Genomic DNA, 53396 nt, shown 5'->3' with positions numbered 1-53396 from the left:
ATCGCGCGGTCCATCCCGGATGTCGGCAATGTGCGCTATTCCATCTTGCCGAATGGGTCGTCACTAGATTGGGTAATCCTTGAGGCCCGACATCGGGTCGGCCCACTCACGATTTCGAGGATGACTCGACAGCCACTGGCGGATGTTGATGAGCACCTCGTCGACATCGTGCATGAGGCGCATCTGCTTGTGGACGAGCGTCCCGTCAGTTACGTTCGTTCGCAAGGAGTGCGCGGGCTTCTGGCGAGCCGCCCGCACCTCCCGCAGTGGGGCCAGCGCCCACTTCGCTCGTTCTGGTTGAACGTGATTCGTGGTCATGAACAGCTCGAGACGGGCCAGCGTGCCTAGTTGCTGGCCGACGGAGTTCTTCTTCATGATTCCCGCCCTGTCGAGGGCTGAGTTGTCGATGTTGTCCGACAGGAGCTTGTCGAGCGAATGGATAAAGTGGTCCCACTCCCTCTGGTCGGCGCGGAGGATCCAACCGAAATCTTCCGGAGGCTCATGGGTCTTGAACAGCCGCTTGCCCCAGATACTCTCGAACAGGTCCCCGATATTCTCCAGTTCCTGCGCGAACCGCTCAAAGGGGCCGATGCCGTCGGGCCAGTTGCCCATCTGCGAAGAGAACCAGACCGGGTGCGGGTCGACGCCGTCGGCGTTGACCTGGTAGCTCGACCACCGCTGCTGGTGCTCAGGAGTTAAATCGTCCAAGTCGCCGTAGAACGCCACGACGCGGCGCAGGATCACCAATTCGGGGTCCATCGGGATGTACCTGCTCATGTCGTAGGCGAATCCGAGGTGGATCAGCGAGACGGCGTCCTTGCCTGGGTGGTCGTCCTGGTCGTGCGCCTCGTCGGTCAGCCAGAAGTTGATCCCGAAGTCGCTCATACCGAACCGGAACCTGGCGTCGTTGCGGTAGCCCTCGAGGACGTCGGGGCTGAAGAAGGCGACTTCCAGTGTCGATCGGCCGCGCGCCATTGCCCTGGAGAATGGGGCGTCGTCGTACTTCGCTGGCAGCTTGACGTGCTTCATCGCCTTCGCCATCGGGTATAGCGCCACGCCGTAGTCGTCCGCCGACAGATCCCGCAGTTCCTCGATCTGCATCGCCGGGGTGCGGCGCGACGGCCATGGCCGGATGTGGATGTTCATGTAGTCGGCTGGACCCACGACCTGGGCGAGGCCGGCTTCGACCAGTTCGACGCCGGCCTGGATCTCGTCCGAGGATGTGAGGTCGGGGCGGATGTGCAGCCCGTTGAAGTCGCGCGACTTCAGGTAGCGCTTCTTCACCGCCTTCAGGAGGTCGCGCGCGGCCGGGCTGAGATCGGGTTTCTTGGCCATGCCCCGCCCCTCAGCCGAAAGCCCCGGACATGACCATGGTCGTGAGCCCCTCCACGGCACCGGAGACGGCGGCGCTCAGGCCCGCGCCGCCGACACGCGACGCGATCTCCCTGAGCTTGCCGACTTTCCCAACGACCTCTGTGGTCGACGGCGCGGCCGCCTGCAGCTCGTCCTGCAGTGCATTCAGCACTTCCAGGAGCTCAGCTTTGGCGCTTACCTCTTCAACCTCTCCAACCGAGTCCCGGACGGCGTCGAGCAGCCTGATCGCGTCGTCGGCGCTTAGCCCTTCCGCGTTCGCGATCGCGTTGGTCCCGATGGCCGTCGGGCCGCTGGTGCTCTGGATGGTGGTGTTGTACTGCACGCCGATGTGGGTGCTGACCGCTGCGTCGACCGCTTCCTTCCGAGGCAGCTTCTCGAGAGGCGTGGTCGCTGTCAGGTCCGCGATGAGGTCGACGAGCTGTGTGCGGACCTGCCCGAGCACGCCCGCGAACGTCGAGCCGGACACTGTGAACCGGAGGTTCATGACCTGCTGGAAGGGTCCCAACTCCTGGTTCCACAGGTGCTGCGCGTACGTGAGTCCGGCGTTGGTGAAAGATAGCGATTTCTGGGTCGCAATCTGCTCCAGCTCCTCGACGGGCTGGTGCAAAGGGAACTCGTCGACGAGGAACTCGCGGGCCTTGGGTGGCAACTGCAGGGCGCTATAGGTCATGTTTTTCGCCCAGGTGTTTCCGCTCATTGTGTCGGCCGAGAGCGGCGGCGTGGGGAGCTTCCTGTAGCTCGGCAGCACATCGTCGATACCGTAGCCATTCAGCTCCTTGCGGGCCCACTGCCTGAGCGAGTCGGATCCGGTCTCAGCCCCGAGCATCAGGCATTTGCGCAGAAGCCCGGCAAGGGGCTCGCTCTCGTCCAGCATGTGATGGCGCAGCGATCCCAGCAGGCTCTCTTCGGCCATGGTCGCTCACCTCTTTCCCAGACGTTGTGACTCTCAGGCTACTGAGCGTCACCGACATCCCAGTCAAGACCGTGAAGAAGAAGCCAAAGCGCCAATATCCGCGGCCGTGTCGAGGGGCTGCTGGCCTCCACTTCACGATCCAGCGCGACGAGCGCTGCAAGACTGTTCATGAGCGGTACTCGATCGTTCCCGAGTTGATCGCCGACGTGGAGAAACTTGCTTCGACGCCGACAGACGAACCGGCCTGACTACCGGCCACGGCAACACCGGTCGGATGCGGGCGTGCGTGACAACACTTTGACAACACTTGGGCAAAATCGGAGGGCATTGAGCGATCCCCATCCACATCCGAAAGTGCCGAAACTCCGGGGATTCTCGCTCCGACGCAGGCGCTGTCGGGTCCGCCGCTAGAGTTCGAATCCCACGCGCCGCGCTAGGTACGTAGAGTCTCGCGCTACAGAGATTCGACGCTCGGAGCTTGCTGAGGATTCTGCTCTTTCTCATCCGGCTTCAGGGCGGCTTCGTTCTGTATGCGGGTCCAAGCGCCGGATGCGACCTTGTCTGTAAAGGCGGTCTGCATGGCGATCGGGATGGCGGCGGAGAGCGCTAGCGCAGCTGCACCCCCGGCGACATAGTTGAGCGCAATGCTCGCCGTGCTGGCGGTCTGTTCGTCTGCTGGCTGAAACGCAAGGAGCGCGTAGACGACGGCCCACCCGATTGTCCAGATTATTGCGTAGATAAAGAGCAGGTAGAAGAAGCTCTGAGCCAACGGTGGGCGGCGGTACCTCAACTCAATCCGCTTCGCAATGTGGATTTCCGCGGCGACCAGGTGAGCGCGAGCCGCGGGTTCCAACTCTTCCCTGAGTTGTTCACGAATCGCCTTCAGCGCATCGAGTTGCGGCTTTCCACTGGATCGCCCCAAAAAAGTGCTTCCAACCGTTCCGATAACAGCAATCGCTGCCACAACGATGGGAACCCAGTCCTGCATTTCACCCCTTCATGCCGTGTTCCGAGCGTAGTGACTGTTCTGGCAGAACGCCTTTAGCCCGGATACCCCACGTAGGGGGACGCGCTGATGATTTCGTCGCCCGTTCGTGTCGTTGAGCTTATACATGGCCACCTGGCGTCGGATCCGGTCAACGACGTCCGACGCCTCTGGACTTGTGTGTTGATGGGCCGTTCCCAATGTCAAAGTTTGACGGGAGAATGAGGCATGGCTCGAACAGGTAATTCTGGCGGCTCTGTTGAGCTCACCGAGGGAACAGACCCCGCAGACGCCGTTCAGTTACTTTCGGACGCCGCAAGGGAGGCCGGCAACGTTCTTGGGGCCGGTGGCGCCCCAGTCGATACGTTCAACAGGTATCTCGCCTGGGCCGCCGCTCAGGAGCGTCTCTTAGGCAACCTCCTCACGCAACGAGAGATCGAGCGCCTACTCACCACACGGAGATATTGGGCAATTCAAGCGATGGACCCGATCGCTTATGGTGCGACAATGAGCGACCTTATTGCTCTGGAAGTGAACGGCCGAATAGCGGCATTCAACTCGGCGAAGGCTGACTTGGAAGGTGAGATCGGGATTTGGCATGTTCAGAGCGTCGACTCGACCTTCCCAGAGGATCTGCACGCGGTCGTCGTCGACACGAACGTTCTCATGCGCAGCAAGGGCAAACTGGCCGACGCAGACTGGCCCGCGCTTAGCGGCACGCACCCAACACAATCGATCGCAATCACGATCCCCGCAGTTGTCGTCGAAGAGTTGGACGATCTCAAGCACAGCAACGGAAAAATGACAGTCGACGGCGAAGCCCACGACCGCAAATGGTTAGCAACTCTCGCTCTCGGGTGGCTGCAGCGTACGTTCCCAAGCGACGAGCGACGAACGCTCATTCGGGAGGCAACCATCGGCGAAAGTGGTGCGATTCCTCGCCTTTATGCCGTGCTCATGTCAGAGCCCCTCGATCATGTCGCTCTTCCTAAGGCAGATTCGGAAATCATCGATACTGCGTTCCGGCTTCGCCCGCTGGCCAAGAGCGTCACTCTCGTAAGCTACGACACGCACATGGTTTTCGCCGCGCGACACTTGGGCCTTCGTGCCGCACTGCCTCCGGAACCAGCGGAAGGTGCCGCAACTCTCTGACATATGGTGCGTCGACATATGGTGCGTCGGATCGACGGGCACGGTGCGAGCGTCGACCGTGGGGCAGATTAGGTCGTCATCCGTCCCAGCCGCGTTCGCCCACAGCGGTTGGGTTGGCTGGGTTCTGAACGTGTAGTCAGTCGGAGACTGAGAATCGTATAAGGTTCGAATCCCACGCCCTCGCCGCCTGGAGAATGGATTCGACCATGCGCGGGTCGACGTTGGAGTGTCGCACCGGACGTAAATGATCAAGCCGCTAACGTGTGAAGCGAACGCGGCGACCGCGCCTAAGTATCCAATGGACCTGCCGGGCGCCCGAGACCATAGGAAGCCTTCGCCGTTTATCAGTTCACGGCCCGCACTACTCGGTCCGGCGGTCTGAAGATTACGGAGTCCAGGAAGTTGCGGTCTTCTCTGCGGTGGCTCTGGGCGTCGATATAGTCACTCGTATGCCATCGACCACGTGTCCGTTTTGCGAGCGCTTTGTGAACATGACTATCAAATGGGGTCAACTCGATGATCCTCACGCAGAGGTCAAGTTCGCGGCCACATGCGATTACTGTGAGGAACTGTCGATCGCTCGCGGACGCAACGTCAATGGAAGTCACGGCGGTGTGACGACGGACCTTAGCTATGTCCGCAGGACTGCTGATGAAGCCCAGGCCACGAAGACGCTGGAGTGGTGGCCGAAGGTGGGCGTCGCGCCTGCCGTGGAGGATGTGCCAGCGTCAATTGCTCGAGCGGCTAGGGAAGCCTATTCGTCGGCAAGTGTCGGGAATCACATGGCAGCCATCCTCCTGGCTCGGACAGTTGTCGAGGCTACTGCGAGGGACAAGGGAATCAGCGGAGGGACTCTCTCGTCCAAAATCAATTCGATGCAGAAGGAAGGCTTGATTAGACCCGCCATCGCTGAGCAGGCGCATGAGGTTCGGTTTGCGGGCAACGATATGGCGCACGGCGACATTGATGCCGAGGTCGACGCAACTGATTCAGAAGAACTCCTAGCGCTCATGTCAGAAGTCCTAAGCGAGGTGTTTCAGGGGCCTGCGAGGCTAGAACGCATTCGCGCTAAGCGACAGGCGGGGAAGCCCGGCGGACGTCCTGGCGCCGCCGTCGATTGACCCTCCGCAGGTCGAAGCAGATCGGATGCGGGAACTCACTTGATATTTGTCCGGGATCTTGGCGCATTGCTTCATCGTCTCTGACTACATTTTGACTACAACTGAGTGATATTGAACGCGATTGCTGGTGATCACCGGACACCCAAGATCGTTGATTTCCCGCGGAAGTTGACGAATTTCCACTGGACGCAAGGTCGCGAACTAGAGTTCAAATCCCACCGTGGACAGCGCCAGCCTACGACTTGCCAACGCTTCAGTCTGAGCTTGGAGCGTTCCGCTAGTCCGTGATCTGGGCGAGCGTCTGCGCGCATCGGAGGACGCGTGCTGCGGTCTCGCGAACCAGATCAAGGTCTTCGCTTGCCCATCCGATGATGTAGCCGATGCTGTACGCGCTGGTGTCGAACCCGTTGAGACCGGCGGTGACGTAGGCGACAGACTCAGCTTCCACTTCCATGCGGCCACGGTGCTGACGGTATTCGTTGACGTCGTCGATGTGCTGCAGGGCGATGTGGGCCGTTTCGTGGATGAGGGTCTTCGCGGCGTGCTCTGGTGCCAGATCGCGGCCGATGACGACGACATGGCGGTCGCGGTCGATGTATCCATTGGCGTGGGTCAGCGGTTCGCGTCGGACGTCCCATCCGCCGTTTTGTAGGTATGCGGTGAGCGTCTCGAAGATTCCGTGGTCGTCGTCGCCGCGGAGCTGCTGGGCAGGATTCGCGGGTATGTGGGTCGCCCCAGGGATCGGGTCGGTTTGGGAGATGTCGAACACGGACAGCACCGGGAAGTAGTGAACGATTCGTTGTTCTTGGCGCTCCGCAGTTTCGTGTTCGTCGTCGTTGGTGGTCATCTTCTTGGTGCTGTGGCCGAAGATCTTGATCGCGGACTCGCTCTTGCGAACCTGACGGCCCTTGGCCTGCCACTGCCGGTACCCGGCGACCATGGTCGCGTCCGGGTTCTGGGCGAGTATCAGTAGCAGGTTGTTCAGGCTGTACTGGTGGAAGGAGCGGGCGAAGTCGAGGAATCGCCGCCACTGCCCGCTCTCGGCAAGCTGTTCCACTTGTTCGAGGATTGAGGCGTGGAGTGCTTCGGCCTGCGCTTTCCGTCCTTCCGCACTGTGCTTGGTGGACGTCGTGTTCATGGTGTGCTCCCGCGTGTGATCAACCGTTGTTTGGTGCTGTCCGGCAGAGGGAATCAAGGGGGAGCGTGAGCGCCGGGAGTGCCCGCCGATCTGCTGCGAAATAAGCCCGAAGGGCGCGTGGCAGATCGGCGGGAACGGCAAGGTGCGTCAGCGACCTACGATGACGGATCCGGACAGGTCACAAACAGCTAGAAGGACCGTGCTGCGGTCGTAGCTCAACCGGCTCCACCAGCCGTTTAGATCGCGGTCCAGGCACAGGCCAGGTGATTCGCACTGTCGGGTGCTGCCGTTGGTGGAGCCGCCTGCGGGCGGCGCTGTACCTGCGGTTTTGTTTGTCTTTCCGCCGGCAGATCGTAGCTCGTTCCCGGTGCTTACCGTGCCGGGCTTTCGCGGCATATCCTCACTCGCTGCGCTCCCTCCGGTATTCCACGGTCCCGGCACTCCCGCACCTCCCACTCGCAATCGATCTCTCCGCCGGAAGGCAAACAAAAACGATCGACGGGGGAGTGATCAGGATGCGGGTATTCATCATCGACACCACACAGATGGGCCCAGAACTGCAACGGGGACTGATCGGGGTGGTCGGCTCAGCCAGCCCGAGCCCGGAGGAGAAGAAGGAGTGCGTGGACACCGTCTCGAAGTATGCGGTGGACGGGTGGGCAATCGCCGCCGATCCGCGCACTCCGATCGGCCGGCTCGCCGCCTTGACGGCGGAGACGGCGTGCGTCCCGTTTGTCGGCTTCAACCGGTTGGCGCGGGCGGGATCCCCCGTCGTCGCTGGGTCGGCGGCGGTGGTGCAGGGTCCCGCGCTCAGCTAACTGTCTTCATGGGGAAGACCAGTGGGGGTCCCGCTACGGGTTGCGGGACCCCCACTGCTGTGTCAGTCCTCTTCACTGCTGGCCGTGGTTTCGGCCTCTGATTCAGCCTTTCCACCCGCCTGGCTGTGCGTGGTTAGGATGAGCTCGACTTCGCTGAGGGTGTATCCCCAGGTGGCGAGTTGGGTGAAGTAGGAAACGATCGTTTCCGGCTTTGCTTAGCCACCCGGCGCATTGATGGTGTCGCCGCCAGTGACTTTTGGAACCGACGCCAGTATCGACGACGCGCAGGCCCACATGCTTGATTCGTTCAAGAACTGGCCGCCGCGGGTCCGTACGGTCGAACTATGACCGGACTGGAGCGATTGCGGAGCTCTCTTGATGGGGAAGTCCTCACCGCTGAAACACCCGGCTACGACCGTGCACGTCTACCGCAGAACCGCACATTTCGCGACACTCGCCCCGCCCTAATCGTGGAGTGCGAGTCGGAGGAAGACGTTGTTCGCGCGATCGCGTATGCGCGTTCGACTGGTCTGCCACTGGTGCCCAGGGGAGGTGGCCACTGCTTCGCAGGACGGTCCTCCACCGAGGGGATGGTGCTCGATCTCTCGCCGCTGAACAAGATCTCTGTTTCCCCGGACGGAGAGGCCGTGATCGGGGCCGGCGTCCGTCTGGGGGCGGTTTACCGCGGTTTGCACGCGTGGGGACGCACGCTGCCGGCGGGATGCGGGCCGAGTGTCGGGATCGCCGGGCTGACGCTCGGCGGTGGGATCGGGCTACTCGGGCGGGCTCGTGGGCTCACGTGCGATCGGCTGTTGGGCGCACGTGTCGTGCTGGCCGATGGTGCCGTGATCGAATGCGACGCGCAGCACGACTCCGATCTGTTCTGGGCCCTGCGGGGCGCAGGTGGCGGACAGTTCGGCGTCGTGACCTCCCTTCGCTTTGCCACCCTTCCAGAACCTCTGGCGTGCCGTATCGAGGCGTATTGGCCAGATACCGATCCGGGAGCCTTGGTCGCAGCGTGGCAGTCATGGGCTCCGGTCGCCCCGGAGCAACTCACAGTGAATCTGACCGTCGAGACAGACCCCGATAGCCCCACTGCATGGATCCAGCTCTCCGGCGCATCCACACTGCCTGTGACCCGTACTCGTGAACTCCTCTACGCGTTCGCCGCCGTCTCGGTCCCAGCAGGCGTGCTGCAGGTGAGCGAGCCTGTGCCGTACTCCAGCCTGAAAGAGATGCTGTCGGACGATGCCCGATCATCGACGGTAGAACCCCTCCGCATCCGCTCGGAGTTCTTCGCCGATCCGATCGACGATTACACCATCGCTCGCCTTCTCTCGTGCCTCATCGCCGGCGGCAGTCCGCGAAGCCGACGGCTGACGTTCACCGCGATGGGTGGCGCGTATAACCGTGTGACCCAGAGCGCGACCGCCTTCGCCCACCGTGGCGAACGATTTCTGCTGGAACACGTCGGGGATCCGACCGACCCGTGGATCGACGCTTCCTGGGACGTCGCACATCCACATGCCTCCGGCCGGGTTTATCCAAACTTCCCAGACCTGGCGCTGGAGGACCCCCTTCGCGCTTACCACGGTGCCAACCTCCTTCGCTTGTCAGCGGTGAAGCGGCGTTACGACCCCGACCAGTTCTTCGACTTCCCGCAGGCGATCCCGCCCGCTGGACCGCACCCCACGGAGCACACGAAAGAGGTTCACACATGAGCAAAGTCATCTGCGGCCTGGCCGTCTCGGTCGACGGCTACATCACCGGACGCGACCCGGGCCCCGGCCGGGGTCTGGGCGACGGCGGCGCACTGTTCGACTGGTACGGCAGCGGCAGCACCCCCAGCCAGGTCTTCGATGGATTCCGGCTGACGGAGCCGAGCGCACGGATCTTCGACGAGCTGGCGTCCCGGGTCGGCGCATCTCTCGCCGGCCACACCACCTACACCGACTCCAATGACTTCGCGAATGGGGGACCGCACCCGACGGCGCCGCTCGTGGTCCTCAGCCACTCCTCCTTCCCCCCGGCCAACCCGCGGCAGACCATCGTCAGCACCGGCATCGAGGATGCCATCGAAGCAGCGAAGGATGCAGCAGCCGGCAAGGATGTGGGACTGATGGGCGGTGTGCTCGTCACGGAAGCACTCAAAGCCGGCCTGGTCGACGAACTGATCCTGCACCAGGTGCCGATCCTGCTCGGCGCCGGCCGGCGCTTCTTCCACGAGCTGCCCCGGCACATCCGGTTGGAGATCCTCCAAGTCGTCTCAGCCCCCGATGTCACGCACCTGCACTACACGGTCAAGCGATGATCCTTGTCACCGGCGGCCTGGGGATGATCGGCGCGCACACCGCCGCCGCACTCGTCGATCGCGGGGAAGAGGTCGTCATCACCGCTCACCGCGCAACGGAGGTGCCGTCCTTCCTCGACGGTCGGGTGACCGTCGAGGCGTTGGATGCCACCGACCGGGAGGCCTTCCTCGCCCTCGCCGACCGGCATGAGATCCGGGACATCGTGCACCTCGCCGGCAGCATCCCAGAGGATGACCCGGTGGAGTTCTTCCGCCGCGACACAGCAGGGATTTTCAACGCCCTCGAAGCGGCGCGCACGTGGCGGGTGCGCCGGTTCGCCGTGGCGAGCAGCATCGGCGTCTACACCGGGCGGTCCGAAGTCCCGTGGACTGAGGATCTCGACCTCCCGATGGTCGACCTCCCGCACGCGATCGTCGCCTTCAAGAAAGCCGTGGAACCGCTCACGATGTTCGGTCTCGCCGGAAGCGGCGTGCACCCCGTCCTGCTGCGGATCGGCAGCACCTGGGGACCGCTGATGGATCCGGTATCGGCCTTCAACCTCATCCCGCCCGCTGTCGGGGCGCTGCGTCGGGGTGAGCAGCCACCGGCACTCCATGCCGAGGACGGAGGCGACTTCGGCTATGCCCCCGACACGGGACGCGCGATCGCGCTGCTGATGACAGCTCCGTCGTTGAAGCACTCCGTCTACAACGTCTCCAGCGGGTACCGGTACACGCACCGCGAGCTCGCGGACGCGTTGCGTGCCGCGATCCCCGGGGCACGAGTGTCGTTGCTGGACGGACGTTCTACGGGCGTCGACGGGGACCCATATCTCGACATCTCCCGACTCCGAGCGGAGACAGGATTCGCCCCGCAGTTCGACGTGATGGGCGCCGTCGCCCACTACGTGGCCTGGCGCGCGGCCAACAGCCGGTGAGCTACCTGCACCATGGGAGGAAATATACAGATGAATCAGCTGTTGGGCGTCGCCCGATTCACGTTCCACGCGGGCGCGGTCGAAGAATTCAAACGGTTATCCGCGAAGTGCATTCAGATCGTTCGGGAGCAGGACACGGGAACGACCCGGTATGAGATCTACCTCAACGCCGATGAGTCGGAGGCGATCGTCATCGAGGAATACGTCGACTCGAGCGCGTTCTTCGACCACCTGACCCACATCGGACCGGAGCTGATGGCCGCCATCTCCGCCACGGGGACGCTCACGGGTGAGGTACTCGGCAACCCGAGTCCGGAGTTGCGCGAACAGCTGGAGCACGCACCGGTACGCACCTTCGTCCCCTTCCAGTCGCTGACGACCGGGTGCGAATAGCGGGGCGCCGCGCGTTTCGTTCAAGACCTCCGCATCCGGACCTTCTAGCGTCCGATCGTGTGACCAGCATTCTGATTTTCGACGAACGAACCACGTACTCCTCGCGACGCGACCAAGGAGCCGGCGACGCCTCTTGGCCCAGGCTGGGTGAGAACGAGCGAGCGCTTCTCGGTGCGGCAGGAGAGGTCGTCCACCCGGATGGCGGCGATGTGTTGTGGGAGGCCGGGGAACCCTACGACCTCTACCTCGTTCTCGACGGCGGCATTCTCTTGATCGATCGGAGAGACGATCGGGTGGTGTTTGTGGTGGAGGCGGGCGACTTCGTCGGCGAGTTGGGGATGCTGATGGGCCAGCCCGCGTTCCTCGCGGGTGAGGCCGCCCCAGAAACCGTCCTGCTTCGCGTGCCGATCACCAGTCTGAAAAGCCTCATGGCAACCTCCAGCGCTCTCAGCGACGCGCTGATGAGCGCATTCGATGCGCGTCGGCGCCTGTTGGTGCTCGGAGGGGAGGGCGGAGTGGTTCTCGCCGGGGACGAGGGCGATGCCGACCTTCACCGGCTGGAGACGTTCGCCGAGCGAAACGGCATCCCCTACCGGACGGTCCTGCGCACCGACGGTCCGGCGTGGCGCGCCTTGGCGGCGAGCTGCGAGCTGCCCACGCAGGGCGCATGCGTGGTCACGGGTCGGCAGCGCGTTCTCCTCCGTCCGACCAACCGGGAACTCGCTGCCGCATTCGGGCTGGACCTCGGGAAACTCGAGGGAGAGGTTCGGTGCGACCTGCTCATCGTCGGCGCCGGACCTGCCGGTCTGGCAGCCGCGGTCTATGGCGCCTCCGAAGGACTGGACGTGCTTGTGGTGGAGGAGCTCGCCCCCGGCGGTCAGGCCGGTACCTCGTCGCGCATCGAGAACTACTTGGGCTTCCCGCACGGCGTCTCCGGCAATGAACTGACTCGGGCGGGCACCCTGCAAGCTGTCAAGTTCGGGGCGCGGATCGTCGCCCCACGTTCCGCGACTGCGCTGGCTCGCACGCCCGATGGGTTCCGGGTGCGCCTGGACGATGAAACGGACGTCTCGGCTCGGAGCGTCGTGGTGGCGACGGGTGTGCAGTATCGGCGGCTGGATGTGCCGGGCGTGGCTGAGCTGGAGGGTCGTGGTGTGTACCACGCGGCGACCGAGCTGGAGGTGCGGGAGTGCTTAGGCCACAGTGTCGTGGTCGTCGGTGGTGCGAACTCGGCCGGACAGGCCGCCCTGTTCCTCGCCTCGCACGCGGCGCACGTACATCTGCTAGTCCGTCGGAAGAGCCTGGAGGAGACGATGTCGAGCTATCTGGTTCGGCGGCTGGTGGAACACGACCGGATCACGGTGCACACGCAGTCCCAGCTCGTGTCGGCGAAGGGCGACGACCGCCTCGACGCTGTCACGTGGAGGGATGAGAGCACTCGGAGCGAGCAGCGGATCGCAGCGTCGGGCTTGTTCGTCATGATCGGCGCCGTCCCTCACACCGAGTGGCTACGAAGTGCCGGTGTGGACCTCGATCATCGCGGGTTCGTCGTGACTCAGGGCACACACGCGTCATCGGTGCCTGGCCTGTTCGCCGTGGGAGACATCCGGGCCGGCTCCGTGAAGCGGGTCGCCTCCGCCGTCGGCGAAGGATCCGTCGTGGTCTCCGCTGTGCACACCTACCTGTCCGGCATGACGCTACCCGGAGGCGCTGCGCTCCGTCCCGCCAGGAACGGCGCATAGGAGGCGGAATGGTCGTGACCGCACGCGCAGCGCTCCAGGTCGCCGTGCAGCAGCGTCCGCGGCGTCAAGCCGGTGAGGCGGACGCATTCGCGAGTGAGGTGCGCCTGGTCTGCGTAGCCGGCGTCGACTGCAAGACTGGCGATCCCATCCTCGCCACGTCGCCCTGTCGCCGCGACCCCCGCCTGGGCCAACGCTAAGAACCCCTGGAATCGGAGGGTTCGCTGCAGAACTTTCGGGCTCACGCCGAGGACCTGGAGGGAGCGGCGGCGTAGTTGGCTCTCCGACAGCGCGAGGTGTGCGGCGACCGCACCGACATCAACCGGATGCCACGGCATGAGCACCGTGACGGCTTCGCGCACGAGACGATCGACGTGTTGAGCGGTGCGGAACTCTCGGAGGAGGACGTCCTCGAGAACGGCAACGGCATGTTCAAGGCGGCCCGTCCGCTCGAATGCCTCCGCCATGGCATCGGCCAGCCGAGCGGCCATCGCTCCCCATAGGTCGGCGAGCGGAATGCGCTGGTCCACGAGCTCGTCCAGCATGACGGGCAGCGGAGGCGCCGCACCCGGAAGGAAACGGACGCCGACGATCGTCGTGCGGGCGGGTATCGCCTCGACCCAGTGGGCGGTGAGTGGCCCAGCCAGGGTCGGGGCGCCACCAATCGGGATATGGAGTTCGACGCCGCCTGTTGGAAGGTGACGCTGCAGGTAGACGGCGTCGCCGGTGCGATGGACCCAGATCGTCCGCACCAGGCGGGCGAGTGCGGGGGATGGGCGCCGTTCGACATATGAATCGGTCATCGTCGCCACCTTTCCTTGCGCCTCCAGAGTGTCAGTGAGAGGGCTCGGATGCTAGAGATGTCGATCCCTTCGTCGGGGCTCGGGTGATGTCCTCCTGGACGAGGTCCGCGTTCACGGTACCGGCGGTCAGCGAACCGAGCCCGAGCGAGACCGAGACGTTCGCCCGCGGGTCGACGACATTGCCTGTCGCCCACACCCGAGGAATAGAGGTCCGTCCGTCACGGTCGACCGTGACCCAGGACCCCATCGGACCATCCGTCGTGTCCGCGCCCAGTGAGCGCAGGAGCTCGTCGTTGGGCCTGAGCGTAGGCCCGGTGAAGACAACATCGACAGGCACCGTCCGGTCTTCGAGGCGGATGCCTTCCAGTCGGCCGTTCGAGATCTGGAGACTCATCACAGCGCCGCGTTCCACCCTGATGTCGCGGCGCGCGAGCGCGTCTGCCTCGGCTTCGTCTGGTTCACCGACATCATTGGCGAAGTAGACGACACGGTCGGACCATTGCCGAAGCAGTTGCGCCTGCGCGACGCTCTGCGGTGAGGTGGCGACCACTCCGATGACGTGATGGCGATGCTCCCAACCGTCGCAGTATGGGCACACCACCGCGCCGGTGCCCCACTGCTCGCGCAGGCCTGGTATTTCGGGCAACTCGTCGGTCAGACCGGTCGCGACGATGATGCGGCGTGCCCGGATGACACCGTCAGTGGTCGTGACCTCGATGCCGCTCTCGCTCGCTCGCGCCGAGACGGCATCGCCGACGATCGTGCGCACACCGTAGGCCGCGACCTCACGCCGCCCCATCTCGAGCAGTTTTAGGGGCGGAAGGCCATCGTGCCCCAACACACCATGCATGTGGGGCGCTGTCCTGTTCCGCGGCCGAGCCTGGTCTACGACCAGCACCTGTCGACGGGCGCGACCCAGAGAAAGCGCGGCACTGAGGCCGGCCGGGCCGCCGCCGACGATGACCACATCGGTATCGAGCTTGTGAGCGGTGCTGTCCATGGCTTCATCGTGGGCCGATGCGCATAGAGTTGACAACAACGTTTGCCGAATTGTCAACACGCTGGAGGAACGATGACGGGCCCGAATGAGTTGGCGGGGATCGGTAGCCGATTGCGGGCCATCCGGGAGTCGCGCAAACTCACCCTTCGGCGGGTCAGCGATGCCACCGGCATCGCCGTCAGCACGCTCTCGAGACTGGAGTCCGGTGCCCGGCGGCCGCAATTGGAACATTTGCTCCCGCTGGCCCGGCTGTACCGTCAGCCTCTGGACGACCTCGTCGGCGCCCCGCCGCTGGGGGATCCGAGGATCCATCCGAAGTCGCGGGTACGCGATGGTGTCGTCACCGTCCCGCTCTCGGGCGGCACCGGGTCGTGGGAAGCGTTCAAGCAAGTGCTGCCGCCCACTCCCGGCAAGGACATCCCGCAATGGGTGCATCCGGGCTGGGATTGGATCTACGTGATCTCCGGTCGGATGCGTCTGCTCCTCGCCGACGACGACCTCATCCTGGAGACGGGCGAGGCCGCCGAGTTCGACACCAACGTTCCTCATGGCTTCGGGAACCCCGGGCCCGAGATCCTCGAAGTACTCTGCCTCTTCAACCCGGAGGGTGCGCGCATCCACACCCGCGCATCCATTTGAGGCTTCGCGAAGTGGCTCACCTGCGGATCACGCCTTCTTCGTGAAGGCCGTCCGAACGATGCGGCGGTTGAGCAGAACGGCGATCGCGACGATGATCACGCCGACGATGGCCTGCTCGACCTTCATCCACGCCGGGTAGCCGGAGTCGGGCGCGACAATGATCAGGCCGATTCCAATCGGCGCGAGAATCGAGATCCACCGCATCCTGGAGTATGCGCGGCGACTACCTCGCGCGGCGGCGCGAGTCACGAGGATGAAAACGAGGCTCGCTACGACGACGACGGAGCCGCGGAGCCAGACCACCCAGTTCACTTCGCCGGGTGCGACGAGGGTGAGGACGGCGGCTGCTCCCAGCGCAAGCAGCGAGACAGCGGCGCAGAGCATCCATAACCGGGATACCAGCTCGAGGGCGGTCTTTACTTCCTCGTGCTCGGGGGCTTCAGTGAGGGTGTTCATCGGACTCCTTCTGGGCGAGTGGCACGGTCGAACAATTCGACGATTTCGACGATGGCAGCGCGAGCGGCCTCGTCGCTCGCCGGCATGGTGGTGGCGAATGCGTCGATCGACGCACGAATGGACCGGGCGACGACCATCGGGTCGAGTGCGCGGAACTCTCCCATTTGCCGACCCTGTGAGAGCAGAACCGATAGCAGCAGAGCTGACGTGTCTTCCCGTATTCCGTTGTCAGCGCGGGGGGCGTTGCTGATGACCTCGATCACAGCCCGGGCGGCGAGGCGGTTCTCGGCCAGAAAGCGCAGGTTGGTGCGGATGTAGGCGGTCAACTTGCCGCGCAACGTGAGCTCCGCTTCCATCGCGGGGACCATGACGGCCCCTGCATTCTGGACGACGTGCTCAACCACGGCCCCCATCAGTGCTGCCTTGTCGGCGAAGTGGTACGAGATCATCCGGGTGCTGCTGAGCCCAGCGACCTCACGGATCCGGGCGAAGGACGTCGCGGCAAATCCGTGCTCGGCGAGTACCCGGATGGTGGCGTCAACGATCTCCCGTCGGCGTTCCTCGGTCGATCGGTAGCTACGGGTAGTGGTTGTCACGCACCCATATTTACTTAAGTGAGTAATTTGTGCAAGAGGCACTAGGGTGCCGGCTCCGCGACAGACGGGCCACCAACGAATCAAACACGGAAGACAAGCGTGGCCACGCGCACCGCAAACTGTCGGGCTGCCGCAAGCGATCGGTTACGGCTCGGGCGGGCGTGTCGCGTTCCTTGTTGTTAGCGATCGGGAATGCCTCTAATCTGGTGCAAATTGCATGCGGAGGGTGGGTTCGTGGCACAGTTTGATCTCAAGCAGTTAGCGGTGGATGCGTACTTGTTTGCGTACCCGTTGGTGATGATGGACTACACCAAGCGTCAGATGACCAATGTTCCTGACGCGCACACCACCTTGCTGCGCGCGCCGCTTAACCAGTTCGCGCATGCCCGCGATTACCCGGTGGCGGATTCGAAAGATGTGGTGCGGTTCAACTTCGACACCCTCTACTCGTTCGCGTGGCTCGACGTGCGGGCCGAGCCGGTCGTCCTCAGTGTGCCTGACGGTCGCGGTCGGTATTACCTGACCCCGATGCTCGATATGTGGACGGACATCTTCGCCGTGCCGGGCACACGCACCACACAGGGCGAAGCCCGCGACTTCCTGGTCACCGGTCCTGGTTGGAGCGGTGAGGTGCCGGATGGGCTCGACGTGATCGCGGCACCGACACCGTTCGTGTGGGTGATGGGGCGAACGCAAGCCAACGGAGTCGCGGATTTCGACAACGTGCATCGGGTTCAGGACGAATACGGGATCGTCCCGCTGAGCGCGTGGGGCAGCGACTACACGCCGCCCACAGAAGTCACCACAGACCCGAGCGTCGATGACGTGACGCCGCCATTGGAGCAGGTGAACGCTCTGTCCGGCGTTGACTTCTTCACCCTGGCCGCCGAACTCCTCAGCGCGAACCCTCCGCATCCAAACGACTACCCGATCCTGCACCGCATGCGTGCGCTGGGCATCCGACCCGGGCAACCGTTCGTTGCCGCGAGTCTCGGTTCGGAGGAGGCGGCAGCGATCGACGCAGCACCACGCGCCGCTCTGGCTGACCTCGCGCGGATGATGGCGACCGCGAGCGCCGGTATCGTTCGGAACGGGTGGAACTGGGCGCAAGAATTCGGAACCTATGGCACCTCCTATCGGCTCCGCGCACTCGTCGCGATGGCCGGACTCGGCGCCAACCTCCCCGAGGACGCCATCTACCCGAACGCGTTCGTCGACGCCGACGGTGAAGCCTTCGATGGGTCTCACAACTATGTGCTGCACTTCGAGGCGGATGGCATGCCGGGAGCACACGCCTTCTGGTCACTCACGATGTACGACGCCGACGGCTTCCAAGTGCCGAACCCGCTCGATCGGTTCGTGCTGCGGGACCGCGACCCGCTCACCGTCAACCCGGATGGCTCCCTCGATATCTACATCCAACACATGTCTCCAGGAGCGGACAAAGAATCGAACTGGCTCCCGGCGCCTCAGGGCGCTTTCTCACCCATGCTTCGCCTGTATTCACCGACCGCCGCAACGCTCGCCGGCGGCTTCGTACCGCCCGCGATTCGAAAGCGATGATCTCCCGATCGCGATAGCTGCATCCGCAAACGATGGCGGTCTCAACCGGTCGATGCACCGTTCGGGAAGGATTGATCCGGAGGTGCGAGTGGTGCACCAGAGTGAGCTGGAAGCCGAACTGTGGGCACGGTGGGCACGAGATGAATCGAGCCGGTTGATCGCACGGAGGGCAAATACGAGCAACTCCCGACCTGGCAACCCCGACGGATGAATCACACGTCAGGAGTCAACACAATCGACAGCCGCCCCTTGTAGGGTCCACCCTGCGCTCACAGCCCCGGAGTAGTATCGACGCCTCCCTGGATCCACAAACCCGAAGGATGCGGTCATGTCAATCTCTATCCTCATCGTCGATGGAACCCGGTTCTCTATCGGTCCAAATGCAGACGACGTGAAGAGAAGCATCACCGATGCACTCCGCGAAGGAGGCGGATTTGTGACCATCACAACGACAAACGGCCGCCACACAGACGTGCTCATCACCAGCGCCGCCCAAGCAAAAATCGAGTACCCGACGGAACCCGAAACAGACGACACCGTGGCTGGGGCAAGCCTCCCCGAGCCTTTCATCCCCGACGACTTCGCAACCGAATACGGCCTCTAGGCCCGCCCGCAGAACTCAACGGTTCCGATCCCACGTGCGCGCCCAATACGTCTCGCAAGCGGATCGCTCGGCGTACGCGCACCGTGTCGTTCTGTGCGCCTCTCAGCAAGCGGACCCGGAGGGGACGCCCGTTTGGGCGGGCGCTTCCCCTCCTGTCGCGATGCATCGCCGACTCCCTCGCGACCGTCAGCGTCCTCCGAGAGTCATCGCCTCGATCCTTCGTCGGGCCGCCCGCCACGAGTAAAGGCCGGCAATGCCCATCACCGGGTCACCGGATGAAATACGGCGGCTTGTGGCCCTTCGGACCCTGCCACTCGTGATACCCGTTCGACCTCGCCGCGGCGCATCCCGGAGCGCCGCGATCGCGGTCAACGTGTGAGTTCGATGATGAGCTCGCGGTGGGTCGCGACCCTCGTACCGGTCTGAACGAACCCCTCACGTTCGAGGGCGTCAAGGCCCCAACTGTCGGGTTCCGGCGGGGACGCCGCATACTCCACGAGCCACACCCGCTCGATGCCCACCAGCCGTTTTCGCTCATCGGCCTCGGCAACCGACAGCGCGCTGTCGTGCCAGGTGTCGTTCTGCTGGAACGGGACGTCGAGCGTCACGTCCTTCAGCCCGACGAATCCGGCGGGGTAGGTATGGAGGGCAAGGCGCGGGCGCCACGACGGACGGACGGACTCGTCGAAGATCACGCCGTCTCCTGCGTGAGCATTTGTGCCGACGGCCGCGCTGACCTCCGCCCAGTCGCTGTCGTTCTTCGCGTACGGGGTGCGCTGGCCGAGGTAGACGGGCGCGATAACCGCCACGAGCAGCGCCGCAGCGAACACGCCGGCCCTGCGGCGCATGTCGAGGAGCGCCTTGATGCCGCAGGCAACCAGGATGGCGGCCGCCGGTGCGCAGAACGACACGTAGCGCGCGGTGAAGTCGGGGATCACAGCGTGCGCTGCGATCAGGACGCCCGTCGGCACTAGCAGCCATGCGGCGCAGAGCGTGACTAGGGTCGGCATGCTGCGCTTAACCGTCGAGGGCATCTGGTCGGCGGTGGCGCGGTTCTCCGTGCGACGCCGGCGCCAGGCGAACGCGACCCCTGTGACGATCAGTGCCGAGCAGACGACGGCCACCCACCACGTCCCGAACCAGAGACCGCTGAAGAGTGTCGGGATCGTCACCTGTTGCGACGCGGCCAGATAGGCGATCTGGTGGCGCTCGAGCATGCCGACGAGCGCGAGCGGCACCGCGACGACCGCGGCCCCGGTCACGGCGGCGCCCCATCCGATCAGCGTCGCACGCCGCGGGCGAACGGTCGCCAGGACGACAGCGTGCACGACGGCGAAGAGTGCAACGTAGAGGAATAGGTACGTCCCTGCCGACAGCAGCACGCCGTAAACGACCCACCACCGAGCGCGCACCTCTCGTCGCTGCAGGATCTCGATGAGCAGGAGGGTGAGCCACGCGGCTGCTGCGGCGCTGAAGGCGTAGGAGCGGGCCTCCTCTCCCATGTAGGTCACGCGCGGCAGGATCATGCAGACGGCGCCGGCGATGATCGCGACGCGGCGACCGTCGAGACGCCAGGCGATTAGGAGGACCGCGGCTGTGGCGAGGCCGACTGCGACGGCGCTCGGGAACCGGAGCGCGAAGGGCGAGGTGCCGGCGATCCGGATCCACCCGTGCAGCGCAAAATAGTAGGTGCCGTGCACGGCGTCGACATGGCCGAGCATGCCGGCGAGCGACGGCAGTGAGCGCTCGGCCGACATGACGCTCGCCGCCTCGTCCCCCCAGAGGGACGGGATCCACGATCCGGCCGCCGAGAGAGCGGTGGCGAGCACGCCGGCGAGGGCGGCAACGAACCAGCACGTGTCGAGGAGCGAGCCGAGGCCAGCTCGCGCGCGCAAGGTGGGCTCCGTTGCGACGAGCGACATAGGACAACCTCCCGTCCGGCAGGCGAATGTGCCGTGTACAGTTCAGCCCGTCTCCACCAAGAAACCTCCCAGAGAACGGCGCGGCAATCCGTCTGAGGTGTACAGCTGGGGAACTTCGCGGAACGCGGGCGGACGTGTCAGACGGCACGGCTGTCGCTGAGGGAAAGCGGAGGGCTCGGCGGCCGACAGTTCGAGACTTCTCAGGTCATGAAGAGGCTCAGGTGGACGCGGTCGGCAGGCTGAGCTCGAGCACCGTTCCTTCGTCGCTGGTCGCCGCCACGTCGACGCTACCTCCGTAGCGTGCCGCGATCTCGCGCACGAGCGCCAGCCCGATGCCGAAGCTCGGCCGGGCGCCGGCGTCTGCCCCCGCAGGGCGCGGTGCCCTGGCGAAGCGGTCGAAGATGCGCTGCGGGTCGATGCCGCGGATGCCCGGACCGGTGTCCGCCACCGTGAGCATCATCCGGCGTCCGGTCGAGCGCACGGCGACGGTGACCGTCGAACCGTCCGGCGCGTGGGCGAGCGCGTTGTCGACGAGCGCCGTCACGCAGCGCTGAAGACTGGCGACCGGCACGGCGACAACCGGGTCCGTCTCAGCCTCCAGCAGCACCCGGATGCCGCGAGGCCGGGCGAGCACGCGCATGGCGTCGACAGCTCGCGTCACGGCCGGAACCACCGGGGTCGGCTGCGGGGGAACATCCTGTTCGGGGTCGGCGGCGAGCAGCAGATCGTTCACGATGTCGATGAGGGCACGTGTGTCGGTGCGCAGTTCGGCGACGATCGGCGCCGACGGATCGTCGGGCGGAAGCGTCCTCTGCAAGATCTGCAGTCGGGCGTCGAGAACGGCCAGCGGTGTTCGCAGCTCGTGACTGGCGTCCTGCACGAAGGCCTTCTGCATGTGCAGGGCGCGACCGAGCGGACCGACCGCCCGGCGCGTGATGAGCAGGCTCGCGACGCCGGCGACCGCAACGGCGAGCACGCCGACGACGATGAACGCCACGAGCGCCTCGGTCGTGTCGATGTAGATCTTGTGCTCGCCCGGACTGGGCTTCTCCGCCAGCTCAGAGGGACGCAGCTGATCGAGCACGAAGAAGAAGGCCACACCGATCGCCGCGATGACGAGGGCCCCTGATGCGATGGTGATCTGCAGGCCGACCACGCGCGACGCGCGCCGGACGGCTGTCGCATCGACGTCGAGGTCCGCTCGTCTGGTCACGGCCGACCCAGCCGGTAGCCCTCGCCGCGCACGGTCGTGATCAGGTCCTTGTCTGTCTTGCGCCGCACGTAGTGCACATAGGTGTCGACGGTCCCCGGCTGCTCGTCGCTCTCAAACACCTCGTGCAGGATCTGCCGGCGCGTGAACGTGCGCAGCGGGTTCTCCGCGAGCAGCCGCATCAGGGCGCTCTCGCGAACGGTGAGCTGGACGCGCCCGTCGTACGGCGAGTAAATGCACCTGCTCTCGGGGTAGAACTGCCACTCGCCGACCGGCAGCGCCGCCCCCTCCCCAGTGAAGGTGCGGGTCAGGGCGCGCAGGCGGGCGAGCAGCTCGTCGAACTCGAACGGCTTCACGAGGTAATCGTTGGCACCCGCATCGAGACCGTTCACCCGGTCGGCGACGGCTCCGAGAGCGGTCAGCATCAGGATCGGCGTGACGACCCGGCGGGTGCGGAGGGTCTCGACGATCGTTACCCCGTCGGTGCCGGGAAGTCTGCGGTCGACGACGATGACGTCGAACGGATCCTCGAGCCCGACGCGCAGGCCTTCGTCGCCGTCGGCGACCAGGGTGACGTCGTACGTCTCAGCGAGCACCTGTTCGATCAGCGGCCCGAGGCGTTGGTCGTCCTCGACGAGCAGTATCCGCTGTCGTTCACGCTCCATGACTGCTCAATCTAGCGCGCGTCCGCAGGCCGCAGTCGGTGACGCACGGCGCCGAACAGCTCATTCACCAGGATGACTGCGGCCGTCGTGCCGACGAGCGCCGCGACGACATCCGTCAGGTAGTGGACACCCAGGTACATGCGGGAGAAGGCGGTGAGCACAGGGATCACGATCGCGATGGCGACGAACAGCGGGCGCAGCCGCCCGAGCCCGACGCTCAGCAGCAGGGCGAGGCAGTAGGCGGTGGCGAAGGCGACGTGGCCGCTCGGGTAGCTCAGCGACGACGGTGTGCCGACGAGACTGTTCGACAGGGCGGACATGTCCGGACGCGGGCGGTGCACGATCGTCTTGATGAGATCGTTTCCCAGCCACGGGACGACGACGAACACGAGGAACGTGACGGCCGCAAGCGACCGCCGGGTCGCGAGCAAGATCACGGCGGCGGTGACGATCACGACCACCGCTGCCATCACCGGTGAGAAGAGCCAGTTGATGCCGAGCGACAGGATGTCGAGCCACGTCACGTGCGCGGCACTGATCGTCTGCAGGATCCGGAGGTCCCAGGCCGTCACCACCGCCGAGTCGCGGATGATCAGCCCGACCAGCACCACGGCCAGGACGACCACGACGGGCACAACGATCGCAGCGGGGCGGATGGACCGGCGATGCGTGGGAGCGAGAGAGGTGGCGGTGAGCACGGGAATCCTTTCCGACGGATCCCTGGAGTCTCGCCGTCGGTGCGCAAGATCCCGCTAAGAATGCGCGGTGCGGGCATCCGAGCGGCGTCATGCTCGTCGCCGGCTCAGCCGTCTCAGTGTTTTCTGAGAGCGGCGGTGACAAAGTGCTTGCGTGCTGCGCAACAAAGTCCCCGAGGTCACCGCTCTCTTCTGGGTCGCCAAAGTGCTGACCACCGCGATGGGCGAGACGACGTCCGATTTCCTCGTGCATCGGATCGATCCTCCGGTCGCCGTGGCGGCCGCCGCGCTCGTGCTGGTGGGCGTGCTCGCGCTCCAGCTCGCCGTGCGGCGTTTCATCCCGTGGATCTACTGGCTCGCGGTGCTGATGGTGGCGGTGTTCGGAACGATGGTCGCTGACGTGATCCACGTGCAGTTCGGCGTGCCCTATCTCGTGTCGACCTCGGCGTTCCTCGTGATCCTGGCCGCGGTGTTCGCGCTCTGGTACCGGACGCAGCGCACCCTGTCGGTCCATCGCATCGACAATCATCCGCGCGAGCTCTTCTACTGGACGGCCGTGATGACGACATTCGCACTCGGCACCGCGGTCGGCGACCTCACCGCGGTGACCTTCGGCCTCGGATACCTGGCGTCGGGCGTGCTCTTCGGCGTGCTATTCGCGATCCCCGGTATTGCCTACCGCTGGTGGGGACTCGGCGGCACGGCGGCGTTCTGGATGTCGTACATCCTGACCAGGCCGTTCGGCGCATCACTCTCGGACTGGTTGGCGCTCCCGCCGTACCGGCACGGCCTCGGCCTCGGGACCGGCCTGGTAAGCCTGGTGCTGTTCGCGGGCATCGTGGTGTGCGTCGCCGTCACCTCAGTGCGCCGCCAGGGCCCTCCAAGAGAGGACCTACCCGACGCCGTCGCCGCCTGACGTCGCCGCGCCGGGCTCGGCGGCGAGCATCCGACCCAGGGAGTGATATTCCGCGCCTTCACCGAGGGAGCCGTGTTGCGCATCCCCTCAGCATCTCACGTCCCCGGTCTCCGGGTCTTTGATGTCGCGGCCGAGAGGATCCATGACCGCGAACTTCATGCCCACTTCTACACCGTCCTCGCTCCCGCGGTTGATGACAAGATCTGTGCTTGTCAGTAGTTGCGCGACCTTGGCGTGGATCGGGGTGGGTACTTCATCGCTCATCTTCAGTTCCATCCTCCGGGGTAATCGCCATTTCGCTATACAGCAGGTACCAGTTCGCGGCGAGATCTTCGTGATCGCGCGATGCCTGAGAAAGTCGCCAGCTCAGCTCGCCGACAACCTTCTTAGCGGCGACTGCCGCCCCATCGTCGATTGCGGTCTCGGCGAGAGTGCGAGCAACGATCAGATCATCCGCAAGTCGCTTATGGCCTCGCATCTGAATCCGAAGCGTTTCTGAGCTTGGGGTGCCTCGCGTGAATAGGTAAGCAGACGCCAGCTGGAAGAGGCCAGAGGCGACCACTAGGAATGCGCTCTGCGATCCCGATGGCGGGTCTTGCTAGACGCTAGGAACGCGATCCATGCCGCAACGGCGATGCCCGCAAATAGGGCGAACCCGCCGAGAACCCGGAAGCGGTGACGCCACCACCACGGACGTACCCCTCCCCGACGAAAGCTCACGATTGGGTCGTAGCCGAGAGCGCCCCGGCTCTGCCCGTAAGCGGGTCCCCTAACGGACGCGGTTCGCGACACCTAGTCCTCAAACTTGCCGTCCCACTTCACCTCTATGCGCCGATCGGATTGGATCAAGCTCGACAGCCCGGAAGCGCGCTGACAGCTCCTAGTGTCTCCTGTTGGGCGACGACGTGACGTCGCCCAACACGCTCTGAGGCGTCACCAGGGTACGGTGCCGCTCCGATCGACGAACGTACCCGACGGAGCGTCGGCGGGAAGCGTCGCAGCCCGGACGACGACCTGGGCAGCCTCTACAGCCGTCACCGGTGCCTGTTCTCGGTTGATCGGGGTGAGATCGGTCTGCACAAAGCCCGGGCACACGGACGTCACCTTGATCGGCGTGTCAGCGAGAGCCTTCGCCAACGCGATCGTGACGTTGTTGAGGGCTGCCTTCGAACTCTGATACGCCGGCAGCACCATGCCGTAGTACGGCGACTCCGGGTTGGTCTGATCGGCAAGCGACGCCATGGTCGTGGTCACGTTGACGATTCTCCCGGCAGGTGAACGCCGCAGCTGCGGGAGAAACTCCTGCAATACCGAGACGGCTCCGAAGACGTTGGTTGCGTAGGTCTGCTGAAAGATGTCGACGTCAATGATCTCGTGGGTCTGAGTAGTCGCCTCGGGCAGGATGCCAGCGTTGTTTACGAGTACATCGATCCCGCCCGTCAACTCCTGGACTCGCTGCGCCGTGGCGCGCACCGATGCGGGGTCCGTGACGTCAATCGGGACCGCGACTGACTCGGAACCGAGTTGCGCGGCGAGTTCCTGCGCGGCCAACAATGACCTGGCGGCAACGACAACCTTGAAACCCCGCCCGGCCAGCTCTCGAGCCACCTCGCGGCCGATCCCTCGGTTTGCACCTGTTACGAGCGCGACTGACATGCGTCCTCCTTAGTTGAGTGGCGCCACGTAGGCGCTTCTCAAGCACATCGAGTAAGCCGTGCGTGTGCTGGCGGAAATCGGCCCTGACTCTTCGCGCTGTCTCCCGGGAACAATCGCTATAGGTCGAGGACTTCCGCCCTGGATAAGCCGGACAGTGAGATTGTCAACTGAGGCTGCCCGGTCGAGGAATGGTTGTGGCGGTTGCGGTCGTATCCGCGGCGGCTGTCACGCCGTCGAGGCGCAGGGTGGTCACAGATAGTTGCGGGAACTCGGCAAGCAGCTGGGGGTTGTGGCTGAACCGAATTCCAGGTCAGCGGCTCTCGAGCGCGAGCCGGCCCGCGAGGAGAACGTAGGTCGCGGCAAAGGTGCGCCGCAGCCAAGTCATGACCTTGGGGCGGCTAATGACCTGGTTGCGCATCGTGGCGGCGAAGACGCCGTAGAGAGCGAACACGATGAACGTCAAGGCCATGAACACGAGACTGAGTCCGACCATGTGCCAGGTCCCGTTGACTTCGCTGGCCGGAACGAACTGGGGAAGGAACGCGAAGAAGAAGATCGTCAGCTTCGGGTTCAACAGGTTGATCAGAACGGCTGTGCGGATCACCCGCCAGAACGACACGGGCGCGACGTCTTCGTCGACCGTGATGGCTGACTTGTCGCGGAGAGTCTGCCAGGCCAGGAACAACAGATATGCGACTCCGAACCATTTGAGGGTCTGGAACGCTATCGCTGACGCGTTCAGGATCGCGGCGAGCCCAGTGATGGCGGCGATCATGTGTGGGATCACCCCGAGCGTGCAGCCGAACGCCGCAACAATGCCCGCCTTTGTGCCTCGAGACAACCCTGCGGCGATCGAGTAGACAGCGCCGGTGCCGGGGGTAGCGACCACCACGAGAGTGGTGATCAGGAATGCAATGCTCATGGGTCGGTCCGCCTTCAGAGTCGTTGCTTCCGCAGAGTACCGTACTCACGTTTCACGCCCGAACGTCCGCGAGCTCTTCGCTCCGTCCGGGGTGACTAAGCCGCAGTCTGACGCAGTTAGGCCTGCAGCACCGAGTCCGGATGTGCAAATCGAGATGGCGATCGTGCTCACCGGTTGGGCGCCCACACAGTGCGCAAACGTCGCCGACCATGCATTGTCAATACGGCCTGCCGGTGACGCAAGTATCCGGATCGGCTTACGGGCATCGATCTCTGGCGGCCTCAAGCCGTTGCCCTCGCTGGGTGGATCGAGAGTCCGAGGTCAGCTCGCCCTGTGGGAACATTAGGCCTCGGTACGACGCGCTACAAGATAGAGCGGGAAAAAGAACACGAACAGCACCGCGCAGAACATCAGCCACGCTCGGGGTCCCTCAATGAGCAGGCCTCCTATCTGGACAGTGACTGGATCATTCTTCTCAACCCGGGATCGTGCATCGAGATACACCCACGAGTCCAAGATCACCAGAACGGCGATCGCCATTGCGGTGACAATCAGACCCACCGCGACGTTGCCACCCATGACGACGCTCCATCCAATTGCTCGACCCCATTTTAGCGGTCATCGGCGGGGGCGGCCCTTCAACGATCCCCAATCGGACGCTGGCTTTGGAGCGCGTCCGACTCTGGCATCACGCACCCGGCGACGCCGGCTGGCTAGAGCACACTCGACGTACGCGGCTGCCGAGCGGCCGCCTGATCAAGCAGCCTGGAGCACCTTGCTTGCGCGCTCGCGCCGAGCGGCGATGCGCGAGATTGCGAGTGGGACCAATCCAGCCAGACCGATCACCGCGAGCCAAAATCCCCAAATGAGCAGATAGTAGACGCCTTCTCCTACGCCGTCGTAGTTCGCCGCCCTCACCCAGGCAATTACCAATAGCGTCGATCCGAGCAAGAACGGTGCGCCAAAAACAATACCGACACACAATGCCAAGAATGCGGGGGTGAAAATTGAGCCATTATCGGTCTGCTCCATGTGCCTCAAGCTACACCGGGTGGGCCTTGCGGCGGCACGTCCGTCGTCCCGGACGGCGATCGCTGAACGGGCATCCGCATATCGTTCACACAGGTGAGACTGAACGCCGTCGCGCAGCATTTGGCCGACTACACGTGGCAAGTCGATCTGATCGACTTTCACGCGTGACGCATAGCGTGAAGGTGAAATTGACGACGTGAGGAAGTGATGAGGAACACGAAGGAACGAAAGTGGCTGTACTGGGGCCTGGCCGGCCTGGTCGTGCCGATTGCTGCTGTCGTGTTCCTCATCACCACGTTTGTGAGCTCTCTGCCTCCGACGCGGGATGACGCGCGCGCCGAAGCAGGCCAGATACTCCACTATGTTGACGCCCGCGACGTCGACGCACTGCAGGCCTACTTCTCAACCCCTTACCCACCCGGGAGTAAAGAGTTCCTTGCGAAATGCAGTGCCGTTGCTGTGCGCGACCGCACTGTAACGGTCTCGGCAGGCGACTTCATCCCGTCGACCTTCGGAATCAGCGTTGATGGAGTCTCAAAGAAGAATTCGCATCAGAACGAGTCGTGCACATTCGGGCTCATGAAGAAGGACAATCACTGGAAGATCAGTGCGTTCTCCTGAATCCGCAGATCGACGGCGGGGTCTCGCCCACCATTCAGCGGCGACTGCCGCATGGCGCGCGGCCACACCCGCCCTGCTCCAGCGTGCGCCGAGCACAAACCCTCCGCACCGCCCCGTCGGCATGCTGGGTGGATGATGGACAAAGTCGTCGCGGCGGTCGCCGACATCGTGGCCGGCTCCAGCGTCGCCGTCGGCGGGTTCGGGCTGTGCGGCATCCCGACGGTGCTCATCGAGATCTACCTCGACGGTGACCCGTTCCGGTGCTAGGTCGCTCAACGATACGACGCCGCGGCGATCTGACTCAGAATCAGCTTGCCCACGCGCATATTCATTCCCATGCTCGCGTGAGGTTCCTGCATGCCGCTCTAACGCATGACAGTCTCGTAAGAGGCCGCTCACCGGAATCCGCTTCGGACGGGTCTAATGAGACGCGGCGGTCCGGCGTGTCGCCGCGGGGGTCCTTGTAGGTGCCGTCCGGTCGGCGTTCCAGTGGCGGACACGTGCTGCGGTTAGTGCTACGTCAGCCCTAGCTGTCGGGTCGGAAGGTGCCGCTAGCGTGATGGAACGGTCAGATGGCCGAATCGAGTGACTAGGGGATGCAGGTTGAGAAAGACGTTGAAGTCGGCCGCGATGGTTGTGGCGATTGGGGTCGTGGCCGCGGTGGCGCAGGGATTGCCGGCGAATGGTGCGACAAGTTGTGCGACGCTCGCGCCGAGTGATCCAAGTCCGGGGCAGCGGTTGGGTTACTCGATTGCACAATCGTCGGATGGGGAAGTGACGGTAGCCGGATCGACGCAGCGTTACAACGGGACAACGTATGACCCGAGCGTGGCGTACGTCTATGTCGGTGCAACCGGCTCCGACTTGACGGCCACGGAGACTGCCCAATTGGTGCGGACGGACCCGGTGGGTATGTCCGGTAATGACAGCTTCGGATCAAGCGTCGATGTTTCCGGTAATGGTGACACCATCGTTGTTGGCGCTCAAAACTACGCTTCCGGCATTGGTGCGGTCTACGTGTTCCAGCGCACGAGCTCGACCAGCTGGGAGCAGTCCGCCCACTTGGACGCTCCGGCGGGGGCCTCGTCGGGGCAGTTCGGGACGTCGGTGGCGATTTCCGATGACGGCACGCGCCTCCTGGCTGGTGCTCCGGCCTTGTCCACCTCCTCGCAAGGAGGCACCGCGTACTACGTCCTCGAAAACGGTTCGTGGGTATTGAAGACCGTGGTCCCCGGAGGCTCCGCCAGTGCTCTGGGCGGTCAGGATGTGGAGATCTCCGCCGACGGAACCCGGGCTGCTGTCGGCGCGCCCCAGTACAAGACCACTGCAGGGGTCTACTCCGGGCGGGTTTACACCTACACGGTCACCAGTTCCGGGCTGACCCCGTTGGCGACCATCACCGATCCCTCGACCGCAGCAAGCAGCTCGACCGGTTCCAGTTTCGGTTTCGGGGCACTTTCGTTCACCGCCGACGACAACGGGCTCTTGATCGGTGCACCGTTCGCGACCGCGGCGCCCGGCACCACGGGATCGAGCCTAGGCGGGATCGCCTTCTACTACCGGTACGCCGGCGGCTGGTCGCGTTCGGCCACCTTCAGCTTCCCTGGTACCACGTCCGCTCGTCTGGGTTACGCCGGCGGCATCTCACCAGATGGGACACGGATCGTTGTGGGAGCGCCCTATTACACCGGCACGCCCGGCGGTCGCGCGTTCTACAGCCAGAAGACCGGTACAGCATGGGGCGCCCTAGGTTTCGTCGGTCCGACCGGCAACAACAGCAGCGCCCGGGTCGGAATTTCAGCTGGATTCGGCAGTAACTCACGGTTCGTCATCGGAGCAAACACCCAAGACAATCCCGCGGGCATCCGAAGCGGGCTGGCATACGTGGTGGACGCCTCCTAAGCACGTCACGACGAGCAACGATGAAGGGGATGGTCCATTGGGCCATCCCCTTCATCCGTTCTCACACGGACGCGTCAAGCCGCGTATTCGAGGGGGTTGCATCCTTATCCCACACAGGCCAATTGTTTGCGATGCTCCACGCGCGAGCCTGTTCAAGGTTGCGCGGCAACTCGGCCAACACGGATTGCAGGATCGACACCAGTTGCGTCCGGTCATCGGCAGATGACCCAGCGGCAGCCAGCGCATCGCCGCCCTTGACCAGAAACGGCGCGGACCCGTCGCCGAGATCAACGATCGCCGCGTACTCGATCACATTCCCTGCACCGTTGACGTTCTGTATCATTGGCGACCCGTCCGGCGGGATGACGCCCCGCACCGACCCGCCATTGGCGACGACCGCCTCGAAATCTGGAAACCCGTCCGATGTCATCGGCATGCTACCGGTGCCCACTGCGACGCCCGAACCGTGCCGATCGACCCACGACACCGACACTCGGCCGCTGCCTCCGATGAAGGCGTCAAGAGCATTCCGGTCTACACCGATCGTTCGAGCCGCCTGGTCAAGATCAAGCTGTTTGGAGGCAGTCACCGATCGACCCGCCTCGCCGTCTCCAGCTGACAGAACTGAGTACCACGCTGAACCGCCCGAACCACTGATCCCAGAAATCGTCACAGTCGGAACTATCGGCCACGAATGACGGATCGTCAGCCGGCGGCACATCCCACTTCCGACAGGTCAGCTGAGAGGCTCAGGACTTGCGACAGGACACTCGGACAACTCCAATGACGAGTAGACACAACGATGCGAATCCGAAAACTGACGTCAACAACTGAATTAGAGAGTCTCTCTGTTCGCAAAAAATGAGATCGCGGGGGCGCCGGCCGCTTCCTTCTGTAATGCTGAACGCATGGTCGCGGCGTCTATGAACCCCGGCGATGAGCACTCTCGGACTGTTGGTGTCGTCGCGGATGCGCTTGGAGTCAGCGTACGCACACTGCACCACTGGGATCGGCTGGGGATCGCCTCGCCCTCGGCACGTACCGCTGGTGGATATCGGGTGTACTCCAGAACGGATCAAGCGCGGCTTCGCCGGGTGTTGTTGCTTCGCGAACTCGGCATCCCGCTGGCCCGGATCAGCCAGGTTCTCGAAGCCTCCGCGGCCGAGCGCCGTGAGGAGCTGATACGGCGACGTGCCGAGCTTGATGGTCGCATCGCTCAGTTGCAGGCGGTCGCCAACGTCGTCGACCGGATGCTCGCGGCAGACGAGTTCGGCGTGGTGCTGACCGAGGAAGAACAAGCAGAGGCGTTCGGTGCCGATTGGGACCCCGTGCACACGCGCGGAGCGCGCGAGCGGTGGGGTGACTCGCCCCAGTGGGCGGAGTTCGCCGAGCGCTCTGCGATGCGCACACCCGAGGAGTGGCGCGACGCTAACGCGGTGATGGACGAGGTCATCGCCGCGTTCGCCGAAGCGCGAAACCAGGGCCGGGACCCCGACAACGGGAGGACGCACGACCTGGCGGCGCGGCATAGGGAGGCGATGAGCACATACTTCCACTGCACCCGATCGATGCAGGTTGTGATCGCACGCATGTTCACGACCGAGCCAGGATTCGCCGAATACTACGACCGCGTCCAACCGGGCCTTGCCTTCTGGATGCGAGAGGTGATCGAAGCAGATGCTCGCGCGCACGGCATCGACCCGGAGACCGCCGTCTGGGAGTGAGACCGCGGGAGTGAGCCGATTTAGGAACGGCCCAACGCAACGTCGATGATGTCGCGGCTGGGAACGTGCAAGGCTTCCGCCGCGCTGCTGCCGGTAGCGGCAAGGTATCGGTCTACCAGTTCATTCCCGGCGGCGTAACCGGCCCCAGTGGGCAGGCCGACGGGCTGCGCTCCGAAGCGCACAGCCGTCGCATCGCCGAGCACCCAGGCCGCGAAGTTCTGTATTCCGGCCACCTCCAGCCCGGAGACCACTTTCGCGAACACCGCTGCGTCGTACAGATGTGGCCGACCTATCGGCGTGTATCCGCGCTCGTCGCCGTAAAGCTGGCGGGCGAATGCATCGGCTAGACCCTCGGAGACGATCTGCTCTCCAGCGGTCACTGCCGCCGGATCCCAAACGACCCCACCCGGTGCGTATCGCAAGTTGTGGTGCAACTCGTGCACCGCCGACGCCTCCAACCGGTCGAGGTTCTCCTCGGTCGGCCAGATCGTCAGTGAGAGGAAGCCCGTGACGCTTCCGTTTCCACTGAGGCCCCTGACCTCCCTCATGAAGTGTTCGTCGTCAGGATCGCCCAGAACGAGCACCACGGTCAGATCCGGGATATTCAGGTGCGGAACCGCGGCTGCCTGCACCTCGACAGCGTTTCCGATTGCCCGCTCGATCCGACCCCAGGCATCCGCAGCCTGCAGCTGCTCGAGCCCTCGCCGCACCGTCTCTTCCGAGCGATCGAGCGGGAACCCGAAGCTCATCGCATGCATCCTGACGAGATCGACCTCGCCAGGGAAATAGCGGTACATCCCCGCGGCAGGCGCCAACATGGCCTTCAGTCTCTGCGCCCGGTCCTGCGGTTCCGCGTCGAGAACGGCCGTCATCCCTGCCTCCGTGCCCACCATCGTCATTGTCATGCCGTCACGCTAAAGCCTGACGTCACGTTAGGGTCAAGCCGGCAGGAACAGCTACACATCGAACAGTTCAAGTTCCGCGACCATCCGCGATCCGAACTGTTGCATCGGTTCGCAGGCTTCGTTCACGTTCACCGACCTCGACCTCACCTACAACGTCACCACTCCGAATGGCGCGCTCATCCACGCCGACAAGAAGCCCGGAACGGATACCGCGCCCCTGGTGCTCACCCTCACGAAGCCGCAGCTACTGCTAGTCCTTTCGAAGGGCCCCGCTGAGGTCGAGCACGCCGGAGACCTTGCTCAGTTCGGCACCCTGGTGGGCCTACTCGACAGTGTCGACCACCAGTTCCCGATCGTGACGCCATAGCGGCTAGCTTCGGGTGGGAATCGGAATGAGGAGCCACGCCAGCACTAACGAAGGTCGAACCAGTACGCCTGATCCTTGAAAGGAAGGGCCACCTTGTCCGGGGTGGTGTCGTATGCCTCAACCAGTGGAAGAACGACTGCCCACTGAACCCAGTGCTCAATTGTCGTGTGAGGTTCCATGGCCGGGTCGAAGTAGGTTCGCCATCGTTCATCACCGATACGGCGGGGCACGATGTAGTAGGCAGCGTAATGCCGATCATCGGATTCGACGTCGAAACGAATCGTGAGGTCAACACCGTCTTGATCCACGTCCCTGAGATGCACGCGCCGACCGAAGACTTCGGGCTGGTCCGAGAAAAACTGCCGGACGGGGCCCACAAAGTGGAGATCGGACGGTTCAGACATGATGCTCATCCTGCCACCCTGCGAACCCACGCCGGGCAGACCATGGGTCCCACACAGTAGGCAGTGATGACCCCCTTGGGATAGCCGTCTGTCAATTTTGTCGGGTTCACGATGACTCTAACGTCCATTGATCTCGTAATCGTGCAGCGGAAGAGCCAGCAGGTGTATTCGTTGGCAGGCGTCTGGTAGGCGACACTTGACACGCTTTCTACCTTGCGACTGCGTGGGAACTTGGTGGTCTTCTGAAGCATAGCGAGCGACATGTTGTGTTTGCCGACGTGGCTCCAACCCCATGTCGGACTCCCTTGACGAAGAGCAACGCGGGCGGCCTTGTTATCGGTCCAGGTTGAGACAATTGAGTAGGGATTTGCGGCAGCTGCAGCGAATATTTGACCTCCCGATGGATCCGGGTCGGAAGGGGTATCGAGTAGCTGGTCTAGGTCTGCCGCTTGCCCAGCCAGGTCGTCCTGGGAGATGTTCCCATTCGACTCGGTTGCTACCGGTCCCACGATGTTGAATGCTGCGACTGACGTGGGGTCGACGGTGTGGGCTGTGAACGACCAGCTGCGCGACTGGATGACGGATTCTGACGAACGACCACCGGAGGTTCCGCGGATTGTGGCCGACCAGTAGTAGAGGGCGGCGTCCTCCAGCAATCCGTATGGCACTGCGTATTCGCCGGTCGTCCACCGAGCAGGCTGGATGGTACAGATTCGCGTGCCCGGAAAGTCGCGGATCGCTTCCTGCTCAAAACCCTTGCCGAAACCTCCTCTTGTTCAAAACATTCTGCGGGGGTTTTTGAGCAGGTCTGGTAGAATGGAGACGTCGAAAGGGTGAGTGATGAGCGTCAAAACTGCGAGCACGATCTCCGCTGCAGAGCGCGAGCTCCGCGAGCGTGTTGTGGCTGACGCTGCGCACAGCTCTGCGATGGAGGGGCTTGAATCCACCCCGGAGTATCGCGCCGACGCGGCCGCTTACGTGGCGGGGGAGATCGACGTCGACGAGCTTGGCCGGCGCACTCGTGCTCGCTACGGCCTTGCCTGAATTCGTCGACCCGTACCTCGACCCAGCAACGGGCACCCCTCGCAACAACCTCGGCATCACCGAGCAGGCGCTACTCAATCGCGCTGAGGCGGATCTCACCGAGTGGCGGCGAGCGGAAATGCTCACCCGCCCGGTGAAGGTCACCGGGGATCTCCGTCAGCTTCAGGCGATCCACCGCCAGTTGTTCCAGGACGTCTACGACTGGGCAGGTCAGCTGCGCACGGTGGATATCCGCAAGGGCACGGATGCAGAGGCGGAGTTCTTCATGCCGGTGTCACGGCTAGAGTCTGGGGCGGGGTTCGCGTTCGCGGAGCTCGCGGGCGACAACCAGCTGCGCGGCCTAGACCGTGACCGGTTCGTCGACCGGCTATGTCACCACTACGACCAGGTGAACTACCTCCACCCATTCCGCGAGGGCAACGGGCGCACCCAACGGATCTTCTGGACGCAGATCGCCGCCGGTGCCGGCTACGACCTCAACTGGAGCCAAGTCAGCGGGGCGGAAAACGATCAGGCATCCCGGGATGCCATGGAACGCCATGACTTCACCGGTCTGCAGAGAATGTTCGATCGGATCGCGCAGCCGGCGACGCCGGGCGGTCGGCTTACGCCGGAACGGCTAGAGCAGCTGCGTATGTACGCCAGCATGAGCGGCCCCGCAGCACCCACTCGCGGTGTCTCAGCGGCACCAGCCCGGCCGACGCGACCACTGACGCAGGGCTACGACACCGATGTGGGGAGGGGCCGATGACGGTCGTGGGATACGCGCGCGTGTCGAAGCGTGAGCAGAATCCGAAGGCGCAAGAGGCCGAGCTGATAGCGGCCGGCGCCGAGCGAGTGTTCGTCGACCACGGCGACTCCAGCCGGGTCAAGGACCGCCCGCAATGGGTCGCCTGCATGGACTACCTCCGCCCCGGCGATGTGCTGCTGGTGCGGCGGCTTGATCGTCTCGGGGGCACTGAGCGGATCCTGATCGAGACGCTGCACGAGCTTGAGGACAAGGGTGTCGATATCAAGAGCCTGACCGAGCCGGTGATCGACACCACCAGCCCGATGGGCCGGGCCTTGTTCGGCATCGTCGCCGTGTTCGCGCAGCTGCGCGTTGACACCATTCGGGAGAACACCCGGCTCGGGCTCGAGTACGCCCGCGCCCAGGGGCGCGTCGGCGGCCGTCCGACCGTGATGACGCCGGAGCGCATCGAGGTCGCCCGGCAAATGCGGGCACAGACACCGCCGGCGACGTGGGAGACGATCGCCAAGACCCTCCGCGTGGGATCGGCCACTGTCCGCCGCGCTCTCGCCTCAACAGAGGGCGCGGGCCGTAGCCGCGGTGTCGAGCTGCCCAAGGGAGCCAACAGGTGAGGACGCCGGCGCACAAGATCGCTGCGGGCCTATTCGCGCTGGGAGCGGTGCTCGCTGTCGTTTCCGCGATCCTGTTCGCGATCCCGCGCCATGAGAGCAGCTTCGGGTGGTACGCCTACGCGCCACTGAGCTCCACCACGTTCGCGCCCCCGGAGGCCGACACACGCCAGGGCTTCGCCCTCGGCACGGCCACCGCAGCGTTGCTGCTTATCGCGGGCTCTGCAGGCTGGTGGCTCGGTCGTCGGAGCCGTTCGTAGCTGGTGGCGCCGGGTGCGAGGACGACACGCAGCAACCGCGTGGGTCGTCTTGTCTCATCTGCGCCAATAGGTTGGGTTCATGAATGTGAAGGCGCTCGGCGCTCTTGCGACGTTTGTTGCTGCCCTCGCTGTCGTGCTCTGCGTCCTGACCGTGGCCCTGGAACTTCCCACGCCCGTCATGGGCGCAATGATCGTCGGGGCCGGGCCGCTTCTAGTGACAGCCGGTGCGCTGATCGGCGCACGTGTCGCTGATCAGAAGAAGTCCCTCATTGTCCCGGGACCTCAACGCGGACCGAGACAGGACTGATCCGCGCCGGAAGTAACTCGGTCGACCACCCCCACAGTGTCCCGCCTCAAGCGAGCCGCCGAATGCTTGCCAGTCACCCGGTTCGCCGCTTCCGCCCCGTCCGCGCGGCGTTCGCCTTCCGCAACGCCCGAAACTTGTCACGGCCGGCAAGGACACCGACGACGGGGCGACGTCGAGGACGAGCAGGACCGGCATGGTGGTCAGGGTACGCCGGGCCCCTGCACTTGGCGGCAGGCTTGTGCGAGCACCGTTCACCGGAACCTAGTTCGGACCGGTTCTAACGAGACGCGTCGTTTCGGCGTGTCGGGCCGTAAGCGTGGTCGTCCGGTAGGGGTTCCCCTAACGGACACCCGTTCGTCTACTTAGAACTTGAACACCGAAGATTTTGGCGGCGAGCAATGCCTCTCGGTCGCCCGAAGGTCAGCTCAGTGCCCGTCCCGCCGGCGACGAGTAAGCATGACGAAATTGGCAGCAAAGATGACGGCCAATAGTGCTGACAAGATCGCAAGACCAATACGCAGTGCCACTGATTCTATGAACACGACGGACACTAGGAGCGCGAGCAATGCAGCGACGGTGAGCACCGCGAAGAGGACGCGGCGTCTTCTTACATTCATCAGTTGCACTCTTCCACTGCGTCCCCTACCGCTGCGACGGTCAAACCGGCACCGACGGCAAAGCCTGCTGCGGCAGCAGCTCCCAAGACTAGGGATGGAGATCCAGCGATCACCGCCACCCCTGCAAGAGCCTCCACGAAGACCGAGGCGCTGGCCCCTACGATCGCACCCGAGCAAGACCGACCGGTCGGGTCACTGCCGTTGATGGGGTCGCTGCCGGCGAAGGCATAGCGGTTGGCGTTGGCGGGGTCGAGGGGGGTGTCGAGGGTGTCTTGTTGGGTCCAGGTGCCGGTGGTGGGGTTGTACCAGCGTTGCCCGAACTTGACGAGTCCGGTGGCGCGGTCTTGGATTCCGGCTTTGAATAGGTACGGGTTTTGTGCGGCCCCGTTGCCTGTGCCGCCGGCGGTGAGGTTCGCTGCGCCGTAGGGGTCGTAGGCGAACGTGAACGCGTTGGTGGCGAAATCGGTGAGCAGCCCGACCGGATTGCCGATGCCATCGATCACGTACAGGCAATCCTGGTCCGAGCTGGTGGAAAGCATCGTTGGCTGCCCGGTCTTGGGGTCGGAGAACAGGTAGGCCTGGTTGCCGTTGACGTTGTAGCCCTCGATCACCGGCTGCCCGTTCTTATCGGTGCGCCCGTAGGTGAGCTGGTAGGTGCGGCCCGAGAAGCTCTCGGAGAGCACCTGGTTTTGGCTGGTCCCCGCGTACGTGTAGGTGGAGGTGACCGTGCCGGTGACAGCCTGCGTCATCTGCTGCGCCCCGTTATACGTGTACGTCGCACCCGGTGCGGCGGTGAGGTTCCCAGCACCGTCATACGTGTACCCGGTGGAGGTGATCTGGTTGGCCGCGTTGTAGGTCAGCGTTTGCGAGGACGGAGCGGCGCCGGTGACCACGGCCGTGAGGCGGTTGCCGCGGGCGTCGTAGGTGTAATTCCAGGTGTTCGCGCCGGTCCCGGTCTGGGTGACGGTCTTGATCCTCCCGGACCCGTCGTAGGTGTAGGTGGTGGTGAGCCCACCGGTGAGGTTGTCTTTCGACCATTGCAGCTGCGACCGGTCGCTGGTGGTTGTGGTCGAGCAGGTGGGTGCGGCGGAGCCGGCGTTGTAGCAGTAGGAGGTATCGAACACGGTGGCCCGGTTCGCCGGCAGGGCACCTGCTTCGGTTTCCGCGGTGACCCGGGTGATGCGGCCGGAGGGGTCGTATTCGTAGTGGGTGTGGCCGAGCCAGTAGACCTTGGTCGCGTCGGATTGCAGGTAGCTGTCGGTGCGCCGGCCTTGGTCGTCGGTCGTGTAGTACAGGTACTGGAACGACCCGGAGTGCGGGTATTTGGTGTTCAGCAGCACGTTGGAGGTGTCATACGTGTTGGTGGTGGTGCCGAACCCGTCGGTGGTGCTGATCAGGTTCGAAGCCTTGTCATAGCCGTAGGTGATCGTGCCGCCGCCAGCGGTGTTCACTGTCGAGGTCAGCCGCTCCAACTGGTCATACCCGTTGGTGATCGTCCCCGACCCGTCAACCGACGTCTTCAGTTTCCCGGCGTCGTCGTAGGTGTTCACGGTCGAGTGCGTCGAATCAGAGAACGTGGTCGAGGTGAGCCGGTCGTTTTTGTCATACCCGTAGGTCGTGGTGACCGGGGTGCTCTTGCCGTCGGTGGCGGTTTTGATCCGGCCGAAGTCGTCGTACGTGATGGTGCGATTACCCAGCGGAGTCCCCGGGACGGTGACTGGGGTGATCGTGGTCAGTTGGTGGCTGGTGTAGCCGTAGCTGGTGGTGTTGGAGCCGTTGCCCGCGCCGAGCGCGGTTGCGACCGTCCCATCCGAGTTGTGCGTCAAAGTGGCGGTGGCGGTGGGGATGCCTTGCGCGACAGTCTGCGGGTTGCCGGGGCCGTCGTAGGTGAGGGTGGTCTGTCGGCCGGCGTCGTCGGTTGTGGTCGAGGGCAGGTACTGGGTGGCCGGGGACGCGTTCCCGTACGCGGCCTGGTCCGCGGCGCCACCAGGTGAGGTGACCTTGGTCAGCGACTGGTTGCTGTTCGCCCCGTACACCCCGGTGGTGGTGCCGGCGGTGGTGCCGGTGCCGTTGGTGGCGGTGAGGGTGTCGAAGTTCGGCGTGTAAGTCTTGGCTCGTTGCCGGTTCTGCTCATCGATCACTTTCGTCACCCGCTGGGTGGCGTCGATCGTGTAGACCAGGTGCGGCACCGCCGAGACGCCACTGGAGGTGGAGGTGTTGGGTCCGGCGACCAGGGTCTGGGTGCCGAGCGGGTAGGCCAGGCGCGTGGTCGAGGTGCCAGGCGATCCGGCACTGGTGTTCAGCTGATCGACCTGTTGAATCCTGCCATTGCTGTCGTAACTGAAGTTGGTCACCGCCCCGGTCGGGGAGGTGATCTTGGTCAGCTTGGAGGACGTGTAGCCGAAGGTGGTGAGTTTCCCGGTCGCGTCGAGGAACCCAGTCAGGTTCGAGTTTGCGTCCTTCACGTACTGCACGTTCCGGGACGAGCTGCCGTTGGCCTGAGTGATCGTCAACGTCGTGTACCCCGTCGAGTAAGACAACGATGCGGTCGGGGCGGTTCCAGCGCCGGCCGGGGAGACGATCGACAGCGGCGGGGTTGTGTAGGGGCTCCCAGACGCATTGCATGATGGTGTCAGCACGTAGCACAGCGTCGTCGCCGCAGCATTCCGATCGGCGACGGAGAGCGCGTTGCCGTTCAGGTCAAAGGTGACCACCCGTCGGGTGTCGCGCTGGGTCAGGGTGTATGTGCTGGTGTTTTTCACCAGGTCAGCTTTCAACCCGGCCGGCGCGGTGAACGCGGTCGTGGACCCGGAGACCGGGGTGAACAACCAGGTGCCGCCATCACCGGCGGTATAGACCACCCCGCCGCTCAAGCCGGAGCTCAGCGACCCGGCCCCACCGAACCCGTACGACCAACTGTTGGCGTAAATGGTGGAGGTGGACCCGGTGGAGGAGTTCATCGAGTTGTAGGTCGCCCCGATCGGCACCGACCCGCTGATGCCGGGCAGATCAATCCCATCGGTGGATACCAGCAGATTCCCGGTCCCCACATCCACCGACGCGTGCACCCGATCGGTCACCGCGAAGTTCAGCCGGGTGGCGTTCGGCCGTGCCCCGGTCGACCCTGTTGTTGACGGCCCGGATGGGAGCGCCGCCTGTGCCGGCGAGACGGTGACTAGGGCCAGCACGAGTGCGGCGACGGTCGCGATCGGGACACCGACACGCAGGCGGTGGGAACGGGTGGACGCGAGTTGATCCTTCATTGGATGTGTCCCCAGAAAACTACGCAAGCGAGACTGCGAAACCAAGGCGCGGGATTGTCGCGATGACGCAAGTCAGCTCTGGCAATCGGGCATACCGCACCACGCCGCTGATACGGCTACCGGTGCTACCAAAAAGACGGGCCAGCGGACCGTTCAAGATGTGATCCTCAGCCACCGCTGAGTATGGACCCGCTCGTCTACTAGAAGAAACCTCAACTCCCAAAATGGCCCCCGTAATGGGGTACTCGACGCCTGCCGTCCAAACGCTCCTGGTGGTCGGCGGGAGAAAGCCGAGGCACGCGATGCGGACCCGCGCCGTCGTCTTGCGCGGCATGCCGTAAGTCCCAGCCAGCTGGGCGAGGCTCGGGCTACCCTGACCGGTATGCCTCCCGCAGCCAGGCCCACGCTCCACCCGATGTCTGGGGCGCCCATCGGGCCGGCGGATGCCGTCTTGTATGTGCTGGAAGGGCCAGCACGGCGTGCCGTCCTGATTTACCTGTTTGACCACGCCGGTGCCACTCGTCAAGACATCGTTGCCGCAACCGCCAGCTCCCCGGATGCGGTAACCCGCGCCCTGGTCGACCTGAAGACCCTCGGCTATGTCACCGCTCGGACAACCGAGCGCCGCGGGGAGCCGGACCACTTCACCGCGCTCTCAGAGCAGTTCGTGACCGATCTGACCGAGCTGCGCGACCAATTCGCCGCCCGGCTCTCCCCACGCCCTCGTCCCGACACCAAGCCGTAAACGCCAGAGCGGCACACCCAATCCCAGGGCGACCCGAACCGGGATCATTTGTCGGCACTCAACTCGACTACCTCTCCTCCCAACTCACCGCTGAGCTATACCGCGCAGCTCGGGGCCCCGTTGGGGAGCAGGTATGAAGACATTGAGGCGACCGGCGGGCTGGCGCGGTGGCGGGATGTTCTGTTGTGTTTCCCCGAGGGCTCGAGGGAGCAGTATCGGCTCTCGGAGATCGCGGGTCGGCTTCCGAAGAACTTTGACCGCCCGCTTTACCACGATGCACGAACCGCTTATGAACGGTTCGTGCTCGCTGACGCGGGCTGGGGAACCGCCGGTCTATGAGTGGATGGACATTTTGGAACGGTGAGCCGCTTTCCACTCATCTGCGTCGCTGCGGATGTAGCGGACGGTTCGCTTGCCGATCGTGACGTAGGCCGGTCCTTGACCGTTCTCGCGCATCCGGCGCAGCTCGTCGAGTGTCAGCCCGGCGGCGGCCGCGGTCTCCTCGGGTGTGTAGGAGTGCAGCTGTGCGGGCACGGTGACGCGGTGCCGGCGGAGGTATGCGGCGCTCATCACTGGCAGCTTTCGCACTGGAGCTCGATCATCGGGTCGACCGGCACCTCGTATGCCTCGAGCGCCTGTTCGGTGGCGAGTCGTGCGATGAGGTCGGGTCGGTACCCGTCCCAGCTGGTTCCGTCGACGACCGTGACCGGTGCTGTTGCGTAGGACGTTCCGACCGCCTGCAGGGGGTAGTCGTCGGCCGTTACTAGCACCAGCTCGTAGGCGATGCCGGCACTGTCCATTGCTGCTCTGGTTTTGTCGCTTGTTGCGGATCCGGACTCCACGTACAAGGTGACGTGTGTGCTCATGACGCGCTCCTTCTGATCTCAACCCATTTGCCTTTCGGCGCTTTCGCCGAAACAGCGCCGGGGGTGAATGAGCAAGAGAGCGTGGAATACCGGAGGGAGCGTAGCGAGTGAGGATAGGCCGCGAAAGCTCTTGCTCAGAGAGGAACGGTGCGTACCATCACCTAGCCGAAAGGCAACGGAGTTGCCCGATGAGCAGGCCCCACCGAGCGTCGCTCGTCGGGCCTGTTCTACAAGCTGAGAATCCGCCAGGCTCACCCTTCAAGGTTTTGGGCGGGCGCGCCAGGCCGGTAATCTGCGTAGCCGATGTTCAAAGGCACAGCGAGTCGCCATCAGGGTGCCGCCCTCGCTTCACGACTTTGAAACCGCGGCCTCATCGGCCGTACTCAGTCCTCTACGCGTCCACTGCCCGTGTCCGGTGATCTAACCCGTTCGGTTTGCGCACAATTTGCGCACAACTGTCTGAGGCCGAGTGGGGTTCACGGTGGTCGAACGCGCTCCCCGATCGTTGATGTTCCGGCGTTTATGGGTTCTTCCCCTGACCCAGCAGGACTCAGGATAGAGTTCGAATCCCACGCCCTCCGCAGCGTGTAAGGCGGCTGGATTCCAGGTCGACGAGGTGCGGGGATGACCATGCAGCAACAAGATCGGTGGCCCGTCTCCGCCGTGCTGATGAACAGCGTGGTGTCGCCCCACACGACCGCTCTCCTTCACTCGTCTTCTAGGGTCTTGTGGGGTCGATATTGCGATTCGAGGCGCACAATTTCTTCGGCGATCAGTGTCAGCTCGAGCGAGGAGAGCGCGTCTTCCAGGTGCTTGATTTTGGTCGCGCCGACCACTGGTGCCGAGACGACAGGATTCTGGAGGAGCCACGCCAATGCGATCTGTGCCGGCGTCACGCCGCGTTCCGCGGCGATGTCGAGTGTGATGTCAACGATGGTGAAGTCGTCGTCCAGGTAGTCGCTGTCGGCTTGCGGATCGTTCCCGGAGCGCACGGTCTGCGCGGATTCGCCGCGTGTGCGAGAGCCTGTGAGTAGTCCTCTGGCGAGGGGGCTGTAGGGGAGAACTCCAATGCCTTGGTCTGCGCAGAGGGGGATCATCTCGCGTTCTTCTTCTCTGTAGACCAGGTTGTAGTGATTCTGCATGGATACGAACTGGGTTGTGCCCGTTGTGCGTGCCGCGGTTTGTGCTTTGGCGAACTGCCAAGCGTGCATGGTCGACGCCCCGAGGTAACGCACCTTTCCTGAACGGACCAAGTCGTTCAAAACATCCATCGTTTCCTCGATGGGGGTGAATGGGTCCCACCGATGGACTTGATAGAGGTCGATGTAGTCCGTGCCCAGCCTGCGCAAGGAGCTGTCTATGGCCGCCATGACGTGTTTGCGAGAGAGGCCGCCCTCATTGGGGCCCGGACCCATCGGGTAAAAGACTTTCGTGGCGACGATGTAGTCGTCCCGTTGGCTGAACGTCTTAGCCAGAAGTCGCCCTGTGATCTGCTCGCTGGCGCCCCTGTCGTACATGTCGGCCGTGTCGAAGAAGTTCACTCCGGCATCGGCCGCGCGCCGGATGATGGGTTCGGCTTCTTCGGCGTTGAGGTGCCAGTTTCGTCGGCTTCGATCGCCGTAGCTCATCATTCCGAGGCAGATTCTCGATACTTTCAGGCCTGAACGACCTAGTCGGACGTAGTCCACTGCTCCTCCGATGTCTTGAGCTCTTGTTCTTTCGTCCGTGCGTCAGCGGGCTTCATGTCGCGATGCAGGATCACACCGGCTGTGACCAGCGCGATTCCGATGATGTCGAGCGCTGAAGGAATCTGTCTGAGTACAAGGAGGCCGACGAGCGTTGCCACTGCCGGTAAGAGTGCCAGCATCAAGGCGAACGTTGCGCGGGGGAGGCGTGCCATCGCTAGCTGGTCCGTGACGTAGGGGATGACGGATGAGCACACTCCGACGCCGACCGCCCACATCAGCCACGCGGGATGGACGAACGCGGGTGTGGCGAAACCCGCGAGCGGTGCAACCATCACGGCTCCGATGAGCATTGACACTGCTAATACGTCGATGCCCGCGGCGGTCGGCGTCGCGGTGGCGTCGGTGGCGTCCGCCGACGGCCTCGGCGGGTTGGCGATCCGGTGACCGAGCAGAACGTACGCCACGAAGGCGGCACAGTTGGCAAACGCAAATACGACGCCCAGCGGGCTGTCGACTATTCGTATCTCCGTCAGTAAGACGACTCCAGCGATTGCCAGCCCGAGCGCCGCCCAGTTGCGGAGAGACTTTGTTCCAACCGCGGCGAGCACCACTGTGCCCAAGAATTCGATCGCACCGACGGTCGAGAGCGGAAGCCGCGCGACCGCGAGATAGAACAGAGAGTTCATCACCGCGAGTACGGCACCCATTCCTAGATACAAGCGCCACTGCGACGCTCGAGCGTTTCGTAACAGACGCCAGGGCCGACGCCAGATAGTCAGCACGATGGCTGCCGAGAATATCCGGAGCCAAGCAACTCCCAGCGGCTCGATGTGCGCGAAGAGCAACACCGCGAACGACGGGCCCAGGTAGTGGAACACCGCGCTGATCATGAAATACGACGCTGGAGGGAGCCGGTTCAGGATTCCGCCTGAGCCTCGCGGCCCCGAAGTCACCGCACCCGTACCTCGCTGCCGCATGCACTCAGTATTGGGCGCGAACGCACGCATGAGAAGAGTATGTTGAAGGTGGAGGTGCCGTCTTGCCTAAAGAAACACGCCGATCCGATCCGAATACCTTCGCCCCGACGTCAAAGGCGCTCGACGAAACGGACATCCGCATACTGAAGGGCCTCGAAGCCGATCCTCGCATCAGCATGTCGAGCCTCGCCAAGCAGGTGGGTATGTCAGCGCCGGCTACCACCGAACGGGTGCAACGGATGCAACGAGACAACGTGATTGCCGGCTTTCGCGTCATGATCAACCCCGCTGCTCTGGGCTACCCGATCACTGCGTACGCCAGAATCCGGCCTGGGGTGGGACAGCTCCCGAAAATCGCCGCGCTCGCGCAAGGCGAGCCGACGGTGACGGAGTGCCATCGGATCACCGGCGACGATTGCTTCCTCGTGAAGCTTCATGCACCGACTATCGAGGATATTCAGACGGTTCTCGACCGCTTCCTCCTTTTCGGAAACACGACGACGGCCATTGTTGTGACGACGCCCGTACCGCTGAGGGGCCTTCCCGTGGAATTGACCTGAAAGACACTCGATTTAGTGAGACAGAACGTGCGGCCGTTTAGCGCAGTGCGTTCCGGTCCATCCACTCTGCGACGGAGTGCCCGATCTCGCCGGGGAGATCCTCGGCTGCGTGATGTCCGGCCGGTCCAAGCTTTTCGATCTCGATTGCGGCTATGCGTTCGCTGGCCCAGGCGATTGCTCGCTCGTCGATCAACAGGGTGGCCGAGTTCTCGAATGTGAGCAGAAGCTTCGGTACCCCCGCGGATGATTCCAACCACGATCCCGCTTGCTCGAGTCGCCTGATCAACTCGGTGGGCGGCGCGGCGAGTTGGCGTGCCCAGGCGAGTAGGGGTCGGCGGCTTTCGCGGGATGGATATGGCGCTACGTATCTGGCGAGGTCTCGCTCGCTCAGCGGGGACAGCACGCCAGCGCTGTAAGCCTGCCGGATAGCGGTGTCCTGGTCCAGGTACACCGCTTCTGCCTTTGCGGAGAGGACGAGTTCGCGTCGGGCGCGAGCCTGAGGGGAGAGGTGCTCAGGACGGGGCGAACGAAGGACCGCCTCGAACAAGGCTGTCCCTCTCACCCTGGTTGGGAACCTGGCGGCTCGGTCGATTGCCAGGGCGCCACCCCAGTCATGTCCAACGAGGACGGCCGGTTCATCCCCGAGTACGGCATCGAACCAACCGTCGAGGTAGCGGGCGTGGTCGGCGAATGTGTAGGCGATGTCGGGCTTGCCGGAATTGCCCATACCGATCAGGTCAGGTGCGAGAAGGCGGCCGGAGCCCACGGCAGGCAACACATTGCGCCAGAAGTATGACGACGACGGGTTTCCGTGTAAAAACACGAGAGCCGGGGCGCCGAGTTCACCCGTTCGGATGTCGGTGAAATGAATAGTTGAATTCATGGATGCCGACGAAGAACTGCGATTCGACCGCGGCGACGACACGCCTGAGCGGCTGAGGCACCAACTCTCCCGACTCGTCGGCATGAGCTCCGTGTTGATGCGGCGCGTCGCAGCCGACGAGCTCCATATTTTCAATGCTCGCAAGGACCACTTCGTGGTTCTCGCTGCGCTTCCTGAGTTTGGTCCCGCCAGCCAAGCCGCTCTTTCGCAGCGCACCAGAATCTACAAGAGCGACCTTGTTTCGGTCCTCAATGACCTCGCGGGCGGTGGGTGGGTTTGCCGCACCTCCGATCCAGCAGACAAGCGACGGAACGTGATCACAATCACGCCCCTCGGGGAGCAGCGCCTCACTGAGCTCGATCGCGCCCTCGACCGGGTAAACGAACACATCATGGCACCACTAAGCCGCGAGGAGGTGATCAGCGACCAACCTCATGAGTGACGTCAGGCTTTGGCGGAGTATGCTAGCGCGCCAATCGCCGCGTCGCGCGCTCGGATGCGCAGCCCTGCAAGGTTGTCGAGTTCGCCACCGACGAGGACGCCGTCGGCAATGAGAATCAGCATGTCGCCCGCGGGACCCGGCCGGGGGTGACCGTCAGCGGTCAGAAGTTCACGAAACAGCTCCCGTAGCCAGCGCCGATGCTCGGCGACTGCCGCGCGAATCGGGCTCTCAGGATCCGGGTATTCGGCCGCAGCGTTGATGAACGGGCACCCGCGGTAGCCAGGCTGATGCGCCGCGACGGCGTAGGAGTCGATGATCGCCAAGAGCTTCGCCCGAGGCGATCGCCCGACGAAGCCGTCCGCCGCAGCCCTGCCTCGGCGATCCTGCTCCTCGACGTAGGCGCGCACCAGATCATCTTTCGTCGGGAAATGCTTGTAGAAGCTGCCCTTGGCGACGTCCGCCGTCGCGATGATCCGATCGACCCCGACAGACCGGATCCCTTCGGAGTAGAAGAGCGAAACAGCCGCATCCAGCAATCTCCGTCGCACGCGACTCTGACGAGGGGCGCTGGTGGGATGGGTTGGCATGGCATTGACTTTACTAGACAGAAAGGTCTATTTTGATCAAGTCCGATAATGGACAGATCGGTCTATTTAGGAGCAGCGATGGCCACCATCACCCGAGAGATCGCCATCGATGCCACGCCGGAGGCGGTATGGGAGGTGGTGAGCGATTTCGTGGGCGGACCGATGCGCATGGCGGGGAGCGTGTTCACCGACTGTCGACTCACCGCGCCCGACACCCGGAGGTTGACTTTCGCCGACGGTACGCAGGCGTCGGAACGCTTCGTCGCCCGGGACGACGCTCGTCGGCGGATGGTTTGGAGTTGGGCCGCGGAAGAGGTCGTGCACGACAGCACTTCGATGCAGGTCTTCCCAGCAGATGACGGCTGCGCTCGGCTGATGTGGACCCATGACACGTTGCCAGACGAATTGAGTGTCTGGCTCGGCGTCACGATGGATGAGCTCGCTCCCATCTTCCAGCGATCACTGGCCAGGCCGACTGACGCGGCTTCGGTATGACACGAGCCGAGTCACCTTCCAGTGACGGGAGAGGGTCGACTAGGACATCGCGTCCACGAAGCGGCGGCTTGTCTGAGTGAAGTCTTTTGGGGGCTGGTGTCGGATCCAAGCGAAGTCGTTCGTTGTATGGGTGAAGGCGTCCAATGCGTGGGTGCCGAAGCGAGGAGAACCAGGAAATGAAACTCACGACCATCACGCAGCTCACTCTTGACGGAGTGACCCAAGGTAACGGCGGCCCAACGGATGACGATCGCAAGAATGGATTCGAACGCGGTGGGTGGGGGCGGGGAGCGGGTGACGACACGACGCGCGACCACATTGCCGCGACCTTCCAGCGTGCCGACGCGTTTCTCTTCGGCCGCCGGACGTACGACATACTCCTTGAATTCTGGGGCACTATCGAGGATCTGAAACAGCACCCGATTGGAGTAGCGCTGAATTCGAAGCCGAAATACGTGGCCTCCAGAACGCTTACGGAGCCGGAATGGGCAAGCACCGCAGTCCTCGGAGACGACCTCTTCGCGGCCGTAACGGAAATGAAGGCCAGTGGAGATGGCGAACTCCAGGTACACGGAAGCAGTCATCTCATCCAGTGGTTGCTGGAAAAGGATCTCGTCGATGAAATGGAACTCATCACCATTCCCGTCGTCCTCGGACAGGGTGCCCGACTGTTCGCGGACTCCGGTCGAGATATCGCGATGAACCTGGTCGACTCGCGTTCCGATTCGAAGGGAGTCATGATTCAGACCTATCGACCCGCTGGCCGTCCCGGCTACGCAACCTTCTGATCGAGACGATTTCTGCCGGATGGTGTGCGCCCACGGCGAAACCGCCCGTACTAAGAGCGGGCGGGAGCCCCGAGAGAAAAGGAATTGACATGCAGTATCTGATTTCCGTAATCGATGACGATGTGTCGAAAGCCGCGGACTGCGATGGATCGGCAGGTTCCGCCGAAGCGACCGCGATCGATGAATTCAACGAGCAGCTGCAGGCGCAAGGCCACTGGGTTTTCGCAGGGGCACTTGGAGGTTCCGACACAGCCACCATGGTTGACAATCGGGGCGACACGCCAATGGTCACCGACGGTCCCTTCCCCGAGTCGAAGGAGTTCCTCGGCGGCTTCTGGATCATCGAGGCTGCTGACCTCGATATCGCACTACGGATCGCCGGCGATGGATCCAAGGCGTGCAATCGCAAAGTCGAGATATGGCCGGTTCTGCAGGAGTGAGCAGTGTCGAGAATGTGATCACTCAGGCCCACCGCGAAGAGTGGGCCCGCCTGGTTGCGACCGCAGCCAGGAGGTTCGGCAGCCTCGATATCGCCGAAGAGGCCGCAAGCGAGGCATTCGCCATCGCGGTCAAGCGATGGCCCATCGACGGCGTCCCGCCGAACCCCGCCGGCTGGCTGACGACCACAGCGATCCGCAAAGCAATCGACCTGATCCGTCGTGAGAACAGACGCGACAGCAAGCAGATAGAAGCGATGATGATTGCCGACAACGGGACCGTCCGTTCGCGGGGTGCGATCGATGACGACCGACTGCGGCTGATCTTCACCTGTTGCCACCCGGTTCTCGCGATGGAGAGCCGGGTGGCTCTCACGCTCCGCATGGTCGGCGGTCTCACAGTGAATGAACTCGCGCGCGCCTTTCTCGTGCAAGAAGCGGCAATGGGACGCAGAATCACCCGCGCCAAGGCCAAGATCAGGCAGGCCCGCATCCCATTCAAGCTGCCGTCCTCGGGCGATCTCCCGGAGCGCATCTCGGGTGTCCTGGCCGTGCTGTTCCTTGTCTTTAACGAGGGCTACCTGGCGACGAGCTCCGACTCCGACCCGGTGAGGGACGATCTCACGGCAGAGGCCATTCGACTTGTGCGCCTGATCCGAGATCTGATGCCAGAGGACGGCGAGGTGGCCGGATTACTGGCAATGATGCTCCTCATCGAAGCGCGCCGTCCCGCACGAATTTCAGCGAGCGGTGAGCTGGTCACCATCGACGAACAGGATCGAGGTGCCTGGAATCGGGCACTGATCGCAGAAGGGCATTCAATCGTTCGTGAACGCGTGAATGCAGGTATGCTTCCTGGGCGTTATCAAATACTTGCCGCGATCAACGCAGTGCACACCTCCGCCCGCGATGCGCGCGACACCGACTGGGCACAGGTCCTGGCCCTCTACGACCAACTGATCAGGCTAGATCCGTCGGCGATCGTTGCACTCAACCGAGCGATAGCGGTTGCCGAGGTTGATGGTCCGGAAGTAGCGCTCGCGATGGTTGACCGTCTCGAGGAGACGCTGAACAACTACCACGCCTTCCATGCGACGCGCGCGGACCTCCGGCGCCGTCTGGGCCAGAGGCGGAATGCCCAGGAATCATACGAGTGCGCCATCCAACTTTCCGGCAACACGGCTGAGTCCATGTACCTCCTCCGCCGCCGCAACCAATCGGCAGGTTGAGAATGGAGCATCCGAGTGGTCAGTTTTCACGGGTAAAAGCGGCCGCTCTCCGTAATTGCTTTCGCTTCCGGAATAGCCGCCCTGAGGAGAGCCCGAGAGGGCGGCACAATCGCCGCACCCCGGTGCGCCTCCCGATCACGGAGCTCTCCGTGTCGAACACGTCCTACGGATTCTGAAACATGGCAGTCATCGATGACGTCCGACCGCTGGGCGCAGAGTTGGAGCGCTCCTACCATGCCTATGTTCGGGGGCGATTGAAGTACCGCGTCGGTCAGATGGTCTACGTCGCGTTCTCGCTCGACGAGAGGGTGATGGGGTTCGCCTTCCCGCGGGAGCAGCGGGCAGCGCTAGTCGCGAGCGATCCACACAAGTTCCAGGTGCCGTCGAAGACCGACCTGCGCTTCAACTGGGTCCACGCCGATCTTGCGGCTCTGGATCCGACCGAGGCCCGCGAGCTCGTCGTCGATGCGTGGCGCATGGTCGTCCCAGCGAAGGTCTCCCGCGCTTACGACCTCTCGCATCCCGAAGGTCCCTCTATGGGGATGCGGTCGAGGTGGATCCGGTCTTAGCGGCGAGTCGCGCTGAGGATGTTTCGGCGAGGATTGCTGCGAGGTTCTGAATTCCCGGGTCAGCGAAGTCGGGCCGCCGAGCGGCCAGGGCGATCCGGTGTGGTCCTCATCCGGAGTTCTGGGTTGGCCCTGGCCGGGAGAATCCTGGGAGCGACGGGATGGCAAGATCGAACTCGATCATGCTCGACAGGCCGCGCCACGTCGGATCGGGTGAGAGGGCTGATCAGATCCACTCGGCGACGGATCCTGGATAGCCGTGGGTCAGGATGAGTGGTATTGCTTCCGGTTCGGGCTATTGGAGCCCACACTTTGCTCTCCTGACGGACTACGGTACTTCGAGGCCGCTCGGCGCGTGACTGAGCCTAGATTGGCCTGCAGACGAATACGCGCGATCTATTCTCCTGCGCTCGTGGCCACGGTTGCGACGCCGAGCAGTCCCAGCACCGCGGCCGAAGTGCGCTCAAGCATCTTGGTGACCCGCGGCCGACGCAGCCACACGACCGCCCACGAGGCCAGAAACGCAACCGCGGTCAGATAGACGAGTGCCACACCTGCGTCGATCGCTCCCAGCAGCAGGGTGTTCTCCACGGACGCACTGTTCTCAGGGATGAACTGCGGAGCCACGGCCAAGAAGAACAGGCCGACTTTGGGATTGAGAAGGCACGAGATGAGGCCAGCCACCAGGCTTGATCCGGTTCGGACTTGCGTCGGGGCCGATTCAAGCATCCCCCCACCTTTTCTGGAAGCGAGGAAGGCACTGACCCCCAAGTAGACGAGATACAGGCCGCCAATGATCTTGATCACGCGGTACGCCTCCGCCGAATTTTCCAGAATTGCCGCAAGCCCGAACGCCACGGCTCCTGCCCACACGAGAGAGCCGAGTGCAGACCCCACAGACGCTGCGATACCGGCGCGTCGTCGAGCCAGGCTGTATCTCAGCACCAGAAATGTATCGGGGCCTGGAGCGAGGGCGAGGAGCATGCAGAGTCCGGCGAACGCGAGAATCGATGCCGACGTCATCCGCACAACCTAGCATCGCGCCGAACGACCATACCCTGCCTTGACCTGCTCACGCTCTCATCGAACTGTTCGGAGTTCTCGAGGGATCCTGCATAGTGGTCCGCGCCGCTCGCGGGTGCCGCTCGGGATATAGCTGCACCCACCCGTGGCTAGGCGTTTCCTCCGACACCCGGTCCACGAATGACTTGCCCTCCGCAAGTGGATGAGTCCGAGGGGTTCGTTGCCCCCTGCGATGGCCCACTTCAGCCTCGGCATCGCTACCTGAGAACTGGAGCAGGGCGCCCGGTGAGGGATGGGCCTGCGACGCATTCGTGCTCTCGCATACCAGCGCGGGCACGACTGCGGTGTCAGACTTGGACGATGAAGGCGGTAGAGACCATCACCAATCTGCACACCGACGACGTCGAGCGGGCGAGGGAGTTCTTCGGGTTCCTCGGGCTGACCGAAGTCGGAATGAACCAAGGGTGGGTTGCCCGCTTCACCTCCCCGGAATCGGGCGCGAGCGTCCAAGTCGTGACCCGAGATGCGACGGCACCAGAGGACTCCGTCATGACCATCAAGGTCGATGATGTCGACGCCGCGTATGAGGAAGCGCAACGACGTGGCTACGAGATCGTGCACCCGCTCACCGACGAACCGTGGGGTATCCGTCGCTTCTTCGTCCGGAGCCCGGATGGGCACGTGATCAACGTCGCTCGGCATCGCTCGTGAGCGATCAGTCTGCGATTCGGCTTGCCGCAGTGGTCAGCGTGCTGGGCTGGGGGGAGCCCCCCGCCATGTTCAGGATCACGCCGAGCCGATTGGCTGCGTTGATTTGTGCGACCAGGCAGACCAGCGCCGCGATCTGGTCGTCGCTGTAGTGCGTGCGCACCTGGGCCCACGTGTCGTCGGATACGCCGTGGTTGCCGTCGGCGAGCCGGGTGCCTTCCTCAGTGAGTGCCAGGGCGGCCCGTTCGGCATCGGTGTACACCGATGCGTGACGCCAGGCTGCGACCAGGTTGAGCCGCACAGGGGTTTCGCCGGCGGCCGTCGCTTCCTTCGTATGGACGTCGACGCACCAGCCGCAGCCGTTGATCTGGCTGGCGCGCAACTGCACCAGATCCTGGACGGTTTTCGGAAGCGCTGATTGGCTGATCACCAGGCTGGCGGTGCCGAACCGCTTGAAGAACTTGGCGCCGAGCTCGTTGCCGATCATGTTGAAACGCGTGTCCATGACTTTCGTCCTCACTATTGGAGTTGTGCGTGAAGTCGCGTTCCGGGCGGATCACGACGGCTTTACGACCATGAGACGCCGGTGGCCCCGTCTCCGTGACATCACCGCTTTTGTGGCGTGCGACATACCGTGCTCGTGTCACGAGGTGGGACCTGGCGGCGTCTCATGGATGAGACAGTTACAGAGTGAAAAGGAGTAATCCATGGTCGACGGCTCGGAGTCGGTGCTCGAAAGTCATAGCGGAAGCATGAGCCGTCGCGCGGATTCGGCAACGGAGGCATTTCTCGAGCACCGCAATCTGCTGTTCACCGTCGCCTATGAGATGCTCGGCTCCGCCGCCGATGCGGAGGACGTTCTCCAGGAGACGTGGCTGAGGTGGGCCGGCGTCGACCTCGATACCGTGCAGAATCGGCGCGCGTATCTGGTCCAGATCGCCACCCGTCAGTCGCTCACCCGGCTGCGAACCCTCAGCCGTCGCAAAGAGTCCTATGTCGGTCCCTGGCTCCCAGAGCCGCTGCTGACCGCGCCCGACGTGGCCGAGGATGTCGAACTCGCCGAAAGCGTCTCGATGGCGATGCTGCTCG

The 53396-nt window shown here is 63.8% G+C and carries 61 protein-coding genes and 2 pseudogenes (1 of these 63 only partly in view); 32 read left to right on the top strand and 31 right to left on the bottom strand.

All coding sequences use genetic code 11. From position 1 onward, the window contains the following. Positions 1-63 precede the first annotated feature (63 nt). From ACFVWR_RS01400 to ACFVWR_RS01390, 3 genes are all read right to left on the bottom strand, one after another. A complete protein-coding gene (locus ACFVWR_RS01400) occupies positions 64-1335 on the bottom strand; it encodes a hypothetical protein (protein ID WP_387207270.1) in 1272 nt (423 codons plus the stop codon). A gap of 10 nt (positions 1336-1345) precedes the next feature. Next, positions 1346-2287: a hypothetical protein gene (locus ACFVWR_RS01395; RefSeq protein WP_387207269.1), complete on the bottom strand. Its 942-nt coding sequence runs from the start codon at positions 2285-2287 to the stop codon at positions 1346-1348. A 454-nt stretch (positions 2288-2741) separates the two neighbouring features. Continuing rightward, entirely contained in the window at positions 2742-3275 is a 534-nt protein-coding gene (locus tag ACFVWR_RS01390) for a hypothetical protein (RefSeq protein ID WP_387207268.1), read from the bottom strand. Between the two features lie 225 nt (positions 3276-3500). On the opposite strand from ACFVWR_RS01390, the gene ACFVWR_RS01385 reads away from it, so the two are divergent. Together ACFVWR_RS01385 and ACFVWR_RS01380 are read left to right on the top strand one after the other, a co-directional pair. Continuing rightward, positions 3501-4424: a PIN domain-containing protein gene (locus ACFVWR_RS01385; RefSeq protein WP_387207267.1), complete on the top strand. Its 924-nt coding sequence runs from the start codon at positions 3501-3503 to the stop codon at positions 4422-4424. 449 nt (positions 4425-4873) lie between these two features. Beyond that, complete coding sequence (locus tag ACFVWR_RS01380; protein WP_387207266.1) at positions 4874-5545, top strand: DUF4145 domain-containing protein; 672 nt, start codon at positions 4874-4876, stop codon at positions 5543-5545. Between the two features lie 277 nt (positions 5546-5822). On the opposite strand, the gene ACFVWR_RS01375 is transcribed toward ACFVWR_RS01380, so the two are convergent. Next, on the bottom strand, positions 5823-6824 hold the full coding sequence (locus tag ACFVWR_RS01375) for an ArdC-like ssDNA-binding domain-containing protein (RefSeq protein WP_387207265.1): 1002 nt from the start codon (positions 6822-6824) through the stop codon (positions 5823-5825). Between the two features lie 374 nt (positions 6825-7198). Here ACFVWR_RS01375 and ACFVWR_RS01370 point away from each other — a divergent pair, with 374 nt between their 5' ends. From ACFVWR_RS01370 to ACFVWR_RS01345, 6 genes are all read left to right on the top strand, one after another. Next, the gene (locus ACFVWR_RS01370; RefSeq protein ID WP_387207264.1) at positions 7199-7501 is read left to right on the top strand and encodes a hypothetical protein; all 303 of its coding nucleotides are present in this window, start codon (positions 7199-7201) and stop codon (positions 7499-7501) included. Positions 7502-7845: 344 nt separating this feature from the next. After that, a complete protein-coding gene (locus ACFVWR_RS01365; protein WP_387207263.1) occupies positions 7846-9222 on the top strand; it encodes an FAD-binding oxidoreductase in 1377 nt (458 codons plus the stop codon). Next, complete coding sequence (locus ACFVWR_RS01360) at positions 9219-9812, top strand: dihydrofolate reductase family protein (RefSeq protein ID WP_387207262.1); 594 nt, start codon at positions 9219-9221, stop codon at positions 9810-9812. The genes ACFVWR_RS01365 and ACFVWR_RS01360 overlap by 4 nt, the downstream gene beginning before the upstream one ends. Further along, positions 9809-10729, top strand: coding sequence for an NAD-dependent epimerase/dehydratase family protein (locus ACFVWR_RS01355; RefSeq protein WP_387207261.1), 921 nt, complete (start codon positions 9809-9811; stop codon positions 10727-10729). The genes ACFVWR_RS01360 and ACFVWR_RS01355 overlap by 4 nt, the downstream gene beginning before the upstream one ends. Before the next feature lie 30 nt (positions 10730-10759). Next, complete coding sequence (locus ACFVWR_RS01350; RefSeq protein ID WP_387207260.1) at positions 10760-11122, top strand: antibiotic biosynthesis monooxygenase; 363 nt, start codon at positions 10760-10762, stop codon at positions 11120-11122. 59 nt (positions 11123-11181) lie between these two features. After that, positions 11182-12864 carry an FAD-dependent oxidoreductase gene (locus ACFVWR_RS01345; protein WP_387207259.1) on the top strand — a complete coding sequence of 561 codons (1683 nt, stop codon included), beginning with the start codon at positions 11182-11184 and terminating at the stop codon, positions 12862-12864. On the opposite strand, the gene ACFVWR_RS01340 is transcribed toward ACFVWR_RS01345, so the two are convergent. Both ACFVWR_RS01340 and ACFVWR_RS01335 read right to left on the bottom strand, forming a co-directional pair. After that, entirely contained in the window at positions 12801-13664 is an 864-nt protein-coding gene (locus ACFVWR_RS01340; RefSeq protein ID WP_387207258.1) for a DUF6597 domain-containing transcriptional factor, read from the bottom strand. The two genes, ACFVWR_RS01345 and ACFVWR_RS01340, sit on opposite strands and share 64 nt — an antisense overlap. A 31-nt stretch (positions 13665-13695) precedes the next feature. Further along, positions 13696-14895: an NAD(P)/FAD-dependent oxidoreductase gene (locus ACFVWR_RS01335; RefSeq protein ID WP_387207257.1), complete on the bottom strand. Its 1200-nt coding sequence runs from the start codon at positions 14893-14895 to the stop codon at positions 13696-13698. On the opposite strand from ACFVWR_RS01335, the gene ACFVWR_RS01330 reads away from it, so the two are divergent. After that, entirely contained in the window at positions 14776-15303 is a 528-nt protein-coding gene (locus ACFVWR_RS01330) for an XRE family transcriptional regulator (RefSeq protein ID WP_387207256.1), read from the top strand. The two genes, ACFVWR_RS01335 and ACFVWR_RS01330, sit on opposite strands and share 120 nt — an antisense overlap. Before the next feature lie 27 nt (positions 15304-15330). On the opposite strand, the gene ACFVWR_RS01325 is transcribed toward ACFVWR_RS01330, so the two are convergent. Together ACFVWR_RS01325 and ACFVWR_RS01320 are read right to left on the bottom strand one after the other, a co-directional pair. After that, a complete protein-coding gene (locus ACFVWR_RS01325; protein WP_387207255.1) occupies positions 15331-15759 on the bottom strand; it encodes a hypothetical protein in 429 nt (142 codons plus the stop codon). Further along, entirely contained in the window at positions 15756-16355 is a 600-nt protein-coding gene (locus ACFVWR_RS01320) for a TetR/AcrR family transcriptional regulator (protein WP_387207254.1), read from the bottom strand. Before ACFVWR_RS01320 ends, ACFVWR_RS01325 begins: the two co-directional genes overlap by 4 nt. 192 nt (positions 16356-16547) lie before the next feature. On the opposite strand from ACFVWR_RS01320, the gene ACFVWR_RS01315 reads away from it, so the two are divergent. Together ACFVWR_RS01315 and ACFVWR_RS01310 are read left to right on the top strand one after the other, a co-directional pair. Continuing rightward, on the top strand, positions 16548-17918 hold the full coding sequence (locus ACFVWR_RS01315; RefSeq protein WP_387207253.1) for a DUF1254 domain-containing protein: 1371 nt from the start codon (positions 16548-16550) through the stop codon (positions 17916-17918). A 328-nt stretch (positions 17919-18246) separates the two neighbouring features. Then, a complete protein-coding gene (locus ACFVWR_RS01310; protein WP_387207252.1) occupies positions 18247-18522 on the top strand; it encodes a hypothetical protein in 276 nt (91 codons plus the stop codon). Between the two features lie 368 nt (positions 18523-18890). Here ACFVWR_RS01310 and ACFVWR_RS01305 read toward each other — a convergent pair whose 3' ends face one another. The 4 genes from ACFVWR_RS01305 to ACFVWR_RS01290 form a co-directional block, all read right to left on the bottom strand. Then, positions 18891-20444: a glycosyltransferase family 39 protein gene (locus ACFVWR_RS01305; RefSeq protein WP_387207251.1), complete on the bottom strand. Its 1554-nt coding sequence runs from the start codon at positions 20442-20444 to the stop codon at positions 18891-18893. 217 nt (positions 20445-20661) lie between these two features. Then, complete coding sequence (locus ACFVWR_RS01300) at positions 20662-21657, bottom strand: sensor histidine kinase (RefSeq protein WP_387207250.1); 996 nt, start codon at positions 21655-21657, stop codon at positions 20662-20664. Further along, complete coding sequence (locus ACFVWR_RS01295; protein ID WP_387207249.1) at positions 21654-22319, bottom strand: response regulator transcription factor; 666 nt, start codon at positions 22317-22319, stop codon at positions 21654-21656. Before ACFVWR_RS01295 ends, ACFVWR_RS01300 begins: the two co-directional genes overlap by 4 nt. Before the next feature lie 11 nt (positions 22320-22330). Next, positions 22331-23017 carry a phosphatase PAP2 family protein gene (locus ACFVWR_RS01290; RefSeq protein ID WP_387207248.1) on the bottom strand — a complete coding sequence of 229 codons (687 nt, stop codon included), beginning with the start codon at positions 23015-23017 and terminating at the stop codon, positions 22331-22333. Between the two features lie 151 nt (positions 23018-23168). On the opposite strand from ACFVWR_RS01290, the gene ACFVWR_RS01285 reads away from it, so the two are divergent. Beyond that, positions 23169-23930: a hypothetical protein gene (locus ACFVWR_RS01285; protein ID WP_387207247.1), complete on the top strand. Its 762-nt coding sequence runs from the start codon at positions 23169-23171 to the stop codon at positions 23928-23930. Between the two features lie 87 nt (positions 23931-24017). Here the strand turns inward: ACFVWR_RS01285 and ACFVWR_RS01280 are convergent, their stop codons facing one another. The 6 genes from ACFVWR_RS01280 to ACFVWR_RS01255 all read right to left on the bottom strand — a co-directional run bounded on the left by ACFVWR_RS01280 (position 24018) and on the right by ACFVWR_RS01255 (position 27540). Then, entirely contained in the window at positions 24018-24194 is a 177-nt protein-coding gene (locus ACFVWR_RS01280; RefSeq protein WP_387207245.1) for a hypothetical protein, read from the bottom strand. Beyond that, positions 24184-24408 (bottom strand): hypothetical protein, encoded by a 225-nt coding sequence (locus ACFVWR_RS01275; RefSeq protein WP_387207244.1) that lies wholly within the window; start codon positions 24406-24408, stop codon positions 24184-24186. Before ACFVWR_RS01275 ends, ACFVWR_RS01280 begins: the two co-directional genes overlap by 11 nt. Positions 24409-24863: 455 nt before the next feature. Further along, positions 24864-25586, bottom strand: coding sequence for an SDR family NAD(P)-dependent oxidoreductase (locus tag ACFVWR_RS01270; protein WP_387207242.1), 723 nt, complete (start codon positions 25584-25586; stop codon positions 24864-24866). 310 nt (positions 25587-25896) lie between these two features. Next, positions 25897-26508 (bottom strand): LysE family translocator, encoded by a 612-nt coding sequence (locus ACFVWR_RS01265; RefSeq protein ID WP_387207241.1) that lies wholly within the window; start codon positions 26506-26508, stop codon positions 25897-25899. A gap of 342 nt (positions 26509-26850) precedes the next feature. Further along, complete coding sequence (locus ACFVWR_RS01260) at positions 26851-27087, bottom strand: hypothetical protein (protein ID WP_387207240.1); 237 nt, start codon at positions 27085-27087, stop codon at positions 26851-26853. Between the two features lie 177 nt (positions 27088-27264). Further along, positions 27265-27540, bottom strand: coding sequence for a hypothetical protein (locus ACFVWR_RS01255; RefSeq protein ID WP_387207239.1), 276 nt, complete (start codon positions 27538-27540; stop codon positions 27265-27267). A gap of 207 nt (positions 27541-27747) precedes the next feature. Between ACFVWR_RS01255 and ACFVWR_RS01250 the strand changes: the two genes are divergently transcribed. The 3 genes and pseudogenes from ACFVWR_RS01250 (at position 27748) to ACFVWR_RS01240 (ending at position 30063) form a co-directional block, all read left to right on the top strand. Then, the gene (locus tag ACFVWR_RS01250) at positions 27748-28161 is read left to right on the top strand and encodes a hypothetical protein (protein ID WP_387207238.1); all 414 of its coding nucleotides are present in this window, start codon (positions 27748-27750) and stop codon (positions 28159-28161) included. Positions 28162-28293: 132 nt separating this feature from the next. Further along, positions 28294-28395 (top strand): annotated as a pseudogene (locus ACFVWR_RS01245) (CoA-transferase); the annotation flags it as partial. Between the two features lie 369 nt (positions 28396-28764). Further along, complete coding sequence (locus ACFVWR_RS01240; RefSeq protein ID WP_387207237.1) at positions 28765-30063, top strand: hypothetical protein; 1299 nt, start codon at positions 28765-28767, stop codon at positions 30061-30063. Positions 30064-30124: 61 nt separating this feature from the next. Here the strand turns inward: ACFVWR_RS01240 and ACFVWR_RS01235 are convergent, their stop codons facing one another. Beyond that, positions 30125-30652: a hypothetical protein gene (locus ACFVWR_RS01235; protein ID WP_387207235.1), complete on the bottom strand. Its 528-nt coding sequence runs from the start codon at positions 30650-30652 to the stop codon at positions 30125-30127. A 319-nt stretch (positions 30653-30971) separates the two neighbouring features. On the opposite strand from ACFVWR_RS01235, the gene ACFVWR_RS01230 reads away from it, so the two are divergent. Beyond that, positions 30972-31787, top strand: coding sequence for a TipAS antibiotic-recognition domain-containing protein (locus tag ACFVWR_RS01230; RefSeq protein WP_387207234.1), 816 nt, complete (start codon positions 30972-30974; stop codon positions 31785-31787). A gap of 20 nt (positions 31788-31807) precedes the next feature. Here ACFVWR_RS01230 and ACFVWR_RS01225 read toward each other — a convergent pair whose 3' ends face one another. Further along, on the bottom strand, positions 31808-32692 hold the full coding sequence (locus ACFVWR_RS01225; protein ID WP_387207233.1) for a DUF2268 domain-containing protein: 885 nt from the start codon (positions 32690-32692) through the stop codon (positions 31808-31810). Between the two features lie 82 nt (positions 32693-32774). Here ACFVWR_RS01225 and ACFVWR_RS01220 point away from each other — a divergent pair, with 82 nt between their 5' ends. Next, positions 32775-33059, top strand: a complete 285-nt coding sequence (locus tag ACFVWR_RS01220; protein WP_387207442.1) for an alkyl sulfatase C-terminal domain-containing protein — start codon at positions 32775-32777, stop codon at positions 33057-33059. Positions 33060-33103: 44 nt separating this feature from the next. Here the strand turns inward: ACFVWR_RS01220 and ACFVWR_RS01215 are convergent, their stop codons facing one another. Further along, complete coding sequence (locus tag ACFVWR_RS01215; protein WP_387207232.1) at positions 33104-33463, bottom strand: hypothetical protein; 360 nt, start codon at positions 33461-33463, stop codon at positions 33104-33106. A gap of 840 nt (positions 33464-34303) precedes the next feature. On the opposite strand from ACFVWR_RS01215, the gene ACFVWR_RS01210 reads away from it, so the two are divergent. From ACFVWR_RS01210 to ACFVWR_RS01190, 5 genes are all read left to right on the top strand, one after another. Further along, a complete protein-coding gene (locus ACFVWR_RS01210; protein WP_387207230.1) occupies positions 34304-34507 on the top strand; it encodes a hypothetical protein in 204 nt (67 codons plus the stop codon). Continuing rightward, positions 34500-35258 carry a Fic/DOC family protein gene (locus ACFVWR_RS01205; RefSeq protein WP_387207229.1) on the top strand — a complete coding sequence of 253 codons (759 nt, stop codon included), beginning with the start codon at positions 34500-34502 and terminating at the stop codon, positions 35256-35258. The genes ACFVWR_RS01210 and ACFVWR_RS01205 overlap by 8 nt, the downstream gene beginning before the upstream one ends. Further along, the gene (locus ACFVWR_RS01200) at positions 35255-35869 is read left to right on the top strand and encodes a recombinase family protein (protein WP_387207227.1); all 615 of its coding nucleotides are present in this window, start codon (positions 35255-35257) and stop codon (positions 35867-35869) included. Before ACFVWR_RS01205 ends, ACFVWR_RS01200 begins: the two co-directional genes overlap by 4 nt. Then, positions 35866-36126 carry a hypothetical protein gene (locus ACFVWR_RS01195; RefSeq protein WP_387207226.1) on the top strand — a complete coding sequence of 87 codons (261 nt, stop codon included), beginning with the start codon at positions 35866-35868 and terminating at the stop codon, positions 36124-36126. The genes ACFVWR_RS01200 and ACFVWR_RS01195 overlap by 4 nt, the downstream gene beginning before the upstream one ends. Positions 36127-36205: 79 nt before the next feature. Continuing rightward, the gene (locus tag ACFVWR_RS01190) at positions 36206-36433 is read left to right on the top strand and encodes a hypothetical protein (protein ID WP_387207225.1); all 228 of its coding nucleotides are present in this window, start codon (positions 36206-36208) and stop codon (positions 36431-36433) included. 616 nt (positions 36434-37049) lie between these two features. On the opposite strand, the gene ACFVWR_RS01185 is transcribed toward ACFVWR_RS01190, so the two are convergent. After that, the gene (locus ACFVWR_RS01185) at positions 37050-40130 is read right to left on the bottom strand and encodes an RHS repeat domain-containing protein (protein WP_387207224.1); all 3081 of its coding nucleotides are present in this window, start codon (positions 40128-40130) and stop codon (positions 37050-37052) included. 598 nt (positions 40131-40728) lie between these two features. Between ACFVWR_RS01185 and ACFVWR_RS01180 the strand changes: the two genes are divergently transcribed. Then, a complete protein-coding gene (locus ACFVWR_RS01180; RefSeq protein ID WP_387207223.1) occupies positions 40729-41058 on the top strand; it encodes a MarR family transcriptional regulator in 330 nt (109 codons plus the stop codon). A gap of 333 nt (positions 41059-41391) precedes the next feature. On the opposite strand, the gene ACFVWR_RS01175 is transcribed toward ACFVWR_RS01180, so the two are convergent. The 4 genes from ACFVWR_RS01175 to ACFVWR_RS01160 all read right to left on the bottom strand — a co-directional run bounded on the left by ACFVWR_RS01175 (position 41392) and on the right by ACFVWR_RS01160 (position 44502). Next, entirely contained in the window at positions 41392-41628 is a 237-nt protein-coding gene (locus ACFVWR_RS01175; protein WP_387207222.1) for a helix-turn-helix transcriptional regulator, read from the bottom strand. Continuing rightward, entirely contained in the window at positions 41628-41924 is a 297-nt protein-coding gene (locus tag ACFVWR_RS01170) for a glutaredoxin family protein (RefSeq protein WP_387207221.1), read from the bottom strand. Before ACFVWR_RS01170 ends, ACFVWR_RS01175 begins: the two co-directional genes overlap by 1 nt. 707 nt (positions 41925-42631) lie before the next feature. Next, positions 42632-43612, bottom strand: a complete 981-nt coding sequence (locus ACFVWR_RS01165; protein ID WP_387207220.1) for an aldo/keto reductase — start codon at positions 43610-43612, stop codon at positions 42632-42634. Further along, entirely contained in the window at positions 43594-44502 is a 909-nt protein-coding gene (locus ACFVWR_RS01160) for a DMT family transporter (protein WP_387207219.1), read from the bottom strand. Before ACFVWR_RS01160 ends, ACFVWR_RS01165 begins: the two co-directional genes overlap by 19 nt. 149 nt (positions 44503-44651) lie before the next feature. Here ACFVWR_RS01160 and ACFVWR_RS01155 point away from each other — a divergent pair, with 149 nt between their 5' ends. After that, complete coding sequence (locus ACFVWR_RS01155) at positions 44652-45149, top strand: Lrp/AsnC family transcriptional regulator (protein ID WP_387207218.1); 498 nt, start codon at positions 44652-44654, stop codon at positions 45147-45149. 37 nt (positions 45150-45186) lie between these two features. Here the strand turns inward: ACFVWR_RS01155 and ACFVWR_RS01150 are convergent, their stop codons facing one another. Next, positions 45187-46032 carry a haloalkane dehalogenase gene (locus ACFVWR_RS01150; protein WP_387207217.1) on the bottom strand — a complete coding sequence of 282 codons (846 nt, stop codon included), beginning with the start codon at positions 46030-46032 and terminating at the stop codon, positions 45187-45189. On the opposite strand from ACFVWR_RS01150, the gene ACFVWR_RS01145 reads away from it, so the two are divergent. Further along, positions 46031-46474, top strand: coding sequence for a MarR family winged helix-turn-helix transcriptional regulator (locus tag ACFVWR_RS01145; RefSeq protein WP_387207216.1), 444 nt, complete (start codon positions 46031-46033; stop codon positions 46472-46474). The two genes, ACFVWR_RS01150 and ACFVWR_RS01145, sit on opposite strands and share 2 nt — an antisense overlap. Positions 46475-46476: 2 nt before the next feature. Here ACFVWR_RS01145 and ACFVWR_RS01140 read toward each other — a convergent pair whose 3' ends face one another. Next, on the bottom strand, positions 46477-47061 hold the full coding sequence (locus tag ACFVWR_RS01140; protein ID WP_387207215.1) for a TetR/AcrR family transcriptional regulator: 585 nt from the start codon (positions 47059-47061) through the stop codon (positions 46477-46479). A 78-nt stretch (positions 47062-47139) separates the two neighbouring features. On the opposite strand from ACFVWR_RS01140, the gene ACFVWR_RS01135 reads away from it, so the two are divergent. The 5 genes from ACFVWR_RS01135 (at position 47140) to ACFVWR_RS01115 (ending at position 50579) form a co-directional block, all read left to right on the top strand. After that, a complete protein-coding gene (locus tag ACFVWR_RS01135) occupies positions 47140-47556 on the top strand; it encodes an SRPBCC family protein (protein ID WP_387207214.1) in 417 nt (138 codons plus the stop codon). A gap of 176 nt (positions 47557-47732) precedes the next feature. Beyond that, positions 47733-48344, top strand: a complete 612-nt coding sequence (locus ACFVWR_RS01130; RefSeq protein ID WP_387207213.1) for a dihydrofolate reductase family protein — start codon at positions 47733-47735, stop codon at positions 48342-48344. Positions 48345-48433: 89 nt separating this feature from the next. Beyond that, on the top strand, positions 48434-48784 hold the full coding sequence (locus ACFVWR_RS01125) for a YciI family protein (protein ID WP_387207212.1): 351 nt from the start codon (positions 48434-48436) through the stop codon (positions 48782-48784). Next, positions 48763-50010, top strand: a complete 1248-nt coding sequence (locus tag ACFVWR_RS01120; RefSeq protein ID WP_387207211.1) for an RNA polymerase sigma factor — start codon at positions 48763-48765, stop codon at positions 50008-50010. Before ACFVWR_RS01125 ends, ACFVWR_RS01120 begins: the two co-directional genes overlap by 22 nt. 179 nt (positions 50011-50189) lie before the next feature. Then, a complete protein-coding gene (locus ACFVWR_RS01115; protein WP_387207209.1) occupies positions 50190-50579 on the top strand; it encodes a hypothetical protein in 390 nt (129 codons plus the stop codon). Between the two features lie 223 nt (positions 50580-50802). Here ACFVWR_RS01115 and ACFVWR_RS01110 read toward each other — a convergent pair. Continuing rightward, a pseudogene (locus ACFVWR_RS01110) lies at positions 50803-50865 on the bottom strand (epoxide hydrolase N-terminal domain-containing protein); the annotation flags it as partial. 107 nt (positions 50866-50972) lie between these two features. Then, a complete protein-coding gene (locus ACFVWR_RS01105) occupies positions 50973-51599 on the bottom strand; it encodes a LysE family translocator (protein ID WP_387207208.1) in 627 nt (208 codons plus the stop codon). 360 nt (positions 51600-51959) lie between these two features. On the opposite strand from ACFVWR_RS01105, the gene ACFVWR_RS01100 reads away from it, so the two are divergent. Further along, positions 51960-52310: a VOC family protein gene (locus ACFVWR_RS01100; RefSeq protein ID WP_387207207.1), complete on the top strand. Its 351-nt coding sequence runs from the start codon at positions 51960-51962 to the stop codon at positions 52308-52310. Between the two features lie 4 nt (positions 52311-52314). Here ACFVWR_RS01100 and ACFVWR_RS01095 read toward each other — a convergent pair whose 3' ends face one another. Beyond that, positions 52315-52812, bottom strand: a complete 498-nt coding sequence (locus tag ACFVWR_RS01095) for a carboxymuconolactone decarboxylase family protein (protein WP_387207206.1) — start codon at positions 52810-52812, stop codon at positions 52315-52317. A gap of 202 nt (positions 52813-53014) precedes the next feature. Here ACFVWR_RS01095 and ACFVWR_RS01090 point away from each other — a divergent pair, with 202 nt between their 5' ends. Then, positions 53015-53396 carry the 5' portion of an RNA polymerase sigma-70 factor gene (locus ACFVWR_RS01090; protein ID WP_387207204.1) on the top strand. The gene runs 542 nt beyond the window's last position, so 382 of the gene's 924 nt are visible here — the first part of the coding sequence; its start codon is at positions 53015-53017; the stop codon falls past the right edge of the window.

Source organism: Leifsonia sp. NPDC058292 (assembly GCF_042880955.1).
Lineage (GTDB): Bacteria > Actinomycetota > Actinomycetes > Actinomycetales > Microbacteriaceae > Leifsonia.
The sequence above is the reverse complement of the archived record's forward strand: the minus strand, read 5'-3'. Positions and strand labels throughout refer to the sequence as shown.

Coding starts and splice junctions, on each gene's coding strand:
- ACFVWR_RS01400 (WP_387207270.1), bottom strand. CDS start 1,335: ATGGCCAAGAAACCCGATCTCAGCCCGGCCGCGCGCGACCTCCTGAAG.
- ACFVWR_RS01395 (WP_387207269.1), bottom strand. CDS start 2,287: ATGGCCGAAGAGAGCCTGCTGGGATCGCTGCGCCATCACATGCTGGAC.
- ACFVWR_RS01390 (WP_387207268.1), bottom strand. CDS start 3,275: ATGCAGGACTGGGTTCCCATCGTTGTGGCAGCGATTGCTGTTATCGGA.
- ACFVWR_RS01385 (WP_387207267.1), top strand. CDS start 3,501: ATGGCTCGAACAGGTAATTCTGGCGGCTCTGTTGAGCTCACCGAGGGA.
- ACFVWR_RS01380 (WP_387207266.1), top strand. CDS start 4,874: ATGCCATCGACCACGTGTCCGTTTTGCGAGCGCTTTGTGAACATGACT.
- ACFVWR_RS01370 (WP_387207264.1), top strand. CDS start 7,199: ATGCGGGTATTCATCATCGACACCACACAGATGGGCCCAGAACTGCAA.
- ACFVWR_RS01365 (WP_387207263.1), top strand. CDS start 7,846: ATGACCGGACTGGAGCGATTGCGGAGCTCTCTTGATGGGGAAGTCCTC.
- ACFVWR_RS01360 (WP_387207262.1), top strand. CDS start 9,219: ATGAGCAAAGTCATCTGCGGCCTGGCCGTCTCGGTCGACGGCTACATC.
- ACFVWR_RS01355 (WP_387207261.1), top strand. CDS start 9,809: ATGATCCTTGTCACCGGCGGCCTGGGGATGATCGGCGCGCACACCGCC.
- ACFVWR_RS01350 (WP_387207260.1), top strand. CDS start 10,760: ATGAATCAGCTGTTGGGCGTCGCCCGATTCACGTTCCACGCGGGCGCG.
- ACFVWR_RS01340 (WP_387207258.1), bottom strand. CDS start 13,664: ATGACCGATTCATATGTCGAACGGCGCCCATCCCCCGCACTCGCCCGC.
- ACFVWR_RS01335 (WP_387207257.1), bottom strand. CDS start 14,895: ATGTTCCAATTGCGGCCGCCGGGCACCGGACTCCAGTCTCGAGAGCGT.
- ACFVWR_RS01325 (WP_387207255.1), bottom strand. CDS start 15,759: ATGAACACCCTCACTGAAGCCCCCGAGCACGAGGAAGTAAAGACCGCC.
- ACFVWR_RS01315 (WP_387207253.1), top strand. CDS start 16,548: ATGCCTCTAATCTGGTGCAAATTGCATGCGGAGGGTGGGTTCGTGGCA.
- ACFVWR_RS01310 (WP_387207252.1), top strand. CDS start 18,247: ATGTCAATCTCTATCCTCATCGTCGATGGAACCCGGTTCTCTATCGGT.
- ACFVWR_RS01305 (WP_387207251.1), bottom strand. CDS start 20,444: ATGTCGCTCGTCGCAACGGAGCCCACCTTGCGCGCGCGAGCTGGCCTC.
- ACFVWR_RS01295 (WP_387207249.1), bottom strand. CDS start 22,319: ATGGAGCGTGAACGACAGCGGATACTGCTCGTCGAGGACGACCAACGC.
- ACFVWR_RS01280 (WP_387207245.1), bottom strand. CDS start 24,194: ATGAGCGATGAAGTACCCACCCCGATCCACGCCAAGGTCGCGCAACTA.
- ACFVWR_RS01275 (WP_387207244.1), bottom strand. CDS start 24,408: ATGCGAGGCCATAAGCGACTTGCGGATGATCTGATCGTTGCTCGCACT.
- ACFVWR_RS01270 (WP_387207242.1), bottom strand. CDS start 25,586: ATGTCAGTCGCGCTCGTAACAGGTGCAAACCGAGGGATCGGCCGCGAG.
- ACFVWR_RS01265 (WP_387207241.1), bottom strand. CDS start 26,508: ATGAGCATTGCATTCCTGATCACCACTCTCGTGGTGGTCGCTACCCCC.
- ACFVWR_RS01260 (WP_387207240.1), bottom strand. CDS start 27,087: ATGGGTGGCAACGTCGCGGTGGGTCTGATTGTCACCGCAATGGCGATC.
- ACFVWR_RS01255 (WP_387207239.1), bottom strand. CDS start 27,540: ATGGAGCAGACCGATAATGGCTCAATTTTCACCCCCGCATTCTTGGCA.
- ACFVWR_RS01250 (WP_387207238.1), top strand. CDS start 27,748: ATGAGGAACACGAAGGAACGAAAGTGGCTGTACTGGGGCCTGGCCGGC.
- ACFVWR_RS01230 (WP_387207234.1), top strand. CDS start 30,972: ATGGTCGCGGCGTCTATGAACCCCGGCGATGAGCACTCTCGGACTGTT.
- ACFVWR_RS01225 (WP_387207233.1), bottom strand. CDS start 32,692: ATGACAATGACGATGGTGGGCACGGAGGCAGGGATGACGGCCGTTCTC.
- ACFVWR_RS01215 (WP_387207232.1), bottom strand. CDS start 33,463: ATGTCTGAACCGTCCGATCTCCACTTTGTGGGCCCCGTCCGGCAGTTT.
- ACFVWR_RS01210 (WP_387207230.1), top strand. CDS start 34,304: ATGAGCGTCAAAACTGCGAGCACGATCTCCGCTGCAGAGCGCGAGCTC.
- ACFVWR_RS01200 (WP_387207227.1), top strand. CDS start 35,255: ATGACGGTCGTGGGATACGCGCGCGTGTCGAAGCGTGAGCAGAATCCG.
- ACFVWR_RS01190 (WP_387207225.1), top strand. CDS start 36,206: ATGAATGTGAAGGCGCTCGGCGCTCTTGCGACGTTTGTTGCTGCCCTC.
- ACFVWR_RS01180 (WP_387207223.1), top strand. CDS start 40,729: ATGTCTGGGGCGCCCATCGGGCCGGCGGATGCCGTCTTGTATGTGCTG.
- ACFVWR_RS01175 (WP_387207222.1), bottom strand. CDS start 41,628: ATGAGCGCCGCATACCTCCGCCGGCACCGCGTCACCGTGCCCGCACAG.
- ACFVWR_RS01170 (WP_387207221.1), bottom strand. CDS start 41,924: ATGAGCACACACGTCACCTTGTACGTGGAGTCCGGATCCGCAACAAGC.
- ACFVWR_RS01160 (WP_387207219.1), bottom strand. CDS start 44,502: ATGATCAGCGCGGTGTTCCACTACCTGGGCCCGTCGTTCGCGGTGTTG.
- ACFVWR_RS01145 (WP_387207216.1), top strand. CDS start 46,031: ATGGATGCCGACGAAGAACTGCGATTCGACCGCGGCGACGACACGCCT.
- ACFVWR_RS01150 (WP_387207217.1), bottom strand. CDS start 46,032: ATGAATTCAACTATTCATTTCACCGACATCCGAACGGGTGAACTCGGC.
- ACFVWR_RS01140 (WP_387207215.1), bottom strand. CDS start 47,061: ATGCCAACCCATCCCACCAGCGCCCCTCGTCAGAGTCGCGTGCGACGG.
- ACFVWR_RS01135 (WP_387207214.1), top strand. CDS start 47,140: ATGGCCACCATCACCCGAGAGATCGCCATCGATGCCACGCCGGAGGCG.
- ACFVWR_RS01130 (WP_387207213.1), top strand. CDS start 47,733: ATGAAACTCACGACCATCACGCAGCTCACTCTTGACGGAGTGACCCAA.
- ACFVWR_RS01125 (WP_387207212.1), top strand. CDS start 48,434: ATGCAGTATCTGATTTCCGTAATCGATGACGATGTGTCGAAAGCCGCG.
- ACFVWR_RS01120 (WP_387207211.1), top strand. CDS start 48,763: ATGGCCGGTTCTGCAGGAGTGAGCAGTGTCGAGAATGTGATCACTCAG.
- ACFVWR_RS01115 (WP_387207209.1), top strand. CDS start 50,190: ATGGCAGTCATCGATGACGTCCGACCGCTGGGCGCAGAGTTGGAGCGC.
- ACFVWR_RS01105 (WP_387207208.1), bottom strand. CDS start 51,599: ATGACGTCGGCATCGATTCTCGCGTTCGCCGGACTCTGCATGCTCCTC.
- ACFVWR_RS01100 (WP_387207207.1), top strand. CDS start 51,960: ATGAAGGCGGTAGAGACCATCACCAATCTGCACACCGACGACGTCGAG.
- ACFVWR_RS01095 (WP_387207206.1), bottom strand. CDS start 52,812: ATGGACACGCGTTTCAACATGATCGGCAACGAGCTCGGCGCCAAGTTC.